This is a genomic window from Proteus hauseri (genome assembly GCF_004116975.1).
In the GTDB taxonomy this organism is placed as follows: domain Bacteria; phylum Pseudomonadota; class Gammaproteobacteria; order Enterobacterales; family Enterobacteriaceae; genus Proteus; species Proteus hauseri.
The window spans coordinates 2133842-2191512 of the sequence record NZ_CP026364.1 but is presented as its reverse complement, the minus strand read 5'-3'; the positions used below and the strand labels follow the sequence as shown (position 1 = coordinate 2191512).

General features: G+C 36.7%; 46 protein-coding genes and 1 other RNA gene (2 of these 47 running past the window's edge). 23 read left to right on the top strand and 24 right to left on the bottom strand.

Translation table 11 applies throughout. The annotated features are described in order from the left end of the window. The 4 genes from PH4a_RS10030 to thrA all read right to left on the bottom strand — a co-directional run. Positions 1 to 6758, bottom strand: the 5' portion of a protein-coding gene (locus PH4a_RS10030; RefSeq protein WP_129039500.1) for a calcium-binding protein. Its footprint begins 1414 nt before the window's first position; only the first 6758 of its 8172 coding nucleotides appear in the window; its start codon is at positions 6756 to 6758; the stop codon falls past the left edge of the window. A gap of 381 nt (positions 6759 to 7139) precedes the next feature. Then, positions 7140 to 8432, bottom strand: coding sequence for a threonine synthase (gene thrC, locus PH4a_RS10025; RefSeq protein WP_129039498.1), 1293 nt, complete (start codon positions 8430 to 8432; stop codon positions 7140 to 7142). A gap of 3 nt (positions 8433 to 8435) precedes the next feature. Continuing rightward, positions 8436 to 9386: a homoserine kinase gene (gene thrB / locus PH4a_RS10020; protein ID WP_208730470.1), complete on the bottom strand. Its 951-nt coding sequence runs from the start codon at positions 9384 to 9386 to the stop codon at positions 8436 to 8438. After that, complete coding sequence (gene thrA / locus PH4a_RS10015) at positions 9368 to 11827, bottom strand: bifunctional aspartate kinase/homoserine dehydrogenase I (RefSeq protein ID WP_129039494.1); 2460 nt, start codon at positions 11825 to 11827, stop codon at positions 9368 to 9370. Before thrA ends, thrB begins: the two co-directional genes overlap by 19 nt. Positions 11828 to 12641: 814 nt before the next feature. Here thrA and arcA point away from each other — a divergent pair. Beyond that, positions 12642 to 13358 (top strand): two-component system response regulator ArcA, encoded by a 717-nt coding sequence (arcA, locus tag PH4a_RS10010; RefSeq protein WP_006535263.1) that lies wholly within the window; start codon positions 12642 to 12644, stop codon positions 13356 to 13358. 198 nt (positions 13359 to 13556) lie between these two features. On the opposite strand, the gene creA is transcribed toward arcA, so the two are convergent. Continuing rightward, a complete protein-coding gene (gene creA, locus PH4a_RS10005) occupies positions 13557 to 14033 on the bottom strand; it encodes a protein CreA (protein ID WP_064718937.1) in 477 nt (158 codons plus the stop codon). A 203-nt stretch (positions 14034 to 14236) separates the two neighbouring features. Between creA and robA the strand changes: the two genes are divergently transcribed. Continuing rightward, entirely contained in the window at positions 14237 to 15145 is a 909-nt protein-coding gene (robA, locus tag PH4a_RS10000) for an MDR efflux pump AcrAB transcriptional activator RobA (RefSeq protein ID WP_129039492.1), read from the top strand. Between the two features lie 43 nt (positions 15146 to 15188). Here robA and gpmB read toward each other — a convergent pair whose 3' ends face one another. After that, positions 15189 to 15836, bottom strand: a complete 648-nt coding sequence (gene gpmB, locus PH4a_RS09995; protein WP_064718935.1) for a 2,3-diphosphoglycerate-dependent phosphoglycerate mutase GpmB — start codon at positions 15834 to 15836, stop codon at positions 15189 to 15191. Between the two features lie 51 nt (positions 15837 to 15887). Between gpmB and yjjX the strand changes: the two genes are divergently transcribed. Next, positions 15888 to 16424 carry an inosine/xanthosine triphosphatase gene (yjjX, locus tag PH4a_RS09990; protein WP_064718934.1) on the top strand — a complete coding sequence of 179 codons (537 nt, stop codon included), beginning with the start codon at positions 15888 to 15890 and terminating at the stop codon, positions 16422 to 16424. A gap of 76 nt (positions 16425 to 16500) precedes the next feature. Here the strand turns inward: yjjX and trpR are convergent, their stop codons facing one another. Next, positions 16501 to 16812 carry a trp operon repressor gene (gene trpR, locus PH4a_RS09985; protein WP_129039490.1) on the bottom strand — a complete coding sequence of 104 codons (312 nt, stop codon included), beginning with the start codon at positions 16810 to 16812 and terminating at the stop codon, positions 16501 to 16503. A gap of 101 nt (positions 16813 to 16913) precedes the next feature. Further along, on the bottom strand, positions 16914 to 18833 hold the full coding sequence (gene sltY, locus PH4a_RS09980) for a murein transglycosylase (protein WP_129039488.1): 1920 nt from the start codon (positions 18831 to 18833) through the stop codon (positions 16914 to 16916). Positions 18834 to 19174: 341 nt separating this feature from the next. Between sltY and ettA the strand changes: the two genes are divergently transcribed. Together ettA and PH4a_RS09970 are read left to right on the top strand one after the other, a co-directional pair. Beyond that, a complete protein-coding gene (gene ettA, locus PH4a_RS09975) occupies positions 19175 to 20842 on the top strand; it encodes an energy-dependent translational throttle protein EttA (RefSeq protein WP_129039485.1) in 1668 nt (555 codons plus the stop codon). Positions 20843 to 21410: 568 nt separating this feature from the next. Then, positions 21411 to 21875 (top strand): hypothetical protein, encoded by a 465-nt coding sequence (locus tag PH4a_RS09970; RefSeq protein ID WP_129039483.1) that lies wholly within the window; start codon positions 21411 to 21413, stop codon positions 21873 to 21875. 261 nt (positions 21876 to 22136) lie between these two features. Here PH4a_RS09970 and PH4a_RS09965 read toward each other — a convergent pair whose 3' ends face one another. Continuing rightward, a complete protein-coding gene (locus tag PH4a_RS09965) occupies positions 22137 to 22934 on the bottom strand; it encodes an energy transducer TonB (protein ID WP_129039481.1) in 798 nt (265 codons plus the stop codon). A 171-nt stretch (positions 22935 to 23105) separates the two neighbouring features. Here PH4a_RS09965 and PH4a_RS09960 point away from each other — a divergent pair, with 171 nt between their 5' ends. The 5 genes from PH4a_RS09960 to PH4a_RS09940 all read left to right on the top strand — a co-directional run bounded on the left by PH4a_RS09960 (position 23106) and on the right by PH4a_RS09940 (position 32081). Further along, on the top strand, positions 23106 to 23654 hold the full coding sequence (locus PH4a_RS09960) for an RNA polymerase sigma factor (protein WP_129039479.1): 549 nt from the start codon (positions 23106 to 23108) through the stop codon (positions 23652 to 23654). Further along, positions 23644 to 24672 (top strand): FecR family protein, encoded by a 1029-nt coding sequence (locus PH4a_RS09955; protein ID WP_244212872.1) that lies wholly within the window; start codon positions 23644 to 23646, stop codon positions 24670 to 24672. The genes PH4a_RS09960 and PH4a_RS09955 overlap by 11 nt, the downstream gene beginning before the upstream one ends. 103 nt (positions 24673 to 24775) lie before the next feature. Continuing rightward, positions 24776 to 27520, top strand: coding sequence for a TonB-dependent receptor (locus PH4a_RS09950; RefSeq protein WP_129039477.1), 2745 nt, complete (start codon positions 24776 to 24778; stop codon positions 27518 to 27520). 63 nt (positions 27521 to 27583) lie between these two features. After that, positions 27584 to 29293, top strand: coding sequence for an ABC transporter ATP-binding protein/permease (locus PH4a_RS09945; protein ID WP_129039474.1), 1710 nt, complete (start codon positions 27584 to 27586; stop codon positions 29291 to 29293). Continuing rightward, positions 29283 to 32081, top strand: a complete 2799-nt coding sequence (locus tag PH4a_RS09940; RefSeq protein ID WP_129039472.1) for a M16 family metallopeptidase — start codon at positions 29283 to 29285, stop codon at positions 32079 to 32081. The genes PH4a_RS09945 and PH4a_RS09940 overlap by 11 nt, the downstream gene beginning before the upstream one ends. A 136-nt stretch (positions 32082 to 32217) precedes the next feature. On the opposite strand, the gene PH4a_RS09935 is transcribed toward PH4a_RS09940, so the two are convergent. After that, positions 32218 to 32634, bottom strand: coding sequence for a DoxX family protein (locus PH4a_RS09935; protein ID WP_129039470.1), 417 nt, complete (start codon positions 32632 to 32634; stop codon positions 32218 to 32220). Between the two features lie 269 nt (positions 32635 to 32903). On the opposite strand from PH4a_RS09935, the gene PH4a_RS09930 reads away from it, so the two are divergent. Next, positions 32904 to 34922 carry an NADPH-dependent 2,4-dienoyl-CoA reductase gene (locus tag PH4a_RS09930; RefSeq protein WP_129039468.1) on the top strand — a complete coding sequence of 673 codons (2019 nt, stop codon included), beginning with the start codon at positions 32904 to 32906 and terminating at the stop codon, positions 34920 to 34922. A 122-nt stretch (positions 34923 to 35044) separates the two neighbouring features. On the opposite strand, the gene sstT is transcribed toward PH4a_RS09930, so the two are convergent. Continuing rightward, positions 35045 to 36298: a serine/threonine transporter SstT gene (gene sstT, locus PH4a_RS09925; protein ID WP_129039466.1), complete on the bottom strand. Its 1254-nt coding sequence runs from the start codon at positions 36296 to 36298 to the stop codon at positions 35045 to 35047. 725 nt (positions 36299 to 37023) lie between these two features. Here sstT and PH4a_RS09920 point away from each other — a divergent pair. The 5 genes from PH4a_RS09920 (at position 37024) to PH4a_RS09900 (ending at position 39565) form a co-directional block, all read left to right on the top strand. Beyond that, positions 37024 to 37689, top strand: coding sequence for a DedA family protein (locus tag PH4a_RS09920; protein WP_064718921.1), 666 nt, complete (start codon positions 37024 to 37026; stop codon positions 37687 to 37689). 290 nt (positions 37690 to 37979) lie between these two features. Further along, positions 37980 to 38285 carry an ElaB/YgaM/YqjD family protein gene (locus PH4a_RS09915; RefSeq protein ID WP_064718920.1) on the top strand — a complete coding sequence of 102 codons (306 nt, stop codon included), beginning with the start codon at positions 37980 to 37982 and terminating at the stop codon, positions 38283 to 38285. Positions 38286 to 38291: 6 nt separating this feature from the next. Beyond that, entirely contained in the window at positions 38292 to 38702 is a 411-nt protein-coding gene (locus PH4a_RS09910; protein WP_129039464.1) for a phage holin family protein, read from the top strand. After that, entirely contained in the window at positions 38683 to 38988 is a 306-nt protein-coding gene (locus PH4a_RS09905; protein WP_244212871.1) for a YqjK-like family protein, read from the top strand. The genes PH4a_RS09910 and PH4a_RS09905 overlap by 20 nt, the downstream gene beginning before the upstream one ends. A gap of 184 nt (positions 38989 to 39172) precedes the next feature. Next, the gene (locus PH4a_RS09900) at positions 39173 to 39565 is read left to right on the top strand and encodes a DoxX family protein (RefSeq protein ID WP_064718918.1); all 393 of its coding nucleotides are present in this window, start codon (positions 39173 to 39175) and stop codon (positions 39563 to 39565) included. Positions 39566 to 39656: 91 nt separating this feature from the next. Here PH4a_RS09900 and PH4a_RS09895 read toward each other — a convergent pair whose 3' ends face one another. After that, positions 39657 to 40559, bottom strand: coding sequence for a LysR family transcriptional regulator (locus tag PH4a_RS09895; RefSeq protein ID WP_064718917.1), 903 nt, complete (start codon positions 40557 to 40559; stop codon positions 39657 to 39659). Positions 40560 to 40672: 113 nt separating this feature from the next. Between PH4a_RS09895 and PH4a_RS09890 the strand changes: the two genes are divergently transcribed. Then, entirely contained in the window at positions 40673 to 41380 is a 708-nt protein-coding gene (locus PH4a_RS09890; protein WP_129039462.1) for a pirin family protein, read from the top strand. A 53-nt stretch (positions 41381 to 41433) separates the two neighbouring features. On the opposite strand, the gene rnpB is transcribed toward PH4a_RS09890, so the two are convergent. Both rnpB and rsmI read right to left on the bottom strand, forming a co-directional pair. Further along, positions 41434 to 41809: RNase P RNA component class A (rnpB, locus tag PH4a_RS09885), an RNA gene on the bottom strand. Positions 41810 to 41866: 57 nt separating this feature from the next. Next, positions 41867 to 42748: a 16S rRNA (cytidine(1402)-2'-O)-methyltransferase gene (rsmI, locus tag PH4a_RS09880; protein ID WP_129039460.1), complete on the bottom strand. Its 882-nt coding sequence runs from the start codon at positions 42746 to 42748 to the stop codon at positions 41867 to 41869. Positions 42749 to 42809: 61 nt separating this feature from the next. Between rsmI and PH4a_RS09875 the strand changes: the two genes are divergently transcribed. From PH4a_RS09875 to dolP, 4 genes are all read left to right on the top strand, one after another. Next, positions 42810 to 44564, top strand: coding sequence for a penicillin-binding protein activator (locus PH4a_RS09875; protein WP_129039458.1), 1755 nt, complete (start codon positions 42810 to 42812; stop codon positions 44562 to 44564). Positions 44565 to 44650: 86 nt separating this feature from the next. Continuing rightward, a complete protein-coding gene (locus tag PH4a_RS09870; protein WP_129039456.1) occupies positions 44651 to 45028 on the top strand; it encodes a YraN family protein in 378 nt (125 codons plus the stop codon). Between the two features lie 22 nt (positions 45029 to 45050). Continuing rightward, positions 45051 to 45641 carry a DnaA initiator-associating protein DiaA gene (gene diaA / locus PH4a_RS09865; RefSeq protein ID WP_064718913.1) on the top strand — a complete coding sequence of 197 codons (591 nt, stop codon included), beginning with the start codon at positions 45051 to 45053 and terminating at the stop codon, positions 45639 to 45641. A 9-nt stretch (positions 45642 to 45650) separates the two neighbouring features. Then, on the top strand, positions 45651 to 46229 hold the full coding sequence (gene dolP, locus PH4a_RS09860) for a division/outer membrane stress-associated lipid-binding lipoprotein (protein ID WP_064718912.1): 579 nt from the start codon (positions 45651 to 45653) through the stop codon (positions 46227 to 46229). A 100-nt stretch (positions 46230 to 46329) separates the two neighbouring features. Here dolP and ureG read toward each other — a convergent pair whose 3' ends face one another. From ureG to PH4a_RS09825, 7 genes are read right to left on the bottom strand one after another with little or no spacing between them, the layout of a single operon-like run. Beyond that, positions 46330 to 46947, bottom strand: a complete 618-nt coding sequence (gene ureG, locus PH4a_RS09855) for an urease accessory protein UreG (protein WP_064718911.1) — start codon at positions 46945 to 46947, stop codon at positions 46330 to 46332. 9 nt (positions 46948 to 46956) lie between these two features. Beyond that, entirely contained in the window at positions 46957 to 47622 is a 666-nt protein-coding gene (locus tag PH4a_RS09850) for an urease accessory protein UreF (protein ID WP_129039454.1), read from the bottom strand. A gap of 30 nt (positions 47623 to 47652) precedes the next feature. Next, a complete protein-coding gene (ureE, locus tag PH4a_RS09845) occupies positions 47653 to 48150 on the bottom strand; it encodes an urease accessory protein UreE (protein ID WP_129039452.1) in 498 nt (165 codons plus the stop codon). Positions 48151 to 48174: 24 nt separating this feature from the next. Continuing rightward, positions 48175 to 49878 carry an urease subunit alpha gene (gene ureC, locus PH4a_RS09840; RefSeq protein ID WP_064718908.1) on the bottom strand — a complete coding sequence of 568 codons (1704 nt, stop codon included), beginning with the start codon at positions 49876 to 49878 and terminating at the stop codon, positions 48175 to 48177. Further along, positions 49875 to 50201, bottom strand: coding sequence for an urease subunit beta (locus PH4a_RS09835; protein ID WP_064718907.1), 327 nt, complete (start codon positions 50199 to 50201; stop codon positions 49875 to 49877). Before PH4a_RS09835 ends, ureC begins: the two co-directional genes overlap by 4 nt. Before the next feature lie 8 nt (positions 50202 to 50209). Continuing rightward, positions 50210 to 50512 carry an urease subunit gamma gene (locus tag PH4a_RS09830; RefSeq protein WP_129039450.1) on the bottom strand — a complete coding sequence of 101 codons (303 nt, stop codon included), beginning with the start codon at positions 50510 to 50512 and terminating at the stop codon, positions 50210 to 50212. A gap of 22 nt (positions 50513 to 50534) precedes the next feature. After that, positions 50535 to 51368 carry an urease accessory protein UreD gene (locus tag PH4a_RS09825; RefSeq protein WP_129039448.1) on the bottom strand — a complete coding sequence of 278 codons (834 nt, stop codon included), beginning with the start codon at positions 51366 to 51368 and terminating at the stop codon, positions 50535 to 50537. Positions 51369 to 51860: 492 nt separating this feature from the next. Between PH4a_RS09825 and PH4a_RS09820 the strand changes: the two genes are divergently transcribed. Further along, a complete protein-coding gene (locus PH4a_RS09820) occupies positions 51861 to 52760 on the top strand; it encodes a helix-turn-helix transcriptional regulator (protein WP_129039446.1) in 900 nt (299 codons plus the stop codon). On the opposite strand, the gene mtgA is transcribed toward PH4a_RS09820, so the two are convergent. The 3 genes from mtgA to arcB all read right to left on the bottom strand — a co-directional run bounded on the left by mtgA (position 52755) and on the right by arcB (position 56701). Beyond that, positions 52755 to 53456, bottom strand: coding sequence for a monofunctional biosynthetic peptidoglycan transglycosylase (gene mtgA / locus PH4a_RS09815; RefSeq protein ID WP_129039444.1), 702 nt, complete (start codon positions 53454 to 53456; stop codon positions 52755 to 52757). The two genes, PH4a_RS09820 and mtgA, sit on opposite strands and share 6 nt — an antisense overlap. Before the next feature lie 21 nt (positions 53457 to 53477). Then, a complete protein-coding gene (elbB, locus tag PH4a_RS09810; RefSeq protein ID WP_164971539.1) occupies positions 53478 to 54128 on the bottom strand; it encodes an isoprenoid biosynthesis glyoxalase ElbB in 651 nt (216 codons plus the stop codon). Between the two features lie 236 nt (positions 54129 to 54364). Continuing rightward, positions 54365 to 56701 (bottom strand): aerobic respiration two-component sensor histidine kinase ArcB, encoded by a 2337-nt coding sequence (arcB, locus tag PH4a_RS09805; protein WP_129039442.1) that lies wholly within the window; start codon positions 56699 to 56701, stop codon positions 54365 to 54367. Between the two features lie 661 nt (positions 56702 to 57362). Between arcB and gltB the strand changes: the two genes are divergently transcribed. Then, positions 57363 to 57671: the 5' portion of a glutamate synthase large subunit gene (gene gltB, locus PH4a_RS09800; protein ID WP_129039440.1), read on the top strand. The gene runs 4152 nt beyond the window's last position; only the first 309 of its 4461 coding nucleotides appear in the window; the start codon lies at positions 57363 to 57365; its stop codon lies beyond the right edge, outside the window.

The window sequence follows — 57671 nt, the reverse complement described above, 5'->3', positions numbered from 1 at the left end:
ATTTGATTATCATCATAAACATTTTTTAATTTTACCGAGTGATAAATTAATTCATTATTTTTATTTCCATCATTGACTTTAATATCTAAAATTATATCTTTTTTATTACGGTGAATTGAGATAATTTCATCAAAGCTATAGTTTAACTTCACAATACTAGACTCTATTTTGCTTATTTCATTAATAATTGTTTCGAATAAAATACTATAACTTTTTTCTAAGGAAGCTCTTAAAATAATATATTTATCATTTCCCTCTCCCCCTTCTGCATAACCATCTTGTAGAACAAGAGTGTCATTTCCGTCTAACCCATATAATAAATCAGTACCATCAATGCCATCTAAATAATTATCTTCCTGGTTACCATAAATAGTATCATTGCTATTTTCACTACCAATGACATTTTCAATACTGTCTAAATACGCAATTACTTTGTGATCTTGCAATACAATATTTGGCATTGTATCAAGTAATTTTTTTGAATAAATATGACCATTTTTTTGATATAAAAAAAGTTTTGAATGAAAATTATGACTATTAGTTGAATTTTCAGCGCCTTTAAATCTAACATAATTATTTAATAAATTAACTTCATATCCTGTATATTTACCTGTTGTTTTTATAAGGCGAAGTGTGTCATTTCCCTCTCGACCATAAAAGCGACTTGCATAATTAGGTGACTCTGAAGCCAATAAATTAAACATATCATCTTTATTTCCACCACTTAATCGTTTATTTCCATTATAAATATCAAAGGTATTTGTTGTTGTTGAAGGAGCTGCGATAATGTCATCTCCATTGTAACTATTAAAATAAAAAGATTCACTTTCACTTAAATCTGATGAATAATATTTTTTATAATCATTTATCTTTATTAAATTATCAACCAGCTCTCCTTCATCTAACTCTTTAAGAAGTTCTTTTTCTGAACTCTTGATTTTATCGAAGAAATCACTATCAACCATATCATCAAAAATAGATGATTCATTATCTGAAATAATATCTATTGTGTAAGGTTTTAATTTATTAATATAAAAATCCATATCAAAAATTAAAATTTCATCGGTGGATATTGCTTTTTTAGGAAGATAATATTTATACTCGGTTTTTTCAGCTCGTAAATAAGAAGAAAGTTTAGCTATTTGCTCAGCTTCTTCTTGGCTTATATTTTGTGATATTCGTTGAGAAACATACTCACCTAAAGGATTTAAAGCAGCATCTAATGTTTTACCCATTAAATTTGGCATTACTTTGTAATAATAATATTCCTGATAACTATGCTTTTCATTAGTATAAAAATAACGACTTAAATTATTTTGTTTTTTTACTGTTTTCAAATAGCTTGCTGCATTTTTATCTGCCATATTTTCTAATTGATTTTCTGTTTCTAAATAAACAATCTCATTTTTTTTACTTGGTAATAAATCTCCCATTAAGAATGCATAAAAACCATTATCTAGCTCTTCTAGTGGCGTAAAATGTACCTTCATCTTTGCTTCTTCAATAAGTCTTGCTGCATTGTAAATAGATGTCGCTAGCGCAATTACTGCGCCTGCAACAATACCAATAGGTCCCGCAATTACTGAACCTGCTAGCATTGCAATAGATACACCTAAGGTAACAAGACTTGAAACAATGGCAAGAGAGCCGTTAACAATATAATCAATTTTTCGCTTTTCATTACTTTCGCCAGAAATTCTACTAAAGTTATCGTAAGCATTATAAATATCAAAACCAATAGAAAGAATATTTAGTCCAATACCTACCCTTGTACTCATTTTGCTCACATAATCTAATGGATTATGACGATACTTTAATAATCCTTTTGCTAATGCAATTTCAATAATTTCAGAAAGTCCATTAGAAGCTATTTCAGACCACATAATAACTAGATTATTTATTATTTCTTTTCGTTCTTTGGTCGTTAACTCTGGATTGTTAAGTTGCTCAGCAAATGTAAATGTAGTATTAATTGATTGCCACATTCCATAAGTGATATTAGCATAGCCAATTTTACTAATTATCTTCATATGTCGTGGTATTTTCAATGATACCTGTCTTAATGCATTCCAATCCTTGTCGTTATAATTTTTATTACCTAATTCAATAATTTTTTTAAATCGCTCAGAAGCAGCCAAATAATCCATTCTATTACTATCGTTAGAAATAAGATGTTTTATTTTATCTTTTTTCCCATTTAATAAATGATAAAAAAATGCAATAACTTTTTTATCATTTTCATTATCAGATATTGATAAAAAATAATCATTAAGATGATGAGGATCAAATGTCAATTTTAAATCCCATTGTTCCATATTATTAAGATCAATATTATCAATATTTACTCCATTTATTTTTGCACCTAAGCTAATTAATAATTTTTTATTTATATATGTTTTATTTATTTCTACAACTTCATCATAAATCAGTTTTTTATTAATATCTAAAGTAGTGGCATTCTCTAATGTACTGGCTTTGTCTAATGCTTTTACTGGTGATAACGTATCAAATATAAGATTATTTTTATTCATAAAAATAATCTTACTAAGTTTATTTATTATATTTTTATAATTTTCAAAAGTTGAAATGAAATTTAATAGTACATGATATAAAACACCTTTATTATTTGTATCAAAAAATGATGAAAGTAAATTATTAGATAATGAACTTAGTTTTCCAATTGTTTTTGGATTATCATATATTGCATGAACAAGCTTTATCGCTTGATTTGTTTTTTCTACTAATGTTAGTTTTTCTTCTGTTAATTGGTTATATGACTTCCATTCTTCAATGGTTATTTTATTCATTAAATATTGATTAAACTTTTCATTTATTAATGGATCATAAATTACTTGATATAATTTATTAGTAATGTTTTTTTTATCCGATGTCATAAAGAAAGCTGACAATTCGTAAAAATACTGATTACATAAAACCTTTATAGATACATTGTTATTGATAATAATATCACTAATATTTTTTAAGACTTTTTTATGCCTTTCAATATTAAGCTGATCCACCTTATTAATAATAGTACCTAGTTGATAATCATTAAGGCTGTATCTATTCAATTTAATATAATTAAAAATATCAGCCATTGTCATTTTTTCTGAATAGCTAGAAATAGCTGTAGTAATATTTTCTTTATAACCTAAAGTAAATTTATTATCATCTCTAAAATTAGAAAAAATATCAGATATAAGTTTATATATTTTATTAGTATAATTATCTTCCTCAATATTTATTTTATTGTTTTTTAATTTACCAGAAGCATAATCTGCTTCTGGTATAATAATATCCATTTCAGCACTATTTTCTAATAGTGGTTTACTTATATAATGTTGAACAGTTAATGGTTTAATAACGAAATTTTCATTTAAAAGTAAAAGTTTATTATCAATAACTTGATAAATAGGCATATTTAATCGTTGCGATAATCCTTCAATGAAAAGATGACCATATCGATGACTTAATAACTTTTCTTTTTTGGCGAAAACAACTATTTTTTCATTGCTATATTGATTTTCCAATATAATATTATGTAGATAATTAATTTTATTTTTATGTTTAATAAAATCTTGATGTAAAAATTCGTCATCTTCATTTCCTGTTGCAATAATTCTTATTTTATTTTTTAAACAATAGTCAAGGAAATTACTAACCTCTGGTTTATTTTTCAAATAACCACTTAATCTTTCACTTTTAACACCATTATAAAAGTACATTAAAATATCATCTTGATAATAAGAATTTATGTTATCTACGATTACTTTAGATATATTTCTTGCGGTGAAAAATGCATTATCATTAAATAAAAATTTAAAATTATTTTCATTTTCATCAAATAGTATATAACTGCTATCTATTTCGTTTTTATTTTTGTCAAATGACTTTTCTAACAAAGCACCAGGATTAGTTTCATCAATATAAAAGTTATAATAATGGTAACCATAATTACGCTCACGTAAATTATTATTAAAATAATGCTCTAATTGCTCTATGTCATGAACAATCATTCTATTTTTAAACTTATTATTTACAAATAAATCAAAATATAAGTCTCGATAAGAATCTGATGAGCCCTCTCTTTTTAAATCAATTTCATTTTCAATAATACTCACTAATTTAGCTACATTTTCATTATTTTTATATTCAGATAATCTTTGATAATTATATTTTAAATGTAATATATTTAAATCTTCGATTAACATAGTATTTTTAAGTTCAGGTATATTAATACTCTCTACAATATCATGTAGTTCTTGGTGATTCTGTTTAAATTTAATTGTATAATCATATCCTTCAATACCGGTGTGTTTATTTTTATCTAATAATAAATAAGGACTTTCGATAATTTGATTATAAATAAAATTGCTAACACCATAATTATTATCGTTAATTTCATTAACCATTAGCTGATAAAATTTTGCGGCAACTAAGCTGTTTGATTCAGACAAAGAAAGTATTTTTTCTTTTCCATAGATTAATTTATCATAAAATAGCTTCCCCTCTAATTTATCTTTTATTTTATTAAGAATTTCAAAAAGAGATCCGTGACTGTTATGATTGAAATATTTTATTTTATTAATTAGCGAAAAAGCAGCCATTATTTTATCAAAGTATATACTTCCCCTTAATATATCTATTAAAGAAGCTATCTCATTTAATGCACTTGCTTTTTTACCTTTTAATAAAGAACGGTTGATATCAATTAATTCTCTATAATAAATATCATCAAATTCTATATAACCTGTTGCATTTTTTATTTCTTGATGTGTATTAAGTTCAATTATACTTATTGATATATCATTATTTTCTGTTTTTTTTACAATTATTTTACTCGCGTTATTATTTTCAGTAATTTTATTTATATTATTTTTTATTAAGTAAAGCCCCTCATCAATATATAAATCTTTTACAATAACCTCTGTTATTTTATTATCCTTTTTTAACTCAACAATAAGTTCGCCTTTTTCACTATAATGAATCACTCTCCCTGTAACGCTTTCATCAAAGAGTAGTGAAAATCCTGTTTTCTTTATATTTTCTGCAATATTTTTATTAATATCAATAGGATTATTTTCCCAATGGATCTTATGTTTTTTTACTTTACTTTCTTTAAATTCATTTAAAATAAAATAATTATTATTATCTATTTCACGTCCACCATAATGCTCAATCTTATAGTAAAGATCATCTATTAATGATTTTATATCATCATATTCCATCACTCCATGATTAGGATCGAAAATTGAAAAGCGATAATTATTATTAGAGTATTTAGTATATGCTATAGCAATAGCGTGATCTTTTAAAAGAATAACAGAATAATATTTATTACTTTCTTTAATAATAGAGTTTATTTTATTAATTATATTTTCTTTTTTAAACTCAATATAACTAAAATCTAGCTTATCTAATCCAAATTCATATAGCAACTGAGTATATTTATTTACTCCTAATGAATCCCCAATAAAATAATCATCATTCGTTGTTTTTTCCATCACTTGAGAATATTGAGAATGAATAATACTTTTAACTTCTTTTATATAATTAACAGTTTCATATTTTCTTGCATTATTAAATAATAGCATATCAAAATCATTATATATTTTTTTATTCTTATTGATATAAGCATATGCATTATCCTTTAGCCAATTTAAATATTTAGTTCCTCCTTCCAATCCACTATATCTAACCTCTAATAAATAATTTAGGCTAAGTCCATAACATAATCCTTTTTTAGGATCATCCATAAAATTATAGCTGGTTTCTAATGATGATATTAGATGAATTTCATTTATTATTTTTTCTAGAGGTTTTAATAGATCCATTTTTTGTGAGAATAATTGATAATTATCATTTCTAGTTTTGACAATAATCCAATCTGAGTCTACTTTATATAGTTGATATTCACCATTCTCTTCTATCTGATTATATCTAGATTTTGCAATAGAAAAAGATTCTTCAATATTATTAGTATAGATATGTAATACTTTTTCTGACTTCTCTATTTTATCTCTAACAACGAAAATATTTTTGTATGAATAACCTTCATTGAGCTCAATAGAAACATTTTCATTAATATATATTTGTCTTTTTTCTTTAATATCGTTAATTATTCCATTAATTATATCATTATTATTAACATTAAAAAGATCATTAATATTATAAAGTGAAAGATGCTCATTTTTATTATAAAACCGATAGCTAATTATATTATTTTCATAGTCATTTTTAATTATAGAATCAACTTTATTGATCAATGTATCTTTGCTATAAAAAAACTCAGCCTCGCCATTAAAATCAATAAATTTAAAAACACAATTTACATTATCTATTTGTAAAAAAAAATATTGATCATCTATATTAATATAATATATACCTGATTGATTATGCAAAGCCAATGAAGTAAGACGTTCACCTTTAATTTGCATGGAATTTACATTCCTTAATCTAATGCTATTAACAAACAAACGTTCTATATTTGAATTTATTTTTTTTCTAACAACATCTATATTTTTTGTAAATTCATTTTGGTTATAAAGTGATAAGTTTTTCTCTATTTTAATTAAAAGTTCATTGGCAACATATTCATTCTTATCAATAAGTAATGAAGTATAGTTTTCGGTAATCATTTGTTTTATTGATTCAAACGTACAAAATAACTCAGTACAATGCTCTTTTATATGTTGCTCTATCTTTAATGCGATGCTATTTATACTTTCTTTAAAATTTACTTTTTTGAATCCATTCATATTTACTCCCTTATATATAAAAACAATAATTTTTAACAAAAAAAACTTAAGATAAACATATAATTTAATTTTTATTTTTTTTAAAGCTTTATTTTTGTTTTTTTATAAATGAAAATAAAAACATATAAATTAACTTTTAATATAAAACTTATAAATAATAAAATGAAATATTACTTAATAGGTCAAATAAGAAATAAATAAGATGATAATAATTATATTGAAAATTTTTTTAAATTTAGATAAAAATAATCTATCAAGAAAAATAGAACCTATACTATGTTATAAATAATATATTATTTATATTTCATATGTTTTATATTTTATGTATAAAAAAACTCAACTATATGTTGAGTTTTTTATACATAATAAATGTATTAATTTTTATTTAGGTGCACGTTCTAATAAAAACTCACGTAATTGACCGAAATCAGCAGGTAAAAAATGCGATAATAATGGTTTGTCTGCACGCTCTGCTAATTCTTTAGGTAACGGTAATTCACCGCCTAAAATACGTTCTACACTTTCTTTAAATTTAGCTGGATGCGCGGTTCCTAAGAACAGTCCATATTCGCCATCTTGTAATTCATCACGCAATAAACGATATGCAACAGCGGCATGAGGCTCTGAAATATAGCCTTTTTGGGCTAATTCACGTACCGTTTCTTCAGTTGTAGCATCATTTACAGCACCATGAGCTAAATCAGCCAGCTCCCAACCTTTGCGGCGATATAGCTCTTCAATACGAGGCCAGTTATTAGGTTGGCTAACATCCATCGCATTTGAAAGTGTTGCAACTGTGCGATTAGGTTCCCATTTACTATTATCTAAATAGCGAGGAACCGTATCATTAATATTAGTTGCAGCAATAAAGCGTTTTACAGGTAACCCTAAAGATTTAGCAAGTAAACCAGCAGTCAGATCACCAAAATTACCACTAGGCACTGAAATTACTAATTGATCATGTTTTTCTGCGGGAATTTGAGCGACTGCTTCAAAGTAATAGCAAATCTGAGCAAGCAAGCGGCTGATATTAATTGAGTTCGCTGAATTCAAACACATAGTTTTCTTTAAAAATTCATCATCAAACGCTTGTTTTACTAGTGTTTGGCAAGCATCAAAGTCATCTTTTACTGCAACAGTGTGAATGTTTTCACCTAATGTACAAAATAGCTTTTCTTGTAATGGACTGATTTTCCCTTCTGGATAAAGAATAATCACTTGAACATTTTCAAGTTTATAGAAAGCATGGGCAACAGCTGCACCTGTATCACCCGATGTCGCAGTTAAAATAGTAACGGGCTGATTACCTGCAACCTCTGTTAGCATTTGAGCCATAAAACGTCCACCAAAGTCTTTAAAAGCAAGCGTCGGGCCGTGGAATAACTCTAAGCAACTAATATCGTCTTCAACTTGTGTTACGGGTGCAGGAAAAGCAAATGCAGTACTAACACGTTTTGCTAATACATCAGCAGGAATTTCGTCACCAATAAATGCCGATAAAATACGGCTACTACGAGTTGCAAAATCAAGTGCGAGTAGTTCTTCGATTTCTGTTTTAGAAAATGAAGGCAAATCTTGTGGAAAAAACAGGCCTTGTTGCTTTCCTAAGCCTTGCTTAACCGCTTGTGAAAAACTAACTTGCTCTTGATTATCTTTTAAATTGTATAATTTCATGATTTACCCTATCTGTCTTGCGCCACGAGTATCTAAACGGCAAATGTGTACAAACCCTTCATCGTTTTGTACATAGTGTTGTTTTAACCATTCTGCCATTTCTTGAGCAACTGGCAATGAATCACAGATGGTAAAAATTGTTGGCCCTGAACCTGAAATACCACAAGCGAGTGCTCCTTTCATTTGAGAAGCTTCTCTCGCTTTGTCAAAACCAGGAAGTAGCTGAGTACGATAAGGTTCAGCAATCACATCTTTCATTAAATTTGCAGCTAAATCTGGCTGCTGTGTATGACAAGCGTGGATAAAGCCAGATAAATAACGACCATGATTAATAATATCAGCCTTTGCATATTGCTTCGGTAAAATGGCCCTCGCTTGTGCTGTAGAAACTTTAATACCTGGGTATGCCATTACCCAATACCAATCATCAAAAGCAGGCACAGACTGACAAATAATACCGTTTTGTTCTAAGATCAGCTGCAACCCCCCCAAATAACAAGGTGCAACGTTATCATAGTGAACGCTTCCTGAAATACGGCCTTCAAGCTCTCCCATCATCAATAATAGTTGTCTTTCAGTAAACGGTTTTTTTGCAAACTCATTAAGCGCAACTAATGCCGCAACAACAGAACAAGCGCTTGATCCTAAGCCTGAGCCTATTGGCATGTTTTTTTCTAATGTCATGGCAACAGGAAGTTCATTTCCTAGCTTTTCACAAAATAACTGCCAACATTGATACACAATATTTTGTTCAGGTTCTGGTGGTAATTTGCTGACAAAATGTCCTTTGCATTCAAGAATAAATTGAGGAGCGGCTTTAACAGTGACGCAATCGCCAAGTAGTTGCCCATCAATTGGAGAAACCGCTGCTCCTAATACATCAAATCCGACACTCACGTTACCTATTGATGCCGGTGCATAAACTTTAACCACGCTTAAACTCCCAGTTTCCATGACAATGTACGTAACACATCTGCAAATACCCCAGCAGCCGTAACATCATTACCAGCACCATATCCACGCAGTACTAACGGAATTGGTTGGTAGTAGCGAGTGTAAAAAGCTAAGGCATTTTCACCATTTTTCACTTTAAATAGTGGATCATTTGCATCAACCGCTGCTATTTTAACTTGGCATTTACCTTCATTAATGACACCCACATAGCGTAATACTTTGCCTTCTTTTTGTGCTAATTCAACTTTGGCATCAAATTCGACATCAGCCTTTGGTAAGCGACTTAAGAAGCTATTTACATCACCAGTGCTGTCAAAAGATGCGGGTAGAACGGGCTCTACATCGATGTCACTGAGTTCTAATTGATAACCCGCTTCACGAGCCAAAATAAGTAGTTTACGTGCAACATCCATTCCTGATAAATCATCACGAGGATCAGGTTCAGTAAAACCTTTTTCTTTCGCTGAAAATGTTGCTTCTGACAAGCTTTTACCTTCATCTAATTGGCCAAAGATGTAAGATAATGATCCTGAAAGAATACCATTAAACTGTACTAAATCATCGCCTGCATTAAGTAAGTTTTGTAAGTTCTCTATAACAGGTAAACCCGCGCCAACGTTGGTGTCATATAAAAATTTACGGCGAGAAGACTCAGCGGCTTGTCTAATTTGACGATAGTAGTCCATCGACAATGTATTCGCTTTTTTATTTGGTGTAACCACGTTAAAACCATTTTGTAAGAAGTTTGCGTATTGCAACGCAATTTCTTCGTTTGATGTGCAATCAACGATCACTGGATTTAAGAAGTGGTACTCTTTTTCTAAACGAATAAGCTGGCTAAAGCTAAATGGCTCTTTAGCTTCTTTTAGTGCTTGTTGCCAATTATCTAAATCGATACCTTGCATATTTGTTAGCATAGCGCGTGAATTGGCTATTCCACAGACACGTAAATCAATATGCTTGTTTTTCAACCATGATTGTTGACGATGAATTTGCTCTATCAATGCATTACCAACACCACCAGCACCAACAATAAAGACCTCAACAATTTGATTTGTATTAAATAGCATTTGGTGACATAGGCGGACAGCATTAGTTGCTGAATCATTAGCAATAACCGCTGAAATTGAACGCTCAGAAGAGCCCTGTGCAATTGCAACGATATTAATGTTGCCACGTGTCAAAGCGGAGAAGAAACGCGCTGAGATACCTTTGAGTGTGCGCATACCATCACCAACAACCGAAATAATAGCGACGTTGTTCATGATATCTAACGGATCTAACACACCATCTTTTAATTCAAGATAAAATTCATCTGATAATGCTTTTTGTGCACGTAGTAACTCTTTTTGTGGCACACAAAAGCTAATGCTGTATTCCGAAGAAGATTGCGTGATTAAAACAACAGAGATCCCAGCTCTCGACATAACAGAGAATACGCGAGCCGCCATTCCCACCATACCTTTCATACCAGGACCAGATACGTTTACCATTGCCATGTTATTTAGGTTGGTAATTCCTTTTACAGGAGTGCTGTCATCTTTTTGACCATCACCAATTAAAGTACCTAGAGCCTCTGGATTACCTGTATTTTTAATCAAACAAGGAATTTGGAATTGAGCTATCGGCGCAATAGTACGGGGATGAAGCACTTTAGCACCAAAGTAAGAGAGCTCCATAGCTTCTTGGTATGACATACCTTTTAATAGGCGAGCATCAGGTACTAAGCGAGGATCACAAGTGTAAACACCATCGACATCAGTCCAAATTTCACAACATTCTGCACGTAAACACGCAGCCAATACTGCCGCTGAATAATCAGAGCCATTACGTCCTAATACAACCAGCTCATTTTTCTCATTACCTGCAGTAAAACCTGCCATTAATATAATGTTTTCTTTAGGAATATTGAGCTCAGAGATACGACGAGTTGACTCAGGAATATCAACAGTTGATTCTAAATAGTGACCTTGAGCGAGTAAATTTTGCACAGGATCAATAACAGTAACGTTATAGCCTCTTGCTTGTAATACTGACGCCATAATCGCAATAGAGAGTTTTTCACCACGGCAAATCATTGCAGCATTAATGCTATTAGGGCATTGACCTAATAAAGAAACGCCATGAAGAATGTGTTTAATTTCAGCAAATTCGCGTTCAACCTTGATTTTCAGACCTTCATAATCAAAACCAGGTTGTTGTTCTTTTAAACCTTGCAGTAAATTGGCAAAGATTTGCTCTGCTTCTCGTACTTGAGTGAGAGGATCTTCTCCTTCTGCCGTTTTATCAATCATTGCCACCAAGTAGTTTGTTATCTTGGCTGGTGCTGATAATACAAGAGCGACTTGTCCCTGCTCTCTTTTTTTCTCAGCAATATCAGCAACATTCAGCACCCGCTCGGCATTGGCAACTGAAGTTCCCCCAAATTTTAACACTCGCATACAACTCTCCTGATTTTTCGCCAAAAAAAAACCCGCATTCTTCAATGCGGGCTCTTTCGTTTTTTGTTTTTTATATGCGCCAGCCCGCCCCGCAATATAAAATTCCGGTGGTGGTGGTAATAATTGTTTTCATAGTCACTGTAGCTTGGCTGTTAATACGCATAACTATCCTGTCTGTCTCAAATTTTGTTTGACCCTATACTGGTTAAAGCAAAGCGAGAGGAATGTCAAATTTTTTCTTATTTTAAAACTTAAATTTACCACTACATAAATAAAATATATTCGATGATTACCCCAATAGAAGTATAGATATTACTATCTACAAGGGATACAAACAGAAAATAAAGCTACTTATTAAGTGTTAATTGGCTGTTTGTACTTTTGTAAAGAATAAGGTATTTTATTCTACTTCATTTTTAATAGTAAAACTGGTAAAAAAATAAAACCTCACTATATTTAACATATATTTTTCTTTTACATTACATAAATCAAATTATATAGTTAACTATTGAAATCAAGGTTAAGCTGTTATCTTGATTTTGATATGTGTCAACAAAAGTTAGCTTTTTAGATGGTATTTAATGCAACTGGTGTTATATTGCTGTTAATAGACTATGGGCGTTTTCCATTCTGATTTTAGCGCTCATCTAGAGTTAAAAATGTAATGTTTGTAATAACGTGATGGTTATTTATCGAATTCTAATCTGGGTCTAAGTTTTTGCGTGTTAATAACAAAAATGAATAACCACACTATACACACAGAAGTTAAACGCAGATCTCCTTTTTCTATTTTTGGTAATTTTAGGTAGCAAATATGCAAACCCCGCACATTCTGATTGTTGAAGATGAAGTTGTTACTCGTAATACCCTGAAAAGCATATTCGAAGCTGAAGGGTATATTGTACACGAAGCCACTGATGGCAACGAAATGCACAATGTCTTATCTGATCATGATATTAATCTGGTCATCATGGACATCAACCTTCCGGGTAAAAACGGCCTATTATTGGCTCGTGAATTACGCGAACAGGCAAGTGTTGCATTAATGTTCCTAACGGGTCGTGATAATGAAGTAGATAAAATCTTAGGCCTCGAAATTGGTGCCGACGACTACATTACTAAGCCATTTAATCCTCGTGAATTAACTATTCGTGCACGTAATCTGTTATCACGTACCATGAACTTAGTTAATGGCACTGAAGAGCGTCGTTTAGTTGAAAGCTACAAATTCAATGGTTGGGAGCTGGATATCAATAGCCGCTCACTGATAAGCCCTGCTGGTGAACAATATAAATTACCACGTAGTGAATTTCGTGCCATGCTACATTTCTGTGAGAATCCAGGAAAAATCCAGACTCGTGCAGAATTACTGAAAAAAATGACAGGTCGCGAGCTAAAACCTCATGACCGTACTGTGGATGTTACTATCCGTCGTATCCGTAAGCATTTTGAATCGACACCTGATACACCCGAAATTATTGCCACCATTCATGGTGAAGGCTACCGTTTCTGTGGTGATTTAGACGAATGATCTAAGCGTTTTCAACTAACTTAGTGAATAAAAAAACCCGAATTTCTTATTCGGGTTTTTTATTTTATAAAAAGAATAAAACAAATAGTTAAAATGTAAAAATTGATCTTAACAACTTTTTTAAAAATAAATGGATAAGTTATCTAAAAGATTTTTTTACCTGATTTTTCATTAATTTTATTAACTAATTTATAAAAATCAATCTTTCCAAGGCATAATTGGTACTGCGCTAATCGCATTTTTAGGTGAACCATCTATCACTTTATCTGAATAAGTCAGATAAATAAGCGCATGACGCTCTTTATCGTAAAATCTTACCACTTGAAGCTTTTTAAACACCAAAGATGTTCTTTTCTGAAAAACAACATCACCGCGATTCTTTCCTTTTAATACATTCGCACTGAGTTCTATCGGGCCAACTTGTTGGCAAGAAATTGCCGCATCAGCTGTATCTTCCGCAAGACCTAAGCTTCCTGATATTCCCCCTGTTTTAGCTCGACTTAAATAGCAAGTTACATTTTTTACTTCAGGATCATCAAATGCTTCAACGACAATTTTATGATTAGCACCAAAAAATTTAAATACAGTATCTACATAGCCAATCTCTTCTGCTTTTACCATTAATGAAAATGGCAATAATATTGAGACTGCTAGTATCTTTTTGAAATTAAACATATTTACCTTGTTCCATTAAAAAGAAAAAAGAGCTATGTTGACTAGAGTAAATCAATATTTAATCAACGGGTAGAAGAATTTGTGTACATAAGCTGAAGAAAAAGACTATATTTTATAATTATCTATCAATGTAACTTGTTATAGCTGTTTAGCCTACTTACTATCTATAACTATAAACAAACGAATATAAATAAGGGAGATGTATGGATCAAACCAACATCATACGTGATTTGCTCGCTTGGATTGACAATAATTTAGACCAACCATTATCACTCGATAATGTTGCTACTAAAGCGGGTTACTCCAAATGGCACCTACAACGCATGTTTAAAGAAATTACAGGACAAGCGATTGGTTCTTATATTCGTTCAAGGCGCCTATCACGGGCAGCTGTTGCATTACGCTTAACTAGCCGCCCTATTTTAGATATTGCCTTACAGTATCGATTTGATTCCCAACAAACCTTTACTCGTGCCTTTAAAAAGCAATTTGAACGAACACCTGCACTTTATCGTCGTACAGACGAATGGTGTGCTGCTGGTATTTGTCCTCCGATTAAATTAGAGCAGCAAAATTTACCAAAATGGGAATTTGTTCAGTTACCAGAGAAAAAACTCATTGGTATTGAACAAACCTGTACTCATACCCTTGAAGAATGGGCTAATGCTTGCTCAGATATGCGTCAGATATTCTGGCGTTATTATATGACTAAAATTAATGCTGTTCCTCATCAGGTTTATGGTTTACACCATACACAACATAGTGATGAGCATGAAGATGAACAACGTGTGCTTTACACCACGGCCGTTGAACCTGAATATGCTACTTTTATTAATGATGATGCTGCTAATGAAGTTTCATTAGCCGGTGGCGACTACATTCGTTTTGACTTTGCAGGTGAAGCCAAACGCGATGCCATACAGGAGTTTCTATTCCTGATTTATGGTGTTTGCTTACCTAATCTGGGGCTTACTCGCCGTAAAGGCTATGACGTTGAAAAGTATTATCTTAAAAATGTTCGTTGCGGCAATGAGATGGTAACGGAATCGCAAGATCATATTGAGCGTTTTGAGTATTACATTCCTATCAAACGTGAAAATGTAGCGGTATAAAAAGAAAAAGCTCTCTTTTTGTTATTAAAGAGAGCTTTAATTTTTAGCGTTGAACTTCATCTAACGCAGTATCAGTAAGATGACTGACATCACCAGCTGTTTCAATTACCCAGCCATTAGCAAGCCAAGGGCTGTTTTGGTAATCAACACGAGATATTGAGCAATTACGCAATCTTAAACGGCGCTCAGCGTAGGCTGGTAGCCCTAACACCGTACTTAATAAGCAACCTAGAGCAATACCGTGGCTAACCAATAATGGTCGACTATTTTCGGGTAAATCAAGACAACGCGTTAAAGCAGCCTGCATTCGACTACCTAATTCTGTCATTGATTCTCCTTGGGGAATTCGTCCATCAGGTGTACCATCAATCAAACTCTTGCGCCAAGCCTCTTCTTGTGTATTTAATGTTGCGATCTCTCGCTGTTCAAGAACGCCCATATTGAGTTCACGCAAACGTGAGTCAGTCATCACTTCACAGCCACAGGCTTGTGCAATGATTTCTGCCGTTTGTCGAGTGCGGCCAAGATCACTAGAAATAATGTGGGTAATACCAGCTGACTTCACTTTTTCAGCAACTTGTTGTGCTTGACGCACACCATTTGCGGTTAGTGGGCTATCAGATTGCCCTTGAATACGTCTTGCCACGTTCCATTCAGTTTCACCGTGGCGAACAAGATAGACCTGTAACATACATTTTTTCCGTTATACTGCTCAAATTTTTCAAAGGATGATTAATTCATTATGTATCATGTCATTGCAGCCACTACGAATCCAGCAAAAATCAATGCGATTAGACTTGCCTTTGAGCAGGTATTTGGTAAAGATACCTTTGATATTGAAGATATTAATGTCGATAGCCGCGTTCCACAGCAACCTATTGGAAATACAGAAACGAGAACTGGCGCACGCCAGCGCGTGATGGCAGCTCGCCAAGTCCGCCCAGAAGCTGATTTTTGGGTCGGTGTCGAAGCAGGTATTGAAGACGATATGACCTTTGCTTGGATCGTCGTAGAACATGGTCAAATTCGTGGAGAATCGCGTTCAGCAAGTTTAATGCTGCCAGAACAGATTTTAAAAGGTATTCGTGAAGGTAGAGAGCTCGGTGATGAAATGGCTTTCTTAACTAAAATTGACAATATTAAGCAACGCGGTGGTGCTATTGGTTACTTTACTGATGGCCTACTCAGTCGCACCTCTGTTTATCAACAAGCACTTGTGCTTGCATTAGTACCAGTAACTCACGATATCTATAAAGAACTAAATCAAAGAGAAGATTAACAATTAATCGAATAATACTCGGTTAAAAAGACTCAAAAACAAAATGCCATTTAATATTGATTAAATGGCATTTTTATTATTTCTTAGTCATCAGCTCTTTTTCAAGCCACAGCTTTACTTCATGAGGCGCTGTTTTTAAGCTATTAGAACCTCGTGTGATAGTTGCTATTCCTACACCAAGCTCTTCTTTTAACTCTCGTTGGCTCAATTCTCCTCGCATTAACTCTTGTACTATGCGCACTCGTGTTGCTAATGCGCTACGCTCATCTGGCGTCATTAAAAGTTGTAAAACAGGATATTGCACACCCTGTTCAAATGCGTGTTGCAGTAATTCAACAAATCGTAACCAGTGCTCATTATCTTCTGGTGATAACGCAGGATCTTGCATCGTAGGAACCTCTTTTATCCACACTCTTTAACTAGTACAAACTATAACATAGTTTATAGCTTGGCAAAGAGGCTCCCTTCGATAAATCCCTTAATTATGTACTAATAACGGCTATTTAATTCTGTATCTGTTAATACGGGTTGTTGCTCACCCGCGAAATAACTGTAAAAAACAGCGAAAGAGAGTACATTTTTCACATACCCACGCGTTTCAGCAAAAGGAATACTTTCCACAAATGCAATGGCATCCAATTGGCCATTAGCATCTGATAACCAACGATCAACACGCGCAGGTCCCGCATTATAAGCAGCACTTGCTAAAATACGATTTTGATTAAAACGTTGATAAACGGAATCAAGATAAGCCGTACCAATTTCGATATTTTTCACAGGATTAGTTAATTGTGCACTACTCACATATCCTGTAATACCGGCTTGTTTAACGGTGTATTCCGCTGTTTTTGGCATTACTTGCATTAATCCTGTTGCACCTGCTGAAGAGCGTGCTTGTGGATTCCAGGCGCTCTCTTGGCGGGCTATCGCCATTGCATAGTTGCGATCTATTGTTTTATCTTTGGTATATTGATCAAATTCGGCTTTCCAAGCTAATGGAAAGCGTTCTTCAAGATGATCCCACATTTTACCTGTAATCGTTGCCTGTACGGCTAAATCTGCCCATTTTTGTTCAAAAGCATAACGAGCCAACTGAGACTGCATTTGCGCGGGTTGCGATGCAACATAATTAGCCCATTCAGAACGTGCTAAATTATCCATCTGCCAGTACATCAATTCACGCACTCGTTGCACCTCAGCACGAGTAGGGATCTCGGCACTAACACTCGGAGCTTTATCAATCACCATAATATAAGGCAGGCCTAGTTTTTGCGCCGCTACCATTGGGTAAAAACCACGGTTTTGTGTAAGCTGCTGCAAAATAGTTTTCGCTTCACTGGTTTTACCTTGAGATTGTAAAACCATCGCTCTCCAATAACGCCATTCTTCTTTATTTTTACTCTCAGGTGAAAGCCTTTCCAACCATAACGCTAACTCAGCAGGTTGATTTTGGCTAAGTGCTAAACGCACACGACGTTCACGTAACGTATCAGAAGCAGTATCTTGAATCGTACTATCACGCCATTTAACCTGTTCAGGCGTTGCATAAGGCATATATTGCCATGCAATGGCATCTTTCATTAATTGCCGTTCACTCGCCGTCATTTTTTGTGCATGTGCAATAGAATCAAGCTGTGCTCTTGCCGCATCAGGATCTTTTCTTGCCCAACGGGAAAATGCAGATTGCACAACAGAACGCGTAAAATCAGTTGGCGAAAGTGCCGTTGCATAACGCGAAACCAAACTAGGTTGATCTTGTAATTCTACCAATGCATCACTAATCGTTTGATAATCAGCAGGAAGACGTCTCGCCAGATACGCTGCTAAACCCGTATTTCCAGCTTTAATTGTAAGATTTATACGTTCTAATACTAATTCTGGTGTTAACTGCCCTGCTTTTTGCCATTCATCAAATAGAGCATCGCAGCTTGATGGCATCGATGTTCCATTTAACCAAGCCTCTTTAGCACCTAACCAAGCAGTTTGCGCATCACCTGTAGCCCATTTAGCATAATAATAATTACATCTTGCAGCTTTAGGATTAGGAGGAACCGGGCTAAAAGTCAGTAAATTTTGCCACTCTTGGCGTTTAGCAAGTTCATTAACAAATAATGAAGGCAAAGCTTTAGCCGGTGGAAGTGTAGGATATTTAGCAACAAATTCCGTTACAACAGCGGGTGCGATAATATCTAGATTATCAGTAATTTGACGATATTCTAAATAAGGATAAAGAGGATAATCTTGCAACGTAGGCAGTAATCTTTCGACTTCATCATTCTTTTTTAAATCCCACGCTGCTTTAATTTCTTGATAGCGAGCACGTTGTTCACTTAATGAATCGGCTTGTACCCATGCTGAAAAACACAATGAACTTATTGCTAACATTAAAGGCCACTTTTGCTTAACCACGTTATCTCTCCACCTCAAAATAGAACCGCCAATAATAAATACATTAGCTAATATGATAATCATTAACAATGTAAGTTCCCCCGTTTAAGATAAATTATCAAGACTTTAAGAGGAAGCGCTAAAGTAAGATCAAATCCACTCTTTTCACTAAGGTTTTCTTTTATAAATCGGGTATACTGGCGACTTTCATCATTTTCGGGTCTTTGGCAAAATACTGACATTGACTCTGCTATTGTTCATTTAGGTGCCAAAAACTATCAACTTAAATACAATGCTTTGTATTTAACCATGAAAAATGGCACATTAGATAAAATCTCTTTTATAATCAAAGGGTAATTATAGTGGCTCAATACGTTTATAGTATGTTGCGTGTCGGGAAAGTTGTCCCACCTAAGCGACATATTCTTAAAAACATTTCACTCAGCTTCTTCCCGGGCGCGAAAATTGGTGTGCTTGGTCTTAATGGTGCTGGTAAATCAACACTACTACGCATTATGGCGGGCATCGATACAGATATCGAAGGTGAAGCACGCCCACAGCCAGGTATTAAAATTGGTTACTTACCACAAGAACCAAAATTAAACCCTGAACACACAGTGCGTGAAGCCGTTGAAGAAGCAGTAAGCGAACTGAAAAACGCATTAAACCGCCTTGATGAAGTTTATGCAGCTTATGCTGATCCTGATGCTGATTTTGATAAATTAGCGAAAGAACAAGGCCAGTTAGAAGCGATTATTCAATCTCATGATGGTCACAACCTCGAGAACCAATTAGAGCGTGCCGCAGAAGCGCTACGTTTACCTGAATGGGATGCAAAAATCGAGAAACTGTCTGGTGGTGAACGTCGTCGTGTTGCTATCTGTCGTCTTCTATTAGAAAAACCAGATATGCTGTTATTAGACGAACCAACCAACCACTTAGATGCTGAATCTGTCGCTTGGTTAGAACGTTTCTTACATGACTATGAAGGTACCGTTGTGGCAATAACCCACGACCGTTACTTCCTTGATAACGTAGCGGGTTGGATTTTAGAGCTTGACCGTGGTGAAGGTATTCCATGGGAAGGTAACTACTCTTCTTGGTTAGAGCAAAAAGATGCCCGTCTTGAACAAGAAGCAGCAACTGAAGCCGCTCGCCATAAATCAATTCAAAAAGAACTTGAGTGGATCCGTCAAAATCCTAAAGGTCGTCAAGCTAAAGGCAAGGCTCGTCTTGCTCGCTTTGAAGAACTTAACAGCGTGGATTACCAAAAACGTAATGAAACCAGCGAACTCTTTATTCCACCTGGACCACGTTTAGGCGATAAAGTATTAGAAATCAGCAATCTAACTAAATCTTACGGTGATCGTATTCTGATTGATGATTTGAGTTTCTCTATCCCTAAAGGGGCTATTGTTGGTATTATCGGCCCTAATGGTGCAGGTAAATCTACACTATTTCGCATGATCTCCGGTCAAGAACAACCTGATTCAGGCACATTAACGCTTGGTGATACTGTTAAATTAGCGGCTGTTGAACAGTTCCGTGACAGCATGGATGACAGCAAAACAGTGTGGGAAGAAGTTTCTGGTGGCCAAGATATTATGCGTATTGGTAACTTTGAAATCCCAAGCCGTGCTTACGTCGGTCGCTTTAACTTTAAGGGTATTGATCAAGGTAAACGTGTTGGCGAGCTTTCTGGTGGTGAACGTGGTCGTTTACATCTTGCTAAACTGCTTCAAGTTGGCGGTAACATGTTACTGCTCGATGAACCAACCAACGACCTCGACGTAGAAACCTTACGAGCGTTAGAAAACGCCCTGTTAGAGTTCCCTGGTTGCGCAATGGTTATCTCGCATGACCGTTGGTTCCTTGACCGTATCGCTACACATATCATCGATTATCAAGATGAAGGTAAAGTGGAATTCTTCGAAGGTAACTTTACTGAATACGAAGAATACAAAAAACGTACATTAGGTAACGAAGCTATTCAGCCTCGTCGCATGAAGTACAAACGCATGACTAAATAAACACATAACTTAATGTATTTATTTAAATAATAAAAAGCAGAGATAACTCTCTGCTTTTTATTTCATTAGATTGATAGTTAATTAATATATTTAAAATTTAAAAACTTAAATGACATTACTTTGAGCCTTATAGTTATTACAAAAATAAATTATTAGTTTATATAATTTTTAATAGTGTCAATAAGGTTATAATATCTTTATTTAGAGAACATATTAATGATAAAAAAGCATATCCCATCTTTATTACAAAATCACTTATTGAAAAAAAGAACATCGATGAAAAATAAAAGAATCAGAAATAACCATATAAACAAAAATAGTTTATTTATTAATATTTGATTGTCACCAAAATATATTTATTGTGATATTTATCTATCTCAAATATTAAAAAAAACATTACAAAAGTGCTAAATCTATACTTTATCTTAGTGAAATTGTTATCGTAAATTTAGAGATATTTTTTCTTCCCTCACATTAGATGCAAATATAAAAACGAACAAATGCTACCCTAATAATATTCAGCAGGGTGAAATGCATACAAGAAAACCAACTATCGTTGTAAAGATAGATGATAGAGAGGTTAAAATCATTCCCCTTCACCTCAAAAAAACCTAAAGATTTAGATGTTAACTCTTCTATTTTTAAATTATCGGATGAGTCAATAAAGAGTATTTGTGACCTTGCAAAAAAAGAAACCTATACTTTATGCGATATAATACAAACTGTCTGTGTAACAAGAATACTTCCTCCTTTGTTTAAATTAAAAGGTTACAAACAATATTATAGAAATGAAAATTATCGATTATCTATTTATCGCAATGATAAGAGATTATTAGATAAAGGATTAGCTTTATCTATATCAAAAATTAAAATATATCTAGAGTTGGAAGAATTAAAAATCAATACCAAAACAAGAGATTCAGAAATATATAAATTAAAAAATAGCTCATTCACATTAAAAGAGAGATATATGTATACCTCTGAAATTAATGCTTTACATATCGATGAGATTGATGAAGATGTTTTATTATAAAAGAGTTCCATTTTAAAATAATGTTACTCACATTTTTTAATTTGATAGTATTAATTCCTTGGTGAGGATAAAAGGGGCAGCAACCTTCCCCGCGACGCTGAAAAATTGCAATGCCAACAAATATAAAATGAAAAACTAAAAAACCACCGTAATGGTGGTTTTTTAGTTTTATATATTTAAGCGTAATAATTGTCTATTTTCATTCATTTTAAATTTATTATTACGCTCTTATTAACTTCTATATAACTTATTATTTTCTTATCAACTTTGCTGCTTTAAATCAAAAGTCACAGGAGCCGTAAATGAAATAGTTCCATTCACTAAACGGTGACTTTCTGGTGCAGGAAATGGCGATGCTCGTTTTATGGTATTTAGCGCTTCTTTATCTAAAATACGATTGCCAGATGACGTTTGTATGCTCACATCCAATAACTCTCCTTTTGCATTTAACAAAATAGAAAGTTGAGTAACCCCAGTTGCTTTAAAGCGTAAAGCAGCAGGTGGATAACGTCGATACATTTGAAGATGACTATGCACTAAACTTTCCCATCCCAGATGTCCACTTGCTGACACCGACGATAAGCTATTAAATTGAGCGCTACTGGCAGAGCTAGAGCCTGAAATCGGTGCACTGGTTGTCTCTGATGGTGCTTGAGAAACAGGCAGGTCATCTGGCACTTTCACCGCAACAGGTTTAGGCTTCACCACAGGTTTTACTTTTGGTTTTTCTGGGATACGTTCATAAGTACCCTGCTCAACAACAGGCATTTTAGGAACATCAAGCACTTCTTTTATTGGCTCTGGTTCTGTTTCTACAGGCTCAGAAACAGACATCATTTTTTCTGGCCCAATAGGTAGCTCTTTAACCTCAGCTTGTGCTAATTGGTACACGCCAAGATTCATCGTCATTGCTGGTGGTAAAATTCCATGCTGCTCATCTTTAGATGTTATCCAGCCAATTGTGGCAACCACCAGTGTTACATGAAACAAAATACTCGCGGTTAAACCACCAATAGAAAAAGACCCACGGCGTGGAAAAGTCGCCGACATACTACTCATAATTCTCGCCCCTGATTTTCTTTCTAATTAATTATAGGCATAATACAAACACAAATGATATTGCTTATTATTAATAAGCACATAAAAAATTAGCTTGATAATTATCATTATTTGTTCGTATGAGAAGCAGTAAGAGCTTATTATTTCACTCTTTTTTAGACACCAGAGATTATGGCTAGCGATAAATCATTGGCACAAAAAATTAGTTGTGCCTATCAATCGACCTATGGACAACTTGTACGTTTTTTCCACAAACGTACGGGTAATTACCATGATGCAGATGATTTGTCTCAAGATGTGTTTACACTATGGCTAAACCGAAAAGAACAAACCCCAGTGCAAGAACAGCGGGCTTTTCTATTTAAAATTGCCAATCATGTCTTGATTGACCATTGGAGAAAAAATCAAAAACAGAAAAATATTTATCAGGATGAATATGAATTAGACGATGCGGTTCAAAATTACACAACGGAACTTGATCCCGGATATGTACTCGAACATCAGCAACGTTTAAAACTACTTAGCGAAGCAATTGCCTCTTTGCCACCTCGGCGTAAAGAAGCTTTTGTGCTTTATCGTTTTGATGGATTATCCCAAAGCGAAATCGCTGAGCAAATGGAGATTTCAATCAGTATGGTTGAAAAGCATATTGCTGCTGCGCTATTACATTGCAAAAGATATGTCGATGCAGGACAGGAGAACCGCACGAATGATGAGTAAACCGGAATATACCATCCCGGAAAATAAATCTCACACAGATGAGGTATCAGACTCCCTTTCTTTAGGCTCTGATGATTATTTACTCAATGACTTAATTGATGAACAAGCCGCACTCTGGTTTACACGTCAACACAGTCAAAAACTAACGCCTCAGCAACGTCAAGAATTTAAACAGTGGATAGCAAATGATGCTCATCGACAAGCTTACCAAGCCATAGCTGAAGTTTGGCGTGGCTGTGAAGCCTTATCACGACCCATAATTCCTTTAGTTGAAAAAAGAAAACACTCAATTTGGCGCCCTTTAATTCATACTACAGCGACTTTATGTTTACTCATTATTTTGTATCTTCCCTATAGCCGTTTACCCGCATTATTGATGGATAACATGACGCTAGCCACCAGCAGCCAATCTAAAGAGATGACGCTCGCAGATGGCTCAAAGGTTTTTCTCGATAGAGAAACACAAGTTAGAGTGGCATATATTCAGCAAGAACGCCGTTTATGGTTAGATAAAGGACAAGCTTATTTTAAAGTTAAATCAAACCCTTACCGTCCATTTTATGTTCATGCTGATAACCGTCAAATTAAAGTCGTTGGTACCGAATTTGAAGTCAGTCGATATCAAAACAATCAAATTAATGTCGCAGTACATGAAGGTATTGTCGAAGTAAAAACCGCTGAAAAAGCATCGCCAGCCTATTTATATGCAGGCTCTCAAGCAATAAGTAAATCAGCAGGAGATACGTTGGCTATCAGCACAATTAATATTGATTCTGTTGGTAGTTGGCGTTTTGGACAACTTCATTTCTTCGAACAACCTCTCTATGAAGTCATCACCAAACTCAAGCCTTATCTTGATATTAACATTCAAATTTCCTCACCTGAAATTGCTAAAATGAAAGTCTCTGGCGTTGCTAATATTAACGACGCGAAAAGCTTTATTACCGCAATTCCACTGATATTGCCGGTTAACGTTGTTTTTAGTGATAAAAATAATGCGTTAATTATCAATAAGTAAAAAGAAAAATGAAAAATATTCCTTTTTACAGGTGAGGATAATTCTCATTTCACCCTCATCTCTAATAACAACAATTATTAAGTTAGTGAATGGGATTGGTGAAATGAGTATGAATAACAAAAAAAGGATCCTACAGAGATCTTTACTAGCATTGCTAATGAGTACCACCATCGTTGCGCCTTGCGCTTATGCATCTACCGTTTCTGTGGCTTTGCCAGAACAATCTTTGGCAGATTCACTCAGCACTATTGCCAAGCAAGGGCAAGTGCAAATCTTATTTGATGCCAATGCAATTAAAAATCTACGTGCTCCAGCACTTTCGGGTCAGTTTGAAACTCAAACGGCGCTACAAAAGCTTTTGATCGGCAGTGGTATGGAAATTATTCCACAAGGAAGTGGATTTGTTATTCGTCCTTTAGCAACGACTAACACGATTATTATTCCTGAAGTTCAGGTCACAGGAGTGGGTAGCACTTATCACCCTTCTACTGACGTAGTATCAGCACCGCAATACATCTCAGCGGAAGAGATAAAACAACGAAATACGGGCGATGGTAACGTTACTGATTTACTAAAAAGTAACCCCGCAGTGCAGTTTTCAAATAACGACAGCACTTCAATGAATCAGGGTGAAATTAAACCTTCTCGTATTTCTATTCATGGTTCGAGTAGCTACCAAAACTCCTACAAACTTGATGGCGTCAGTTTTAACAATGATTTTGACCCAGCAAATTCAGGTTTAGGTGAAACCAATACTAAAATTTCTAGTGATGAACAAGGGATGTACCTTGATAGCCGCTTAATTGACAGCGTAACGGTTTACGATAACAACATTCCGGTTGAATTTGGTGGTTTTACAGGCGGTACTGTGGAAGTTCAGAGCCGTCGTTGGTCTGGTGAAACCCATGGTAATGCTTACTACCGCACCACTCGCTCAAGTTGGAATAACATTTTTACCGATCCAAAACTTAATTTTGATACTGCTAATAACGATTACAGCAACCCAGCTCGTTTTCAGAAAAAATACGATAAACAAAACTTTGGTGGCTGGTTTGAAACAGGTTTAACGGAAAATACCGGGCTGATTTTTTCTGCATCTCGTCGAGAATCAACAATTCCGATGATGGTGAGTGCTGAAGGTGGGATCATACATACTCCTGATGGCGAATTAGAACAAATTGAGCAAACACCACATTATCGTGATCAAACTCGTACTTCAGATAACTACTTTTTAAAATATTCTTGGAATATCTCAGAAAAACAAACCTTTGATTTATCAAGTAATATTGCCCGTTATAATAGCTATTTATTCTCAAGTTCTGTTTATAACTCAGGTTATGATAATGAACACAACGGATTAAGTTTTACTGCGCTTTATAAGCACCAACTTGATTTAGGAACATTAGAATTAACAGCAAGTTATCAAGATCTCGAAGATAGACGTACTAGTGATCAAAACTATTTTATCATTCTAAAAGACTACACCGATTGGCAACACCCAGAACAAATTAGTAGTGGTGGTCAAGGCGACCTGAAGAGTACTCAAAAAACCTATAGCGCCAAAAGTGTAATGCGCTTTGATCCCGTTGAATGGGGAGCAGTGAGCCACCAACCGACAGCTGGATTTGAAATCAGCCGTACTAAAGGCGCATATATTCGTGATAAAGATTATTACAGCTATAGCTATTCTGGTTCTACATGGAACGATGAATGGATGGGTTCGTTAACACAAACAACTCGTTATCTTTCAGGCACCCATGATGCAACTTACACCAATTACTCTATTTATCTTGACGATAATATTCAATATAAGCGTTTAACCTTGCGTCCTGGTGTACGTTTAGATCGTGATGATTTTGTTCAAAAAAATAACATCTCACCACGACTCAGCGGCACTTATGATATTTGGGGAACAGGCAAAACATTAGCTATTGGTGGTGTTAACCGCTATTACGGCCGTTCAATGCTTACCTATGCACTTTATGGTGCGCAAAATGCGGGCTTACAACATTGCTATATGGATTGCTCGGATAATGCTTGGTTTAATCGAACTGACTTTGATGGAGTGGATTCATTAAAAACACCTTATAACGATGAAATTACCTTAGGGTTACAGCAAGAAATCGCATCTACTACATGGCGCTTACAGTATGTTCATCGTGAAGGTCGTGACGAAGTTCGTAGTGATACCAAGTATCCAGATGCAAACACCCCTGAAGCACTGAACATTCGTGAATTTAACAACCGAGGACGCAGTTCTCACGATACCGTGACTTTATCTGTTAAAAATACTCAACCTTGGGAATTAGCAGATGCATACCATATTTTTGATGCATCATTAAGCTGGCAACAAAGTAAAACCAACACACCAAAAGACTCAGGTTACGCTCAATTCGATCCTAATACACAAAATGTTAACTACAACAAAGTGTTGTATAACGGACAGCTAATTAACGCCAAAGACTTACCATCTGGTAATTTTAACTCACCATTTAAAGTAACGGCTGAACTGACCAGTGTTTGGGATGATTGGAATGTAACTTGGTATAACCGCTTACAATGGAATAGCTGGCGTACACAAGCAGAAAAAACCAATAACGGTGCCCCTGTTAACACCTCTGAAGGTTATGTTTATGCCTATAAAAAACAAAAATTTAGCAGCCGCTTTACTTGGGATACCAAAGCAAGCTGGAAACCTGAATTTGCCTACGGTGTAGGGGTTTCAGTTGAAGTGAACAACGTGCTAAACACCAAGAACGTTGCTGATCACTTAACCTATCAGAATATCGAGTACAAATCTTATGAACCAGGCCGTCAATTCTGGCTAATGGTGAATTACGACTATTAATAAATTGACGAAGTTAATGTGAGCAACCAAGTCGATAAACAATAAAAATATGACCAATAAGCAATGAAAACAATAAAACAATTTTTCTATTTAGTTTCACCTTTTTGGGGGCGGCGTGCCGCCCTTTCCTGCTGGTTTCTGTTGATTGTATCACTCACGTTAACCCTTTCATCTGTATGGTTTAACGTCAAAATGAATGAATGGAATGGAAGCTTTTATAACGCATTACAGCAACTCGATGGACAAGCGTTATATAAACTTCTTCAGCAATTCGTGTTGATTATTGCCGGTTTAATTACTGTGGTCGTTATGGGCGATTATTTACGCCAAAAAATGATCATTCGCTGGCGTGAAGGGATGACAGAACAAGTCCTCAATCGTTGGTTATCTAAAAACAGTAAACACTATATGCTGAGACTAACCTCTCAAGAGCCTGATAACCCGGATCAACGTATTGCAGAAGATATTCGTTTACTCATTGAATCGACAATGCGTTTAACAGTAACTTTTTTACACTCGTTACTCACGCTTATCTCTTTTGCTACCATTTTATGGTCTTTATCGGGTGCCATTTCATTCTCATTAGGTGGCAGTGAATGGACAGTGCCCGGCTATATGTTCTGGGCTTGTATCATTTACACCATTATTGGTATTACTGTTACACAACTTATTGGTTCGCCACTACGTAAAATCAATATGGATAAACAACGTAAAGAGGCTGACTATCGTACAGCACTAATCACTCGTAAACAGCATGGTGATGCAATTGCAGGTCAGCGTGGTGAAAGTAGTGATCGCAACGAACTTATGGGCCGCTTTTTAGGGGTTATTCGTAACTGGAATAGCCTTATTCGTTATGAAAGAAACTTGTCATTTTTTACTGTGGGCTATCAACAAGCAACAGCAATGGCACCGATTATTTTTGCCTTACCAAAATTCCTAGCTGGCGAATTAATGCTAGGTGGTTTAATGCAATTAAGGCAAGCATTTGCCAGTGTTGCAGGTGCATTAAGCTGGTTTATTTTCTCTTATAAAGAGATTGCGGCATGGCAAGCCACTGTTACTCGTTTATATAACTTTGTGGTGCTACTAGAACATGATCATGAACCACAAGTCAGTGAGCTAAACGACACTAAAACGCGATTAAAAGCCAATCTTTCATTATTTATGCAAGATGAAAGCTTATTAATTAAAGATATCAATATCACTGTAAATGCAGGCGAACTCGCAGTGATTGAAGGTTGTTCTGGTTTAGGTAAATCAACTCTATTAAGAGCATTAAGCGGCCATTGGCCTTATTTTAAAGGTGATATAGCACGCTCAGCCAATATCAGTTGGATCCCACAACGAATGTATCTTCCCCATTCTCGTTTAGATAGTTTACTTGCTTACCCTTGTCAGACTAATCAGTTTACTCAACAAGAGTATCAACACGCACTCCAATTAGTGGGATTAGATAAGATCAAAAATCAGCTATCTCTTGAAACAGATTGGACGACTCGATTATCTGGTGGTGAACAGCAGCGCCTTATTTTTGCGCGTTTATTACTCAACAAACCTGATTTAATTTTATTAGATGAAACCACATCAGCACTTGATGAACAAAATGCTCTCATGATGCTGCAAAGGTTAAAACAACACTTACCTCATGCGGGTATTGCACTTGTTAGTCACCAACGATTCACCCATGCAATTGCAGATAATGTGATTTCACTGAAAGCACCAACAGCATCCACCTCTCAATCTGCTGGAGTTAGCGAATATGTCTCGTAATCTACTGATAATCTCTATCAGTCTTTCACTGTTAGGGTGCGCTGCTGGCGCGCCTTCTCAACAAAATAATAATGCGCTATCACTGCGCCCCGATGTTCGCCATTTTACCCTCGATAATGGGTTAGATGTCTATTTACTACAACGCGCACAAACTGGCGTAGAGATGCGTCTGTTAGTGAAAAGCGGTTCAGTACAAGAAGATGAAAAACAGCTTGGTTTTTCTCATTTTACTGAACATATGGCATTTAAAGGTACAACCCATTTTCCTGGCACTACTGGCTTTAAACAATTAGAAAGTTTAGGTATGAAACTAGGTAGCCATGTTAACGCCGCAACCAGTTTAAATGCGACAACCTATAAACTTTCGCTGCCCAATGCAAATCCCGTGCAAATTAAAACGGGATTAAAAATCTTATCCGATTGGGCTTTTGAAATGACATTTGATCCCGCCGAGTTTGATAAAGAGCGTCCGGTTATTGTTGAAGAGTGGCGTTTACGCCAAGGTATCGGTTTTCGTATTAATCGCCAATTAGAAGAACTCCGTTATTACGGTAGCCGCTATCTTTCTCGTGATCCGATAGGTGATCTTAATATCGTAAAACAAGGCGATGTGAAAGATGCTAAACGCTATTACGATACATGGTATCAACCTGAAAGAATGGCGTTAGTGTTGGTGGGGAATTTTAACCAAGGTGATGCTATTGCTGATATTAAACAGCTATTTAACGCTAAGAACAGTGAAAATAAAGGTATTGATGATCCGTCATGGCACAACTTTATCGATCATAAAGATTTGTTAGTTAAAACTATCTTCGATAAAGAACAAGGCTCACGTATTTTACAGTTTAGTTTGCAACGCACATTGCCTGCCCCATTAAACAGCCGCCAAGGCCAATATGAAGATTTAATGGATTCACTATGGTTATCCATTTTAAATCAACGTTTTTCAACCATCGTTGATAATGGTTTAATTGCATCTGTCAGTGCTAACACCCAAGGTGCAATGCTAGATCCACGCCGTTCACAACAACTAATGATTGCTCATCCAAAAGGTAGCGATTATCAAGGCGCGTTAGATATTTTATTCACTGAAGTTCAACGTTTAGCCTCTGTGCCTGTTTCTCAAGAAGAGTTAGATAACGCACGTAATGCGATGTTAAAACGTTTAAGTCAGCAAGCTGCGGGTGAAGAGCGCTATGAACATGATTATTTAGCCAATCAAATCACCACTGCTATTGAATTAGACATGCCTATTCAAACTAAAAAGCAGATGCTGAATTTAAGCTATCAATTAATCAATAAAGTTACCCCAGAAACGCTGGCTGATTACTTTGCTCAATATCTGAAACAAGCGTCTCCACGTGTTGCTGTTATTGGCCCAGACAATGATTCGGCTCTATTTAATGCCACACAAGCAACACAACGCTGGCAAGAAATTAGGCAATCAAATCCCGGCGCCTTCAATTTAAAAACACAAGCCGTTACCTTAGATATCACCCCTGAATTAACAGGATCTATTGTTTCAACTCAATCATTACCGATAGAAAAAACTCAAGAGTGGACACTAAGTAACAACGTTAAAGTGATTGTAAAAAATGATAATTATCTCACAGATAATATTCAGGTTTCATTGCGTATTCCGGGTGGTACTTCACTTGAGACAAAACAGAGCTTAGGTATGGTGCAATGGGCGTTAAAATTACCAGAGGTCAGCGGGTATGGTAATTACAACGCTAGAGAGTTATCACTCTTTACTAAGCAGCATCAAATTAGTTTACGTCCTTATAGCGAACTGTTATTTCACGGTTTTCGTGGCGAAGCACCGATTGATGAATTAGAAACCTTGCTCACATTGATGCATCTAAAAATTACCGCGCCACAATTTAATGGGGAAAAATTAGAGCAACAAAAACAAGCGATGGCACTAGGCCTTTCTAAAACACCTGTAGAGCGCACTTTCTTAGATAACATTAATAAAGAGAGTTACCAAAATGGTGAACGCTTAGTCGTCTCGCCTCAAGGCGCTTGGAATCAATTTACAGCTCAACAACTACAACAAACCAACCAAATGATTTTAGGACAACCTGCTGATATGACTTTGGTTATCAGTGGGCCTGTAAATCTTAACCAAGTGAAGCCATTAATCGAACGCTGGATTGCAAGCCTTCCGCTACGTTCATCACAACGTCTTTTCTGGGCTGATCCTGCCGTTAACCCGAAACTCACTTCATTTAGCAAAACCTACCCTATCGCAAGTAGTGATAAGAGTATGATCAGCATTCAATATGCTGCGCCTGCGCAATGGTCACAACAGCAAGTGTTAGCACTTAATTTGCTTGATACGGTTGTTAGTCAACGTCTACGTTTAAATCTGCGCGAACGTGCGGGTGGAATTTACTCTCTTAGCTTTTCTGAAATGTTAACCAAAGTGCCAACTAGCTACTATACTGGCCGTTTAAACTTTACTGCCTCACCAGAGCGTGCTGATGAACTTATCGCGCTTGCTCGCAAGGTTATCAGTGAAATAAAACAATCAGGTATTACAGATAAAGAGTTACAAGAAGCGAAAAATATGTGGCTAACAGAGAACTCACAAGTTAATGACAGTGCGAGTTATTGGACTGATGCGCTGGCACAAGTGGCAACCGATGATCAGCAATATCAGCGTTTATTAACGGATCCTACGGTAATCAAAGCACTAAGTGTAAACGACATTAACCAAGTTGCTCGCCAATGGTTAGGTGAAAATGAGAAAATATTTAAATTGACACCCGCTAACCAAAAATAAAGATAACCGACTCATTTTTAATAAGTCCTTTTAATCTCTATAAAAAACGCCCAGTCATTCTGTGAACTGGGCGTTTATTCATCTAATTTAACTAAGTTATAATAAACTAATTCAATTTTATTGATTATTAATAATATTAATCTTTTCGTACGGCGAAGCGACCACTACCTAAAAACATCACGGCAATGGCGGCAAATAAATAAAACCCTGCACTTTCAGGTGCCCATCCACCTGTTTTAGGATTTAACGCAAATAAATCGCCAGAATGAACCATTAGCACCGCAACAAACATTGTGCCTGCTAATACAAAAGCTGAAACTCGCGTAAATAGACCAATTATCAATAAAATAGGCGCAACAACCTCGCCAATTACGGTACCGTAAGCAATAAAAGCAGGTAGATTAAAGCTCGCCAACATACCTTGAATACCAGCTAATCCACCGGGCTCCATTTTATGGATCCCATGCAGCAGCATTAAAACACCAAGAGAAACACGTAATATAAACTTACCTAAGTCAGGATGGTTAACGAGCTGATTAAATTTATTAATCATAGATTCTCCAAAATCAAGGAATTGATGTGTGTTATAAATACGTAATAATAGGTATTAACCATTATATGATGAAAATTTATGAATAAGTGTGATTTTTATTATCATTCTTTGTTCTGATTAATCGGTTACTTAGATTATTATCTATTAGCAATCCACAATTCACCTTTTCCATGATTAAGATCACAACTTATTAACATAATGAACTCTTAATCGCAAAGTTCTCGTTATGCTATAGATATCTCATCTGACCAGTATAAGAAAGGTATCTGATGGCACACTATCCTCATCTGTTTGCACCCCTTGATTTGGGGTTTACTGTACTTAAAAATCGCGTACTTATGGGCTCTATGCACACAGGCTTAGAAGAAGATCCCAAAGATGCACCTAAACTTGCACAGTTTTATGCTCAACGCGCTGCCGCGGGTGTTGCCTTAATTGTTACTGGTGGCATATCACCAAATACCCAAGGGGTTTTATTACCTCACGCCGCGACACTGGTTTCAGAACAACAGCTAGCTACGCATAAAATAGTGACTGAAGCGGTACATCGTCATGGGGGAAAAATTGCCCTGCAGATTTTGCATACTGGTCGCTATAGCTATCAACCAAAACTTGTTGCACCCAGTGCTATTCAATCCCCGATAACACCTTTTATGCCTCAAGCAATGAGCCATGAACAAATTGAACAAACTATTGATGATTACATTCGTTGTGCCCAATTAGCACAACAAGCGGGCTACGATGGCGTTGAAATCATGGGGTCTGAAGGTTATTTAATTAATCAGTTTTTAGTTAGTCATACTAATCAACGAAGCGATCAATGGGGTGGCAATATCGAAAATCGTTGTCGTTTTGCACTGCGTATTCTTGAAGGTGTAAAACAAGCTGTAGGTGAAAAATTTATTATTATTTACCGCCTTTCTATGTTGGATTTAATTAAAGAAGGCGCTGATGCAACTGAAGTACTTTATCTAGCAAAAGCGGTAGAAAAAGCAGGCGCAACTATAATTAATACGGGGATTGGTTGGCATGAAGCACGAATTCCAACTATCGCAACAATGGTACCAAGAGGGCAATTTGCTAATGTCACCAAGCAATTAATGGGAAAGCTCAATATTCCACTCATTACCTCCAATCGTATTAATACACCACAAGTAGCTGAAGCTATTTTAGCTGAAGGCTGTGCCGATATGGTATCTATGGCTCGCCCTTTCCTTGCGGATGCTGAATTTATATTAAAAGCACAGCAAGGAAGAGAAGATGAGATAAATACCTGTATTGCCTGCAATCAAGCCTGTCTTGACCAAATATTCTCAGGGAAAGTTGCCTCTTGTTTAGTCAATCCTTTTGCATGTCGAGAAACTGAGCTTTTAATTATTCCAACCACACAACCGAAAAAACTTGCCGTTGTTGGTGCAGGCCCCGCAGGACTTGCTTTTGCTATTACAGCAACACAACGGGGGCACCATGTCACACTGTTTGAAAAAGAAGAAAAAATTGGTGGACAGCTAAAAATAGCAAGTCAAATACCGGGTAAAGAGGAGTTTCAAGAAACCTTACGTTACTTCAAACGTCAACTTCAATTAACTGGTGTTATCGTTAAAAATAATACTGAAGCAACACTTAATCATCTTGAAAATTTTGATGAAATTATCTTAGCCAGTGGTGTTACTCCTCATCTCCCTGATATTGAGGGCAGAGATAAACCGTTAGTAAAAACCTATCTTGATGTACTTAAATCTCATCAGCCAACGGGTGATAATGTCATTATTATTGGAAGCGGTGGTATAGGTTTTGATACTGGATTATATCTTAGCCAAAAAGGGCAATGCAGTAGCTTAAGTCCATGTGCCTTTTATAAAGAATGGGGAATTGATCCGACACTTTCTTATCGTGGAGGATTAACACCAGAAAAACCTTCACATGAAGCACGCAAAAATATAGTTATGACACAGCGTAAAGAAGGAAAAATAGGCCTAAGTCTAGGAAAAACCACAGGCTGGATACACCGCTTAACACTACAGAAAAAAGGTGTGAAATTCATCACCCATTGCCAATATCGAAAAATAACCAATGAAGGCTTAATTGTTGAACACGAAGGAAAACAACAACTTATTCCTGCTGACACTATTATTTTATGTACTGGACAACGTGCTTATCACCCTCTGCTTTCTGTTTTAGAAACAGCACAAAGAAAGGTACATCTTATTGGCGGCGCAAAAGATGCCAGCGCATTAGATGCAAGACGAGCAATTCGACAAGGTACTGAATTAGCTATTGCTATTTAGTTAGCTAAGCTCGCTGCAAAAGAAACCCCACATTGCAAAACAATGTGGGGTTCTCGTTTTTTATTAATTATTATTTTTACTGCTTTCCTGTCTACCCTTTTTCTTTTTACTGCTACTTATTTTTACCCATCATTTTTTTCTGTTAATGGATTATCGATAATACGATTATCTTCAGCGATACATGCCGCAGCGGTAAAAAGGACGTCTGTTGATGAGTTAAGTGCTGTTTCTGCTGAATCTTGTAACACTCCAATCATCACACCTACAGCAACAACTTGCATTGCAACATCATTGCTGATACCAAACATGCTACATGCCAATGGAATTAACAGTAAAGAACCACCAGCAACTCCAGATGCACCACATGCACAAATTGCCGCAACTAAACTTAATAACAGCGCTGTAGGTAAATCAACCGGCATCCCCAGAGTATTAACTGCAGCTAATGTTAAAATAGTAATAGTGATTGCAGCCCCCCCCATATTAATGGTTGCACCAAGTGGAATCGAAACTGAATAAGTGTCTTCATCTAAATTCATACGACGACACATCGCCATATTCACAGGAATATTTGCGGCTGAACTACGCGTAAAGAATGCAGTAACACCACTTTCACGTAAGCAGGCAAAAACCAATGGATAAGGATTGCTGCGGATTTTCCAAAATACGATGACTGGGTTAACAACTAACGCAACGAAGAACATACAACCAATCAATACAACCAGAACTTGAGCATATCCAGCTAAAACTTCAAAGCCTGTTGTTGCAATAGTTGATGAAACTAAACCAAAGATCCCAATAGGTGCTAAGCGAATAACCACTCGCACTAGGTTAGTCACCGCATCAGCTAAATCTTGAACAAGAACTTTAGTATTATCATTAGCATGGCGTAATGTGATGCCTAAACCGATAGACCATGCCAAAATACCCATATAGTTACCGTTAATTAAAGCATCTACAGGGTTAGCTACCACATTAATTAATACGCCTTTTAGTACTTCAGCTATATTTTCAGGTGGTGTCAATTGTGATTCATTCACTACCAACGTTAAAACAGATGGAAACATAAAACTTGCTACTACCGCTGTTAATGCAGCAAAGAAGGTTGCCAAAAGATATAGTACTAGCACAGGACGTATATTTGATTTTTGCCCTTGACGATGATTGGCAATTGACGCCATAACCAGTACCCAAACAAGGATAGGGGCAACAGCTTTCAATGCACTAATAAATAAGCTACCTAATAAACTCATCATTTTAGCAATATCAGGTGCTAACCAAGCGAGTAAGATCCCTGCAACTAAACCGACAAGTATTTGTTTGACGAGGCTCCCCTGAAAAAACAGGCTGAAGACTCTGGATTGTTGTTTATCCATAGTTATTCCATTACTTAAAATAATATTTAAAAAAGCAATATGTGTGTTTGCATTGCCAGTATAAGGAATTGAAGCGTGCTGAAAAGCTGATTATGCAAAATATACAGCATTAACCGTTATTGTTAACAATAAAATAACATATATGTGATCATAATAGGGTTTTGTTCTTTTTAGCATACCATATGCAAATGAAAGAAATTATTATTATCAGTAAGTTATCTAACATTCCATCAGTTGGTATTTTTACTACTAATTATCTGATTTACTTTAAATACTATTTGAAGATATTTTTTATTAACATAATAACTAACATCAATAGGTATAAAAGAACAAAAAATAAGCTATTGAGCTAAGTTTAAAACTGAGAAAATGTTTTATTTTCATTCTCTGATTTAGCCAAATCTTCGTTATCCATTCATTTAAATAACGAAATGATTTTCATCATTTCGTTATTTCATAATCTTAAGGTTAGCTATTTAAAATAATGTATCCTGAACTCAAAAAGAGAATGAGTGTCTATTTCTAAATATTCAATACCAATGAATGGGTTGTATAAAGAAATGATGAAAAAATTTTCTGTCTAGTTTTTACTGATTTTGTTAGAGTGTTTCTGTTTTAAACAATTAAAAATAGACCCTACGATGTGGAAAACGGGTAAAGGGTGTTACACCACCCCTCGGTTTTATATTTACCCCCAAATGACTCAGTTTTAGGAAGCCTTTTATATGGAAATCGTAAGAGAGCTGTTTTTGGCGCTTTGGCACCAAGATTACGAAACCCTCGCTAATCCGTCATTAATATGGATTATCTATATATTATTATTCACCATACTATTCCTAGAAAACGGAGTATTACCCGCTGCTTTCTTACCAGGAGATAGCTTATTAATTTTAGTGGGTGTGTTGATTGCTAAAGGAACGATGGATTTTCCATTAACCTTACTTATTCTTACCGCAGGAGCCAGTCTGGGTTGCTGGTTAGGTTATCTTCAAGGACGGTGGTTGGGAAATACCAGATTAGTACAAAGTTGGCTATCACATTTACCAGAACATTATCACCAACGTGCTCATGGACTTTTTCACCGCCACGGTTTAGCGGCATTATTAGTTGGTCGTTTTTTAGCCTTTGTAAGAACGCTATTACCAACCATCGCGGGTCTTGCTGGATTAAACAATACACGCTTTCAGATCTTTAATTGGTTAAGTGGTTTTTTATGGGTGGGTATATTAACAAGCCTTGGTTATCTATTAGGCAACAGCCCGCTATTTCGCCAATATGAGCATCATTTGATGAATATTCTTATGTTGTTGCCTGTTTTCTTATTAGTGATGGGCTTAATTGGCAGCATTTGGGTGGTAATTAAAAAGAAAGGAAAGCAGAGTAAACTTTAGAGAGTTTTACTTATTCTTTTGCTGATTTATCCATTATTAATCACACAGCAGATAAAATATAAAAATGTAAACTAGCCTGTTTTATTTTATAGAACAGGCTGTTATTTTTGTTTTCATTGTACGTCTGCTTATATTATCTCTTCACAATCTACATAAATGATTTCTACCGTAACTTTCGCATTAAGATTTTTCTCTATTATATCGAAATAAGTCACTATTTTATTTTATAAATGTACAATAGTGGTCTATGGTTATAAATATACCATCACATTTCTATTAAGGAGTTGCATATGTCTCATCAACGTTCAAGTGAAGACCTGCGTAGTGAATTGAAATCTCTTGCTGATACTCTAGAAGAAGTACTGAACTCCTCAACTGATAAATCCAAAGAAGAGTTACAAAGCTTACGAGAAAAAGCAGAATCTGCATTAAAAGGCTCTCGTGCAAAACTCAGTGATGCTGGACGTGAGTTAGTTGATAATACCAAAGAAATGGCTGGTAAAGCTGATAACTATGTGCGTGAAAATCCATGGACAGGTATCGGTATCGGTGCTGCAGTTGGTGTTGTTCTTGGTGTTTTACTCGCTAAACGTTAATACACCATGAGTGAATCTCAACGACCACAGGGCCCCGCATCAGGGGTTCTGACTTCTATAAGCCGTATAGGCACTATCGTTATTGGAATGATAGAAACTCGCTTAAGCTTAATTGCGGTTGAATTAGAAGAAGAAAAAACTACACTAATCCAGCTTATTTTAATGGCTGGAATAACCCTTCTGCTTACTGCATTTGGCTTAATGAGCCTACTTATTCTTATCTTTTGGGTCATTGATCCAGAATATCGAATTTATGCTTTAGCAATTACAACTGCTGTACTGCTTATTGGTGCCTTAATTGGGGCGATCATGACATTGAGAAAGTCACGTAATTCCACTTTATTAGGCGATACTCGTCAGCAACTTGAATTAGATAAGCGCCTTTTGGAGCAATATCATGATGAGCAAACCAAGTAAGAACAGCATATTAGCAAGACGCAAAAAGCTGTTGTTGAATAAAATTCAGCAGCAGCGCTCTGATTTAGGGCAAAGCACCCAAGTGTGGCTGGATGTGACGGAACCTTATGATAAAGCATGGCGAATATTGATTTCTTTAAAACCAGCATTATTAATTGGTGCCAGTCTTGTTTCTCTTTATAGCATAAAACACTCAAGTAAAATCATACAGTTAGGAAGACGTACTCTTGGTGCAATTGGCCTAATTCGAACCATTCAAAAGTCCTTCAAAAAAAACCCAGATTGAACATCAATTTTTTTGTTTAAGAATGTTAATTCTTCTTAATATCCTCTTTTATCAATTAACACTATTGTATACCTCACAACCTAGTAGTGGTTATTAAATCTAAAAATAGAAAAATAACCGCCGAAAATACAATACAAATCGATATACATTGCGAATATATAGAGTTTAATTAGGAATAAACAACATGAAAAAATTTGAAGACATTGCCTTATTAATTGCCCGTATTTTAATGCCTATTTTATTTATTAGCGCAGGCTACGGAAAAATTGAAGCTTATGAAGGTACACAACAATATATGCAAGCAATGGGTGTTCCTGGCTTCTTATTACCGTTAACTATCTTACTAGAATTAGGCGGTGGTCTTGCAATCTTGTTCGGTTTTTTAACTCGTACTACAGCTATCTTTACCAGCGTATTTACTATTTTAACGGCTTTGCTATTCCATAGTAATTTTGCTGAAGGTATGAATCAGTTAATGTTTATGAAAAACTTAACTATCGCAGGTGGATATTTACTCTTCGTCGTAACCGGCCCTGGTAAATGGAGCTTAGATCGCGTTTTAAATAAAAACTGGTAATCTCACCAACGAATAAAAAGAAAAAGATCCCTTAGGGGATCTTTTTTTATGCTTCACAAATAAAACATAAAGATTTTCTTATTGCTTATGACTATTTTTTGTCATTTGCAAAGAGTTTAGGAATTTCACGTAAACACCATGATTTAGCTTCACCCATACTATCTCTTCGCCACGCCATAATAATGTTGTTTTCATGATGATATTCAGGACCGACAACACGTAATCGCCCCGCTTTAATATCGTCTTCAATTAAATCATAAGGCATTGTGGCAACACCTAATCCCGCAATTAATGCTCGGCGTTTATCTTCAATAGAGCTGACTGTTAAACGTCGCTGTTTATCTAATAATAAAACCGTTAATACCGGACGTTCTCTTGCGGTATCTGCTATTGCTATTCCGCGATATTTTAAGCGAGTTTCTTCTGCCAGCGGTTCCGGTTCATCATGAATAGGGTGATCAGGGCTTGCTACATAAACACTAACCGTGTTGTAGAGCGGACGAAAATTAATTTCTGACGAAGTGCGAAAATGCATATCAGGTGAGATGACAATATCACATTTACCACTTTCTAAACTTTCCCATGCTCCCGCTAATACTTCCGTGACTAATGAAAGTTGAGTATTTGATTTTTCAGCTAATTTTTCAACTAATGGGAACAGTCGAGAGGCCGGTGTTAATGCTTCACAAACAATAGTGATATGCGGTTCCCAACCTCTGGCTAAAGCTTCAGCATCAGAAGTCAGTTTATCTGCAGCCTCTAATAAGATCCGCCCTCTATCAAGCAACATTCTGCCTACATTGGTAAATTTTGTTCTATGCCCTGAACGGTCAAAAAGAACAACATCTAAATCTTCTTCTAACTTTTGCATGGTATAACTGAGCGCTGAAGGAACGCGACTCAGTTCATCAGCAGCAGCTGCAAAACTCCCTCTACGATCAATGGCATCCATTACTCGTAAAGATTCCAACGTAATTGCTTTGTCTTTACTCATTGTACTTATCTCTATCAAATAATTTGATTATAGGCACCAGATTAACTTGCTAACAATGCGCAGTCCATATCTCTATGATGATATTATTGATTATTTAATAGAAATGTACCGCTATGATAAAATACAGAACAGCACAGCAGTGTGGCAAAGCGGACTATGGCTGGCTACAAGCTCGCTACACATTCTCTTTTGGCCACTATTTTGATCCTCATTATTTAGACTACGGCACGCTGCGAGTGCTAAACCAAGAAGTACTTGCACCTAACTCTGAATTTAAAGCAAAAACCTACCCTCATGTTGATGTGGTTAATTTAATACTCAGAGGTGAAGCAACTTATCTTGATAATATGGGGCGCACAGTAACGGCAAAAGAAAATGAGTGCTTACTTATTTCACCTCATAACACCGAAACCTATATTGAAAAAAATAGTAGTTTAGATACGCCACTTACTCGAATTCAGCTTTGGTTAAATGCATGTCCTCAACAAGAGAGCTTAGCAACTCAAAAATTAGTATTAGATAAGCAAGCAAAATATCAACTATTAGCATCCCCTACAGGGGATAATAATAGTTTGATGTTAAGGCAAAATATTTGGCTATATCACATCAACTTGCAATTTGGTGATGAAATTACACTGCCAATAAAAGGACAAAAAGGTTATTTACAATCAATAAAAGGTGGCGTTAATTTACATACCGCCTCACAAGAGGAAGGGCAAATTCAGTGTGGTGATGCAGCTTTTATACAAGAAAGCGATACCATGACACTTTACTGCCAACATGGATCTTTTCGTGGATTATTTATTGATATCATTTCATAACGACTTAAAAACAGAAAACCCTCAAAACACATTGTGCTTTGAGGGTTTTTAATGAGGTGAGTTGACCGTTAAGCCGGGTTCTGTCGTGGACAACCATTCATCTAGGCCAGAACTTGCGCGCTGGCTCCAGCAACCTACCCGGGTTCAATGCGGGCCGCACCATAAGAACCCCTATTTGGTCTTGCTCCGGGTGGAGTTTACCTTGCCACAAACTGTTACCAGCTGTGCGGTGCGCTCTTACCGCACCCTTTCACCCTTACCTGATCCTGTAAACAGGCCATCGGCGGTTTACTCTCTGCTGCACTTGTCGTAGGCTCGCGCCTCCCAGACGTTATCTGGCACCCTGCCCTGTGGAGCCCGGACTTTCCTCCCCTCTATCCGTCTCCCCCGAAGGGACAACGATAAAGCAGCGGTTGTCTAGTCAACTCAGGGGGCGGATTATAAGGACTTTCCTTGATAATGTATAGTACAAGAGACTAAAAAATCTTACTCCTCGTTTTGAGCTTCACCGTTTTGCTCAATAACATGTTTATATAGTGCATTTTTCTTCACACCATAAATTTCAGCAGTAACAGCCGCCGCTTTCTTTAGTGGCAACTCTTTTTGTAAAATGGCTAAAGTACGCAGTACTTCTGGTGCAAATTGGTCACTTTCGGTTTTTTGATAACCTTCAACAATCAGCACCATTTCACCTTTACGACGGTTTTCATCTTCAAGTACCCAGTTAAGTAACTCTCCTACTGGCATACCTTGAATAGTTTCCCATGTTTTTGTAAGCTCTCTCGCTAATACTACATAGCGGTTTTCACCCCAAACGGTCACCATATCCGCTAAACTATCTAACAACCTGTGGGTTGATTCGTAAAAAATAAGGGTACGAGGCTCTTCCATTAAATCGCGTAAGCAATCTTGGCGGCTTTTCGTTTTCGCTGGTAAAAAACCTTCGTAACAAAAGCGATCAGAAGGAAGACCCGCAGCTGATAATGCGGTTACAGCAGCACAAGCGCCAGGTAATGGCACTACATTTATACCGTTTTTGCGGCACTGGTTGACTAAATGATAGCCTGGATCGTTAATTAATGGTGTACCTGCATCAGAGACTAATGCGATACTTAGCCCTTGTTGCAATTTGCTAATTAATTGATCTGCTTTTTGCTGTTCATTATGATCATGTAACGCAAACAAACGTGCGTTAATGGCAAAGTGCTGTAATAAGAGCCCGGTATGACGGGTATCTTCTGCAGCAATTAAATCGACATGAGACAGCACATCAAGTGCCCGCTGGGTGATATCGCCCAGATTACCAATAGGTGTGGGTACTATGTACAGTGTGGATGTCGTTACCGCTGCTCGATTAGGTTGATTCATTGTTTATTCCGAATGACCGATTTAAAATTGAGCATAATTATAAAACATCACTGGGTACAGTATGCTTTCCTCAATTTTTGTGCGTTTTAAAACAGGTTTATCCTATACTGCGATACTTTCTGCCCTGATTATGTCAGGTTGTACCCTTACGGGGCAACAAGAACAACCTCTTGATCCTGTGAGAAAAGCAGAATTGGAGATGCGTCAGCTGCAGAAAGTCATCGAGGATTCTCAAGGTCAGGCATCTTTAGATGTTATCCGCGCCTATATTGGATTAGAACCACTAATAACTGATCCTACACTTCATCAGCAAAATATCGATGATACTTGGCTAACACTGACAAAATTGACACCAGAGCAACGCCAAGCTGTGGTCATTAAAGCTGATGAAAATATTCTGCAAGGCTGGTTAGACTTACTCAATACTTATGAATATAACCGAGAAGATACAGATAAACTTTCCAAAGCAGTTCGTGAATGGCAAACTCGCTACCCTCGCAATCCAGCGGCATTAACGCTTCCTGCAGCATTGTTACGTCTTTCACAGCCCTCTGTTAGCACCAGTAGTCAAATTGCATTATTACTGCCATTAACAGGACAAGCTAAAGTTTTTGGTGAAGCAATTCAACAAGGTTTTCTTGATGCTCAAAGCGGTTTACCACAGCCTCCAGCAATGCCAGAAACAAAAGCTGAACCTAAAGAAGATAGCCTTGCGTCAATCTTAGAAGAGTTAGGCATCAACAATGCTGAAACCCCATCAGCCGATACAGACTCAACCAAAGAACCAACAGAAAATAGCGAAACTAGCCAAAATAAAGAAACTGAAGCTATTGAAGCCAACTATACCGTTCAACTTGATCCTATTGCCCAAAATAGCCGCCAAGTCATTGTGTATGATACAAATAGCCAACCCATTGATGTACTTTTGAAAAAAGTGCAACAAGATGGAGCTAATTTAATTGTTGGCCCGCTATTAAAACCTGAAGTGATGAAAACCATTGAGCTGCAAAGTGGTATTCCGGTTTTAGCATTAAATGAATTAGATACGGTACCTGCTGCGACCACAGTTTGTTTCTTCTCGCTTTCGCCAGAAGATGAAACACGTAATGCGGCACAGCATTTACGTCAACAGCAAAAATCTAATCCATTAATTATTGTTCCTAGCAATAAATTTGGTCAGAGAATGGCGCAAACTTTTGCAGATGAATGGCAACGCACCGGTGGTGGTACAGTTTTACAACAAAGCTTTGGCTCGCTTGAAACACTGAAATCATCGATTAACCGTGGTGTTGGTATTCGCATGACAGGAACACCGGTGTTGCCAACAGAAAATGCACCATTACCATTAGACAGTCAATCTCTTCCATCAACAGATGGTGCTATTGACTCTGTCTATATTATTGCCACCAGCGATGAATTAACCTTGATTAAGCCAATGATTGATATGGCGATTAGTACGAAAAAACGCCCACCTATTTATGTGAGCTCGCGTAGTAATCAAGGAGGAACTGGCCCTGATTTTCGCATGGAAATGGATGGTATTCAGTTTAGTGATATCCCATTAATGACTGGTGCTAATTTGCCATTAATGCAAAAGGCATCCAGTAAATTTGCGAACGATTACTCATTAATGAGACTGTATGCAATGGGAATTGATGCATGGTCTTTAGCAAACAATTACAATGATCTGACCAAAGGAACATTACGTTTTAATGGTATTTCAGGTTCATTGCGTGTTGAAGATAACTGCACGATTTACCGACAACTACCTTGGATGCAGTTTAAACAAGGGAAAATAGAGCCGGTAGAACAATAATTACGCTGTGTACTATAGAACAAACCGCCTTTTCAGGCGGTTTGTTTATAAATAAATGAACGGTGCTTTAAACAAGGAATTCATGGATGACATTCCCTAAAAGTCCTTATTTTTTAGGACTGTACTATGAAAAAAGAGCATTAAAATACCTAAAAAAACAGGGATTAAAATTAATTGCTACTAATGTCCGATATCCCTGTGGCGAAATTGATCTTATTATGCAAGAACATCAAACATGGGTATTTGTTGAAGTTAGGTTCCGACGCAATACATCGTTTGGTGATGCAATGAGTTCGATTACTTATCCTAAACGGCGTCGTTTATGGCGTGCAGCAAGCTGTTGGTTAGCCCAACACCAAGAAAGTATCGAGACAGCAGATTGTCGTTTTGACATTTGTGCATTTAATCATCAAAAGTTAGTATGGTTAAAAAACATGCTCGAACATACGGAATTTATTCGTTAAATTAGATTATATAGGTCATAACGTGCTTGATAGAATAAAAGTCTGCTTTACTGAAAGCATTCAAACTCAAATTGCAGCAGCAGAAGCCTTGCCCGATGCCATTTCCAGAGCAGCAATGATGATGGTCCAATCTTTGCTTAATGGACATAAAATATTAAGCTGTGGAAATGGTAGTTCAGCCGCGACAGCTCAACGCTTTGCAGCCAGTATGATCCATCGATTCGAAACCGAGCGCCCAAGCCTGCCTGCCTTATCTTTAAATACAGACAGCGTAGTAATGACTGCAATTATGGGTAATCGACAACATGATGAGATTTATGCCAAGCAAGTACGAGCATTAGGGCAAGCTGGTGATGTACTTCTTGCTATTTCCACTCATGGTAACAGCAGAAGCATTATTAAGGCTGTTGAAGCAGCAGTAACGCGAGACATGACGATAGTAGCATTAACAGGTTATGACGGTGGTGAACTTGCTGGATTACTGGGACCTCAGGATGTTGAAATTCGTATTCCATCTCAGCGCACAGTTAGAATACAAGAAGTCCAGATGTTAACCGTAAATTGTCTATGCGATTTAATTGATAATACATTATTCCCACATCAGGATGACTAAGGAGTTACTATGAAATTGCTGCCTATTACTGCAGTGCTTTGCTCTGCACTTTTACTGCAAGGTTGTATTGGTGCTGCCGTTGTCGGCACTGCTGCTGTTGCCGGAAAAACAGCAACTGACCCACGTACATTAGGGCAACAAGTTGATGATGGTACATTAGAAGCGCGAGTTTCTGGTGCACTAAATAAAAATGAACAAATCAAAAAAAGTGATGCTCGTATTGTTGCAACAGCCTATGAAGGTAATATCTTGTTGACAGGACAATCTCCCGATATGTCTATTGCTGACACAGCAAAACAAGTCGCAAGTAAAGTAGAAGGCGTAAACAACGTTTACAACGAAATTCGTCAAGGAACACCCGTTACTCTAGGTACTGCCTCTTCAGATACTTGGTTAACAACTAAAGTACGTTCACAAATTTTAGGCAGTGATTCAGTGAAATCATCGTCTGTAAAAGTGATCACTGAAAATGGAGAAGTGTTCTTATTTGGCATATTAACGCGCCAAGAAGGTGCTGCGGTTGCTAAAATAGCCAGCGAAACAAAAGGTGTTGTAAAAGTCACAACGGCATTTACTTACTTAAATTAATCCGCTTGTGAGCTGCTAGTCTCTCATTCTATTCTGCCAGTGCTTATGATTATTCTCATGATCAGCACTGGCAGCCCACTACTTAATTAATACAAATAAATCAACGAGTTAACATGCCTTTATCGATAATGAAATCGATAATTGTCTCTAACCCTACTTTCTCTTTTAGATTAGTAAAAACATAAGGTTTCACAGGACGCATTCTTGCAGTATCTGCTTCCATTACTTCCAATGATGCACCAACATAAGGTGCCAAATCGATCTTGTTGATCACTAGCAGATCAGAATGAGTAATTCCCGGCCCACCTTTACGAGGGATCTTCTCACCTTCAGCAACATCAATCACGTAAATGGTTAAATCCGCTAACTCAGGGCTAAAAGTCGCACTTAAGTTGTCACCACCACTTTCAACGAAAACGATATCAAGGTTTTTATGGCGCATCGCCAGTTCTTCAACTGCCGCCAAATTCATTGATGCATCTTCCCGAATTGCCGTATGAGGGCATCCACCAGTTTCAACACCAATAATACGATCTGCATCTAACGCCTGAGCACGAGTTAAGATCTTCGCATCTTCTTGGGTATAGATATCATTAGTCACAACGGCAATTTGATAGGTATCACGCATTGCTTTACAAAGTACTTCTAACAGTGCGGTTTTTCCTGATCCAACAGGGCCACCAACACCAATACGCAGTGGTTGATTATATTCTTGCATTTGGGTTTCTCATGAACGAAAAAGTCTTGTGTATTGAGTTTCGTGACGACTACTTGCAATAATTTGCGCTGGTGTAAAACTACCGATATCTTCTCGCGGCCAATGGGCTGATTGCTCAATAATTTCTGGAATTCTCTCAGCCAAGGCGAATAACATTTTCTGCCCCGCACTTTGTCCTAGGGGGATCAATTTTACACCAGACATTACTGTATTTTCTAACCAGCCCCAAGCATAAGCACAACACAACTTTTCACTGCTGATATTCCACTCAATAGCGGCTAAAGCAAATGCCATTAGTTGTGTCTGTTTTACACAAGCCAGCAAAGTATCATCTAACTCAATACCTAATTGTGGTAATAAACGAGCAAAGGCAATGCCTCGCTGGCGTTCTTCTTGCCTTAGCTCTTTGGTTTCACGGCTAGCAACAATAAAATCGCACCAATATTTCACATCATCTCTATTGGCCACTAAAAGACTTTGCTGTAATCGCCGTAAAACGGGGAGTTCTAATGTTGCTAATGCACCCGTCATTTGCGCACTTAACCAATCAGACAGTGTTTCTGGTGAACTTACCCAGCCTTTTTCTATCGCCCACTCTAATCCTTGGGAATAAGTAAATGATCCCACAGGTAAAGAAGGACTTACTAATTGATATAAGCGCAGATCTGCAAGCATCAATATATTCCCTTAGTCATAATCATGTCATTAATGATGATGGTGATGATCATCACCATGGTGGTGATGGTGTCCACCAGACGATCCACCATAAGCTCCCGGTTCTGGTTGATATTTCTCTAATCCCACAACCACCGTTGCACCTAACCCATGCGCCATATCATCTAAAACATGATCATGAAAATAACGACACCAACCAGCCTCTATTTGCAAAGGTACATGGCGATTACCTAAGTGATAGCAAACTCTCGCAAGCAATAAAGGATCCTCACTATAAACCGTAGAAACCTGCTCTTTTGCAGCTTCTATCGTTACAATATCGCCATCTTCAGAAAGTAAAATATCGCCTTCTTTTAACACTGTGCCACGAGGCAAAAATAACCCGGCCTCTTGTCCGTCACTCAATGTCACTTTTAAGCGGCTTTTAGTGCGTTCATCCATCGTTAAACAAAGTGTTAATGTCAGCTTTTCAGCTGTTGTAAACTCAAGCGCTTTCTCTTGACTAATAACTTGGGTAAATCTTTTCATTGTAAATTCTCAATAAAACACTTATCAGAATAGAAAATAACGCTGTGCCATTGGTAACTCTGTTGCTGGCTCACACACGAGTGGCACACCATCGGCTTTCACAATATAAGTTTGGGGATCTAGTTCAATATGCGGTACATAACTATTATGGATCATCGAAGCTTTAGTCACTTTGCGACATCCTTCTACACGCCCAATTAAACTTTGTAAGCCCAGTTTTTCTGGCACCCCAGCATCGATACCGGCTTTTGACATAAAAATCATCGAGGTTTGATATTTGGCTTTACCTAAACACGCGTACATAGGGCGATAATGCACAGGTTGTGGTGTTGGAATAGCCGCATTAATATCCCCCATTGGGGCATAAGCCACCATGCCACCTTTCATAATTAATGCGGGTTTAACACCAAAAAATGCCGGATCCCACAATACGATATCAGCAAGTTTACCTTTTTCTATCGAGCCAACTTCATGAGCAATTCCATGTGCTAATGCTGGGTTAATTGTATATTTAGCGATATAACGTTTAATACGATTATTATCATTTTCAGCTGTATCGCCTGCTAAACTTCCACGCTGTAATTTCATTTTATGCGCACATTGCCAAGTACGCATCACCACTTCACCAACCCGCCCCATTGCTTGCGAATCCGAAGACATAACTGAAATTGCGCCCATATCATGCAAAATATCTTCTGCTGCAATAGTTTCACGACGAATACGTGATTCAGCAAAGGCAACATCTTCTGGAATTGATGGATCTAGATGATGACAAACCATCAACATATCAAGATGTTCATCAACAGTGTTAATGGTATAAGGCATAGTTGGATTGGTTGATGCAGGTAAAATATTCGGCTCACCAACTGATTTAATAACGTCTGGCGCATGTCCACCACCCGCACCTTCAGTATGAAAAACATGAATAACACGCCCTGCTATCGCTTTTACCGTTTCTTCGTAAAAGCCGCCTTCATTTAAGGTGTCAGAGTGAATAGCAACTTGCACATCCATTTCATCAGCAACATTTAAGCAATTATGAATTGCCATTGGTGTTGCGCCCCAATCCTCATGAATTTTAAGCCCTATTGCACCCGCTTCGATTTGCTCACGAATAGCCTCTGGCTGGCTAACACAACCTTTTCCAAATAGCCCTACGTTAATTGGCAATTCATCGACCGCTTCTAGCATCCGATGCATATTCCAAATCCCTGGTGTTACTGTTGTTGCGTTAGTGCCTGCAACAGGACCTGTACCGCCACCAATAAAGGTCGTTACACCAGAGATCAAACCTTCTTCAGCTTGCTGAGGGCAAATAAAGTGGATGTGCGTATCCACACCACCCGCAGTGATTATTTTTCCTTCGCCAGCAACGACTTCAGTGCCAGGGCCAATCACGATATCGACATTAGGCTGAACATCCGGATTCCCTGCTTTACCAATTCCGGTAATACGGCCATCTTTAATACCGATATCCGCTTTCACAATGCCCCAATGATCAATAATTATCGCGTTGGTAATAAGCACATCAACGCATTCAGCGCTGACAACTTGGCTTTGCCCCATACCATCACGAATAACTTTACCACCGCCGAATTTAACTTCTTCACCATAAGTCGTGAAGTCTTGTTCAATTTCAAGAAATAACTCTGTATCGGCTAATCGCAGACGGTCACCCGTTGTTGGGCCAAACATATCTGCATAAGCTTGTCGTGAGATAGTTTTCATTTGTTCTCACTCTCTAATTTACCCATTACTTTTCCATGAAAGCCGTAAATTTCACGTTTTCCATCAAATGCCACTAATTCAACAGTACGACATTGACCCGGTTCAAAACGAACCGCCATTCCCGCAGGAATGTTCAAACGAAAGCCAAGTGTTTCTTCACGTTCAAACTTAAGCGCTTCATTTACTTCATAAAAATGGTAATGAGAACCCACTTGTACGGGTCTATCACCATGATTAGCCACTTGGATTATTTTTGTTTCACGACCAGCATTAAGTTCAATATCACCTAATGCTTGATTAACTCTAATTTCACCAGGGATCATGTTGTCACCTACACAATAGGGTCGTGAATAGAAACAAGTTTTGTACCATCAGGGAATGTGCATTCCACCTGAATGTCTTTGATCATCTCAGAAACGCCTTCCATAACTTGTTCTGCTGTTAATACAGTACGCCCTTCACTCATTAATTGAGCCACTGTTTTACCTTCTCTTGCACCTTCCATAATCGCGCAACTAATTAATGCGACAGACTCTGGATAGTTAAGTTTAAGTCCTTTCGCTAAACGTCTTTCAGCAACAAGGCCTGCTGTAAAAAGCAGTAATTTATCTTTCTCTCTTGGTGTTAATTCCATTTCTGCTCCTAAAAATTAACGATTATGTCGCCCATATACGAGGCGGCTCAGGACAATATCCCAACCAGTATTTGCGCGCGGTTTGCCACACATGAGCAAAACAGGCCATCATCGGTTCAGTTTGGGTACCTAATAAACGCAAAACTAAAATGCCATCGACGTCAGTTAGACCATACTCAATGACGTTTTTTGCCGTTAAAATCTGCTCAACATCCTGTTGGATAAGGCTTTTTAGCGCTTCACAAGCGGGATAAATATAGAGCGACCCTAACATGGGATATTCGCGCATGGCAGCGGCTTGCTTTTGCAATCCCTCAACAAAAATAGACTCGGTTAATGTCAGTTTTTCATCGATATAAAAATTTAAGCGTCCTCTTACATTGCCATTTTCAAACCATTCATTAAGCACTGGGCGGCCAAAACATTGGATCTCCCAACCAATAAATTTAGCGCTAGATGCAATATAAATGTGGGTTTCTAAACGCACTTGGGCATCAGGAAAAAAGATATTCTCTTGAGGAAGCCATTCTAAAAAACCTTCGTTAGCAACATGCAATGTTTGGATCTGTTGTGCGACACCACCAGCACTACGATAAAATTTAGTCGCGCCAGGGGTGGTGAGTAATGCATGAGCTTGAGGTTGCACATCAATATTAATCAATAGCTTATCGCCACCGACTACACCACCAGGAGGATGAAGTAGATAAGTGTGTGCAATTCCTTGTTCGGGATAAAAAGGACGCTGAACCATTAAGGGGCCAATGTGGCGTTTATCTGTTAAGCGAGTTACTCCTCGTTTTACTTCATAACGTAAAACGATTTCAGCGAGCCACCCCTTCCCTGAAAAATCAGACATACCTACTCCTACCTATCAGGCAAAATAAATCAGTAATCAGGAAAAATATGCGAATATGTACAGCACTACCCATTAGATAATGTCATTCAAAATCAAAGAGAAAATAAGTTAATGAATGTGGGTAGGATATGAATAAAAACTAAAATGGCACTTCCTCTAGACAGGATAATGCCCTTCATCTGTGCCGCGCGATTGTACACCTTATTACAAAAAACGCGTTTTGAATAAATAGCAATTTATTTAGAAAATATAACAGCTTTAATAATAATAGTAACAAATGAGCGAATATCTATATTGTTATCTTTTATCAACAGGATTATATTCTGTGCCACGCCTATACATAAGTGCATCATTGCACTCATTGACCCTAAGAACAGCGCACAGTCAGCGGCTCTTAGTCTGGCTTATAGGGTAGATACAATACACAGTTAACTTTAAATATTATTCATTCTAGGTCATGTTTTTAAACATGCTTGCGGTATATTTGAGATTATGGAATATAAATACATTCGTTCCTCTAGACAGATTTCCTTAAAAACGTTTTATATCGAAAATCCGATGATAGCGATGATTTGTGGTGCAAAAGGCGAGATAAGCATCAATGGGCAATCTATTGTAGTGACTACAAATTTAACGCTTATTATCCCTAAATATAGTCAAGTTTCTTGTGATGTAATGAGTCAATCTGAACATAATCCTATTGAATTACATACATTAGTATTATGTGAAGCAGAGCTTCAGTCTGTGTTTTCACTGCTTAAACCACTGATAAAATCAGGTGCACCAATTACCAGTCATCTTCCTGATTATCATTTATCAACGCCTGAAGTCGTAAAAACAAACTTTAATTTGCTCAAACAGTGTTTACCTTTAAAACAAGGCACTCCAGCACAAGAAACAATGTTTATGCAGCAAAGTCTATTTTTTATTTTGATGGCGGTTTACCACTCTGGCATCGATATACTTAATGTCTTTCGTTTTAATTATGATGAACCTAAAAATCAGGCAATTACGCATTTAATTACACAAGATCCACAAAGAAAATGGCATTTAGATGATGTAGCGAAAACACTGTTTACCACACCTTCAACATTACGCCGTCATTTAAACAAAGAAGGTGTTTCATTTTGCCAATTATTATTGGATGTTAGAATGGGCATTGCACTTAATTACCTCACATTCTCTAACTACTCTGTTTTCCAAATTAGCCATCGCTGTGGTTTTGGTAGTAACGCTTATTTTTGTGATGCCTTCAAAAGAAAATATGCAATGACACCTTCACAGTTTAGAGCTCAATCTCGCCAATCCAATGATCTTTCAGCATTAACTCAACTATCACTAAAAACGGGTGAGCATGTAGATAAAAATATTTCCTCTAGTATCAAATTATGACAAATTATTTCGCTTTAAAAAGGTGATCCCCCCCATCAAGCGCATTTGATTTAAGATCCACTGCTGGCGTTTTAGTACATAAGCTGAAGGTTTATTAATATGATAAATGTGCGGATTAGGTAAAACTGCGGCTAATAATGCGGCTTCATTTGCTGTTAGTTGTTTTGCTGGTTTTCTAAAATAGTGTTGTGCAGCTTGTTCGACACCAAAAATACCCTCACCAAACTCAACAATATTAAGGTATACCGTAAGGATGCGTTTTTTTGACCAAATAAGCTCAACAACAGGCGTCATACCTGCTTCTAAGCCTTTTCTTATCCAACTACGACCATCCCATAAAAACAGATTTTTTACTGTCTGTTGAGAAATTGTCGAGGCACCACGCAACGTTTTTACTCCGTTACGGCTTTTTTTGAAAACTTTCTCTATTGCATCAAAATCAAAGCCCCAATGTTTTGGAAAATTTTGATCTTCAGATGCCATAACAGCTAAATACATGACTGGTGCTATCTCTTCTTCACTCACCCAAGTGGAATGAGACACATAAGAAAAATCGAAGTTACTCCATGCAGAAATTTGACGTTGAACCATCACAGCAGAAAAAGGTACAGGAAAAAAAGAAAACAGCACAACTATTAACAGCCATAAAGCAATTAAAATAATTAATAGTTTCTTAAGCTTTCTAATTAGTACCATCTGCTGTGATTATCTCGTCAGTTATGCTAATTCAAGGACTTTTCTTACTAGTTTATCAATACCTATTTGTGCTTGAGCAATAGATTCAGCTAGCATATAAGCAGGTGTTGTTACGACTCGTTGGGTTTCATCAACAACAATATCATCAACGGGACAATCGATATGGATCCCGCCCATTTGAGTTATCATTTCAGCTGTTTTAGCATCATTTCCAATTGTTAATTTTATTGGAGAATTTAACATTTTCGGTAACATAACAGGGGCAATACACATTAATCCCAATGGTTTTTTTTGTTTATGCATATCCCTTACAAATCTTAAGAGATCTTGGTTAATTTCGCAGTTAACTCCTTTAGTTGCGAAATTACATAAGTTTTTAGCTGCACCGAAGCCACCAGGAATAATAACCGCATTAAAGTTTTCAGCCTTAGCATCAGACAAAGGTGATATTTTCCCACGAGAAATACGAGAGGATTCTTCCATCATATTCCTTTTTTCTGATTTTTCTTCTCCTGTAATATGGTTAATTACAGTAGGTTGCAATTCATTAGGTGAGAAAAAATGAACTTCAGTGTTGTTTTGGCTTAAAGATAGTATAGTTAGTACCGATTCGTGAATTTCACTACCATCAGATACACCACAGCCACTTAAAATTACAGCAATTGATTTCATATCTTTGTCCTTTTGTAGTAGATTACTAGTTACCCATTTATAGGTGTAAACACCAATCGCCATCACATATTTAAATGTTTCTTGTAACAAAAAAACTTATCTTTGCTATTTTGTTGCTTGTATGATGTATGGAATAGTTTCATCCTATTCGCCTATGTAATAAGAATCAAAAAAGCGAGTAGAAAAGTTTCCCTGGTGTTGGCGCAGTATTCGCGCACCCCAACCTTCGGTTGGGGTTATTTTTTTCTAACGCCTGATAACCAGTTTCTTAAACTTTCCACATCCTTTCTCCAATCTCTTTCCAACTCATCCACCCATTCTTGAACATTATCCCACCATGCAGGTAATTCTGGTGATTGGATCTGTTTTGCTAGTTGCTGTAAATGTTTTAATCCGATAGAACCTGCTGCGCCTTTGATTTTATGTCCTTCCTCAGTGATTCCCTTCTGATCACGGGCTGTCAGATTAGATCCCAGTACAGACATATAACTCGGCATCATCTTTTCAAAAACATCTAAACCATCAGTGATTAGTTGAGGTCCGACGAGTTCGATGTATTGATTTAGCATATCAATATCTAATAACTCTTCATTTTTATTCAACAATTCCGACTGCTCATTAACTGATGTACAAACCGAGCCATCCCCCCAAAATTTATTAATAATGGTGGTTAATGCATCGACTGAGAGTGGTTTACTAAGCACATCATTCATTCCCGCGTCTAAATACTCTTTTTTGTCTTTCAAGACATTTGCGGTTAATGCAATCAGTGGAGGTAATTCATTGCTATCAAACTCTTGACGTAGTTTTCTCGAAATATCAAAACCCGTCATATCAGGTAACTGAATATCAAGCAGTACCAAATCATACTCATCAGGTTTAAACATTGATAAGGCTTCTTGCCCCGTCATAGCGACATCAACAGTATTACCTAACTTTTCTAATACTGAACACGCGACAATCACATTGAGCTCGATATCTTCCACAAGCAAAATATTTAATGCTGGTAATAACAACTCATCATCACTTTCAATATCGCGTTGTTCTTCAATCGCTGGTGCCTCAATAGTGAGTGTAAACGTTGAACCCTTGCCTAACTCACTCTCAACATGGATATCGCCGCCCATATGCTGTGCTAGGCGTTTAGATACCGCAAGACCGATGCCTGTTCCCGTTGCAGAACGTCCACCTTGGCTATCAGTAACTTGATAGTACATCGCAAAAATTTTTTCAAGCTCACCTTGAGGGATACCAATACCGCTATCTTTTACCTCAAAATAGAGTTTATTGGGTGCTTGTTGCCAAATATGAACTTGAATTTCACCCTCTTGAGTAAATTTCACTGCATTACCAATTAAATTCCACAATATTTGGCGCAATCGCGTGCCATCCGTCATGATTTTATGTGGCAAGGTTTCTTCTGCAATTAAAGTGAATTTCAATCCTTTAGGTTGCACTAATAAACCCGAAAGGTTTTCTAAATCACTAATAAATTCAGTGAAATCTATTGGCTGGTTATCGAGTTGAATTTTTCTACGTTCAATCTTATCCATTTCAATGACATCATTAAAAATATTCCCTAACGTGATGGCACTGACATGAATAGTTTTTAAATAGTTAAGTTGTTCCGCTGATAATTCAGTATCAAGTAAAATACGACTTAACCCCACAATCCCATTAAGCGGCGTACGCAGCTCATGGCTAATTGTTGAAATAAAGGTAGTCTTATCTCGGCTTGCATTTTCTAACGCGTCTTGATAGCGCTTACGCTCTGTAATGTCACGCCCGAAGCCCATAAGCCCATGACGTTTACCAATTCGGTCATAAAAAGGAACTTTACGTAGTTCAAAACAGGCTTTACGCCCATCGGGGTATACCAACCACTGCTCATAAGTAAGAGAGACGTTATGGCGAAAGACTTTTTCATCAGTTTCCATGACTTTGATTGCAATATCTTCGTCATAAACATCTAGTGGTGTTAAACCAATAAGCTGTTTTTCACTTTTACCCGTCAGCAACTCAGTGGCACGGTTGCAGCCTGAAAATTCGTTATCTTCATTGCGGTAATAAACTAAATCGGGTGATGCATCTAAAAAAGAACGTAAAAGCGAGGATTGCTGCTCTAACTCAATTTGAGTTAACTCACGGCGTTTCATCTCACTTTTTAGCTTTTCAAGTAATTCAAGGTGTGCTTTTTCGACTTTTTCACGCTCTTGGATCTCTAAATTTAATTGCTCGATATTCTCTTTAAGTTGAGAGTTAAGCTCTAAATCTCGCTGACGCATCACGCCCAATTTATCAACCATCCGCGATAATCGACGGCGAGATTCTTCTAGCTGTTCAACCACCACAGAAAGAAAATAGACAGCCCAAGGAGTAATAATCAACCCAAAAAAGATTGAACGAACAAGGTCAATACTGGTGACGTCACCGGCTAATAAAAATGTCACCGCCATTTGTACAACCATGGCTAAAACAACTAATGCTGACGCCAACAACAATGAGAAGCGAATTAACCCAAGCCTCATCATTAAATCAACGTAATACTGGGCAAGCCCTTTGAGCAGTTTCATTGAAAACTCCAATATATTGAATCTTTGAAATGATACCCCAAAAATGAATTAATTCAGCGGTGAACATTCAGAAATATTGTTACGCAACACTATCCTTCATAATTTTGTCATTTTTTATTTATGTGTTTTGTGTAAGAAACCGAGGCTTTACACTCAAAGAGGAAATCACCAATCAACTTACATAAATAATAGACATACTTATAGTGAATAGACGCGATTGATAAAAAATTCAATTTGTCTTTTTTTATACAAATTGTATAAAATGATAAAATTCCAACATTAAAGCAATTTTCAGAATAAAAAATCACCATTAAGCGTCACTAAAGGATGTGTTAAAGCTAAACTCGTTAAATAAAGTGATATAGCTCACACCAGATAAATACTCAACTCAAATAACCAAATACGTAAATTTATATATTAATCAAATTGTTAATATAAAAAATAACGCTATCTCATTATCGCAGTCGAATATTCTTGAATATTGACGTTTTTTTTATTTATCGATAAGTTGAAATGGCATTACAGAGCAAAAAAACAAATCTAGCTAAGCAAAACACAACACCACCCAAATGAGCATCCATAAATCATCAATAATTTATGAGCAAACGTTCCCTTTGCTCTCTATTTTGAGGTGCCCATAAAACTGAGTAGGAAGCAGACCATGCTCTATCAAAAAACACTAGAAAAAGACAACTGTGGTTTTGGGCTAATCGCGCACATTGAAGGTGAAGCCAGCCATAAAATTGTAAGAAATGCGATTCATGGCTTAGCTCGAATGCAACATCGTGGGGCTATTCTATCTGATGGAAAAACAGGTGATGGTTGTGGTTTATTATTACAAAAGCCAGATCGCTTTTTTCAATTAATCGCCAAAGAAAAAGAGTGGCATTTAGCCAAAAATTACGCAGTAGGTATGCTCTTTTTAAGCCAAGATCCTCATATTGCAGCACAATGTCGACATATTGTTGAA

What these genes read in the sequence shown, in the direction of transcription:
- thrC (WP_129039498.1), bottom strand. Translation starts at nt 8,432, where the DNA reads ATGAAATTATACAATTTAAAAGATAATCAAGAGCAAGTTAGTTTTTCA.
- thrB (WP_208730470.1), bottom strand. Translation starts at nt 9,386, where the DNA reads ATGGAAACTGGGAGTTTAAGCGTGGTTAAAGTTTATGCACCGGCATCA.
- thrA (WP_129039494.1), bottom strand. Translation starts at nt 11,827, where the DNA reads ATGCGAGTGTTAAAATTTGGGGGAACTTCAGTTGCCAATGCCGAGCGG.
- arcA (WP_006535263.1), top strand. Translation starts at nt 12,642, where the DNA reads ATGCAAACCCCGCACATTCTGATTGTTGAAGATGAAGTTGTTACTCGT.
- creA (WP_064718937.1), bottom strand. Translation starts at nt 14,033, where the DNA reads ATGTTTAATTTCAAAAAGATACTAGCAGTCTCAATATTATTGCCATTT.
- robA (WP_129039492.1), top strand. Translation starts at nt 14,237, where the DNA reads ATGGATCAAACCAACATCATACGTGATTTGCTCGCTTGGATTGACAAT.
- gpmB (WP_064718935.1), bottom strand. Translation starts at nt 15,836, where the DNA reads ATGTTACAGGTCTATCTTGTTCGCCACGGTGAAACTGAATGGAACGTG.
- yjjX (WP_064718934.1), top strand. Translation starts at nt 15,888, where the DNA reads ATGTATCATGTCATTGCAGCCACTACGAATCCAGCAAAAATCAATGCG.
- trpR (WP_129039490.1), bottom strand. Translation starts at nt 16,812, where the DNA reads ATGCAAGATCCTGCGTTATCACCAGAAGATAATGAGCACTGGTTACGA.
- PH4a_RS09970 (WP_129039483.1), top strand. Translation starts at nt 21,411, where the DNA reads ATGATAGAGAGGTTAAAATCATTCCCCTTCACCTCAAAAAAACCTAAA.
- PH4a_RS09965 (WP_129039481.1), bottom strand. Translation starts at nt 22,934, where the DNA reads ATGAGTAGTATGTCGGCGACTTTTCCACGCCGTGGGTCTTTTTCTATT.
- PH4a_RS09960 (WP_129039479.1), top strand. Translation starts at nt 23,106, where the DNA reads ATGGCTAGCGATAAATCATTGGCACAAAAAATTAGTTGTGCCTATCAA.
- PH4a_RS09955 (WP_244212872.1), top strand. Translation starts at nt 23,644, where the DNA reads ATGATGAGTAAACCGGAATATACCATCCCGGAAAATAAATCTCACACA.
- PH4a_RS09950 (WP_129039477.1), top strand. Translation starts at nt 24,776, where the DNA reads ATGAGTATGAATAACAAAAAAAGGATCCTACAGAGATCTTTACTAGCA.
- PH4a_RS09945 (WP_129039474.1), top strand. Translation starts at nt 27,584, where the DNA reads ATGAAAACAATAAAACAATTTTTCTATTTAGTTTCACCTTTTTGGGGG.
- PH4a_RS09940 (WP_129039472.1), top strand. Translation starts at nt 29,283, where the DNA reads ATGTCTCGTAATCTACTGATAATCTCTATCAGTCTTTCACTGTTAGGG.
- PH4a_RS09935 (WP_129039470.1), bottom strand. Translation starts at nt 32,634, where the DNA reads ATGATTAATAAATTTAATCAGCTCGTTAACCATCCTGACTTAGGTAAG.
- PH4a_RS09930 (WP_129039468.1), top strand. Translation starts at nt 32,904, where the DNA reads ATGGCACACTATCCTCATCTGTTTGCACCCCTTGATTTGGGGTTTACT.
- sstT (WP_129039466.1), bottom strand. Translation starts at nt 36,298, where the DNA reads ATGGATAAACAACAATCCAGAGTCTTCAGCCTGTTTTTTCAGGGGAGC.
- PH4a_RS09920 (WP_064718921.1), top strand. Translation starts at nt 37,024, where the DNA reads ATGGAAATCGTAAGAGAGCTGTTTTTGGCGCTTTGGCACCAAGATTAC.
- PH4a_RS09915 (WP_064718920.1), top strand. Translation starts at nt 37,980, where the DNA reads ATGTCTCATCAACGTTCAAGTGAAGACCTGCGTAGTGAATTGAAATCT.
- PH4a_RS09910 (WP_129039464.1), top strand. Translation starts at nt 38,292, where the DNA reads ATGAGTGAATCTCAACGACCACAGGGCCCCGCATCAGGGGTTCTGACT.
- PH4a_RS09905 (WP_244212871.1), top strand. Translation starts at nt 38,683, where the DNA reads ATGATGAGCAAACCAAGTAAGAACAGCATATTAGCAAGACGCAAAAAG.
- PH4a_RS09900 (WP_064718918.1), top strand. Translation starts at nt 39,173, where the DNA reads ATGAAAAAATTTGAAGACATTGCCTTATTAATTGCCCGTATTTTAATG.
- PH4a_RS09895 (WP_064718917.1), bottom strand. Translation starts at nt 40,559, where the DNA reads ATGAGTAAAGACAAAGCAATTACGTTGGAATCTTTACGAGTAATGGAT.
- PH4a_RS09890 (WP_129039462.1), top strand. Translation starts at nt 40,673, where the DNA reads ATGATAAAATACAGAACAGCACAGCAGTGTGGCAAAGCGGACTATGGC.
- rsmI (WP_129039460.1), bottom strand. Translation starts at nt 42,748, where the DNA reads ATGAATCAACCTAATCGAGCAGCGGTAACGACATCCACACTGTACATA.
- PH4a_RS09875 (WP_129039458.1), top strand. Translation starts at nt 42,810, where the DNA reads ATGCTTTCCTCAATTTTTGTGCGTTTTAAAACAGGTTTATCCTATACT.
- PH4a_RS09870 (WP_129039456.1), top strand. Translation starts at nt 44,651, where the DNA reads ATGACATTCCCTAAAAGTCCTTATTTTTTAGGACTGTACTATGAAAAA.
- dolP (WP_064718912.1), top strand. Translation starts at nt 45,651, where the DNA reads ATGAAATTGCTGCCTATTACTGCAGTGCTTTGCTCTGCACTTTTACTG.
- ureG (WP_064718911.1), bottom strand. Translation starts at nt 46,947, where the DNA reads ATGCAAGAATATAATCAACCACTGCGTATTGGTGTTGGTGGCCCTGTT.
- PH4a_RS09850 (WP_129039454.1), bottom strand. Translation starts at nt 47,622, where the DNA reads ATGCTTGCAGATCTGCGCTTATATCAATTAGTAAGTCCTTCTTTACCT.
- ureE (WP_129039452.1), bottom strand. Translation starts at nt 48,150, where the DNA reads ATGAAAAGATTTACCCAAGTTATTAGTCAAGAGAAAGCGCTTGAGTTT.
- ureC (WP_064718908.1), bottom strand. Translation starts at nt 49,878, where the DNA reads ATGAAAACTATCTCACGACAAGCTTATGCAGATATGTTTGGCCCAACA.
- PH4a_RS09835 (WP_064718907.1), bottom strand. Translation starts at nt 50,201, where the DNA reads ATGATCCCTGGTGAAATTAGAGTTAATCAAGCATTAGGTGATATTGAA.
- PH4a_RS09830 (WP_129039450.1), bottom strand. Translation starts at nt 50,512, where the DNA reads ATGGAATTAACACCAAGAGAGAAAGATAAATTACTGCTTTTTACAGCA.
- PH4a_RS09825 (WP_129039448.1), bottom strand. Translation starts at nt 51,368, where the DNA reads ATGTCTGATTTTTCAGGGAAGGGGTGGCTCGCTGAAATCGTTTTACGT.
- PH4a_RS09820 (WP_129039446.1), top strand. Translation starts at nt 51,861, where the DNA reads ATGGAATATAAATACATTCGTTCCTCTAGACAGATTTCCTTAAAAACG.
- mtgA (WP_129039444.1), bottom strand. Translation starts at nt 53,456, where the DNA reads ATGGTACTAATTAGAAAGCTTAAGAAACTATTAATTATTTTAATTGCT.
- elbB (WP_164971539.1), bottom strand. Translation starts at nt 54,128, where the DNA reads ATGAAATCAATTGCTGTAATTTTAAGTGGCTGTGGTGTATCTGATGGT.
- arcB (WP_129039442.1), bottom strand. Translation starts at nt 56,701, where the DNA reads ATGAAACTGCTCAAAGGGCTTGCCCAGTATTACGTTGATTTAATGATG.